Origin of the sequence: Acinetobacter sp. C15, from assembly GCF_013420645.1 — a bacterium.
GTDB classification, from domain to species: domain Bacteria; phylum Pseudomonadota; class Gammaproteobacteria; order Pseudomonadales; family Moraxellaceae; genus Acinetobacter; species Acinetobacter indicus.
The window spans coordinates 115,343-158,380 of record NZ_VOXR01000002.1 but is presented as its reverse complement, the minus strand read 5'-3'; the positions used below and the strand labels follow the sequence as shown (position 1 = coordinate 158,380).

Genomic DNA, 43,038 nt, shown 5'->3' with positions numbered 1-43,038 from the left:
TAAAGATAGACGGAATAAGGATTTAATCATTAAGCAGCATTGGATAGCTGCGTCGGAGTAGGTTTGATTTCGCCCTTGTTTGCCTTTTGATGGAGCATACCATTGCGTAGCAGGATCAAACCAAATGACAATATTTCCGCGACTCATGAGTGCTCGGTTATATGCGGGCCAATTGGTTGTGCGGTAGATTTTGTGTGTAGGCTTCTTCATTTGAAAATTATATCGCTGAAAAAGCCTTTACAGATAGGTTTGTGCAACAAAGCCATTCATCTTTAAATGTTGCTAACGATATATTTAAGTATTTCCATTGTGGATGCTTTTTTTGAAAAGTTTGTAAAACACTACTCTTACCTGAACCATATGGCCCAGTTATAGCAATATTGTTCGTTTTATTCTGTGATAATGCGAATTTCAGCATATCGGAATACGCGTTATCTTGATCTGCGCTAGTAATTGGTGTTAAAGATAAATATTGATTTGTTGATGTTATTTGAGGAGCTGAATGAATTTCTTTAATTTTTGCAAAAGTTATTTTTAATTCATTCCAAATTTTTTGGCGCTTTTCTTTTGACATTTAAATAGTCTCGTCCCTAATACATATTTAATTTTGCAAGTATTTTAGCCTTTTCATTGTTTTAACATTTATGTGTAATATAAATATTTAATTAAAGACTAGATCGTATATTTTAAAAAACCGCCAATTTATGGCGGTTTTTTGATCAATGACAACTTATGTGTCGCGCAATGACATTTTATGTGTCGCAAATGACAACTTATGTGTCGCGTGACGAAATCTTTCGCTTACCAGCTCAACGCGCCGCCCGTCTGATAATCCGTCACACGCGTCTCGAAGAAATTCTTCTCTTTACGCAGGTCCATCATCTCAGACATCCAGGCAAACGGGTTGGTCACACCGCTAAACTGCTCAGGTAAGCCCAACTGGCTTAAACGGCGGTTACAGATGAACTTCAGATATTCTTCCATCATGCCAGCGTTCATGCCCAATACGCCACGTGGCATAGTATCACGTGCATATTCAATCTCAAGCATGGTGCCTTCAAGAATCATTTGAATCACTTCTTGCTGGAATTCAGCAGTCCACAGATGTGGGTTCTCGATCTTGATCTGGTTGATCATATCAATACCGAAGTTCAAGTGCATTGATTCATCACGCAGGATGTACTGGAACTGTTCCGCCACACCATTCATCTTGTTACGACGGCCCATTGACAGGATTTGTGTGAAACCACAGTAGAAGAAAATACCTTCAAGTACACAGTAGAATGCAATCAGGTTACGCAGCAAAATCTGGTCGTTTTCAGGCGTACCGGTTTTGAAGGTTGGGTCGCTTAAAGATTGGGTGTATTTCAGGCCCCAAGCTGCTTTACGTGCGACTGATGGTACTTCACGGTACATATTGAAGACTTCACCTTCATCCATGCCTAAAGATTCGATACAGTACTGATAAGCATGCGTGTGAATCGCTTCTTCAAATGATTGACGCAAGATGTACTGACGGCATTCCGGGTTAGTGATGTGACGGTAGATCGCCAGAACCAGGTTATTGGCCACCAGTGAGTCAGCAGTCGAGAAGAAGCCCAGTGAACGCATCACGATGGTACGTTCATCTTCAGTCAAGCCATTTTCAGACTTCCACAACGCAATGTCGTGGTTCATGTTGATTTCTTGTGGCATCCAGTGGTTGGCACAACCATCCAGATATTTTTGCCAAGCCCATTCGTATTTGAACGGCACCAGCTGGTTTAAGTCAGCGCGGCAGTTGATCATACGTTTGTCATCAACCTGTACACGTCCTGCACCCATTTCCAGCTCTTCCAGGCCAGGCGCCACGTCAAGCTGTTCTAGGGAAGCAGATGCTCTTGCCAGCGAATCGGTTGAATTTGCTGATCCGCTTCGAGGGGTTGCAGCGGGTTGTGCAGCTGCCACATGCGTCTGTGGTTGCTCTGCAGCAGGTACCACTTGCGGATTAGCCGCTTTTTGCGGTTCGACGGGCGTAGGCTGGTGTTCAGGAGCAGCCGGTTTTTGCGAATCATCTTCGAAATCGTCCCAACTTAGGATAGACATATCAATTCTCTCTTCGTTGCTTTATATCTTTTATTGGACATCTCACGACGAAGGGGAGATGTCTTACTATACGCTTAATTTGTGAAAGCAAAATTAAGTTTTGCCGATGCTTGTTCTAAAAATGTACGTAGAACACGATCCTCAAGACTTATTTTGCTTTCGCTTCTGTTTGCGAATGGCCAAAAAGGCATAGACCATCGGCGTGTAAAAGAAAATAAAGGAAAAGACCAGAACCGCGAGTCCTAACATATAGTTATGAGTCATATGAGGCATGGTCTTTTCCTGTGTTATTTTCAAATACTTTGCAATCCTCCCCACACCCCTCCTTTAATAAAGAAAGGCCTTCCCGCATATCGAATCTGATTTTGGGAAGTCCCCCTTTGGAAAAGGGGGATTTAGGGGGATTTTTATCAAGCGAGGCTTACTGGCAAGCTTCACAATCAGGATTATCAATTGAACATGCTTGTGGCACTGGTGCTGCTTGAGTGAAACCTTCTTCCTCTACAGGCGCTTCAGGTTTTTTCTCTTCAACCACTGGCGCTGCAACTACAGGAGCCGCAACGGTTGCAGGTTTAACTGCATTCAATGCACCAGTATTAATGGTTGATTTCTCAGCCGATGTTGCACCCAAAGCACGCAGATAATACGTCGTTTTCAGACCACGTAACCAAGCCATCTTATAGGTGATGTCCAGTTTCTTACCATTTGCACCAGAGATGTAAAGGTTCAGAGACTGCGCTTGGTCGATCCATTTTTGACGACGAGAAGCAGCATCTACGATCCAGCGTGGCTCAACTTCAAACGCAGTCGCAAAGATCGCTTTTAATTCTTCAGGAATACGAGAAATCTTCTGAACAGAACCTTCGAAATGTTTCAGGTCGTTGACCATTACCGCATCCCATAGGCCGCGTTCTTTCAATGCACGTACCAGGTAAGGGTTGATCACAGTGAACTCACCAGACAGGTTCGATTTCACATACAGGTTCTGGAAGGTTGGCTCAATCGATTGAGACACGCCACAGATGTTAGAAATAGTTGCTGTTGGTGCAATGGCCATCACGTTCGAGTTACGCATACCGTCTTTTTGAACTTTGGCACGTAAAGTGTCCCAGTCCAGACGTTGGGTACGATCAACTTCAAACATGCGCTCAGGACGGGTTTTCGCCACCAGCTCTAAAGAGTCGATTGGTAAAATACCCTGATCCCATAATGAACCTTTGAAGGTTTCATAGGTACCACGCTCAACCGCCAGATCACTTGAAGTTTGAATTGCGTAGTAAGAAATCACCTCCATTGATTCATCAGCAAAATCAACTGCTGCATCAGAACCGTAAGCAATACCCATTTCGTACAGTGCATCCTGGAAGCCCATGATCCCCATACCCACCGGACGGTGACGCAGGTTCGAGTTTTTCGCCTGTGGTACCGCGTAGTAGTTGATGTCGATCACGTTGTCGAGCATACGTACCGCAGTTTTGATGGTACGTGCCAGTTTTTCATGATCCAGTTTGCCGCCTTGAACGTGCTGTACCAGGTTAATTGAGCCTAGGTTACAGACCGCGATTTCATCTTTGCTGGTGTTCAGGGTAATTTCTGTACACAAGTTAGATGAATGCACCACGCCTACGTGTTGTTGTGGTGAACGCAGGTTACATACGTCTTTGAATGTGATCCAAGGATGGCCGGTTTCGAACAGCATCGACAGCATTTTGCGCCATAAGTCTTTGGCACGTACTTTCTTGTGCAGCAGGTTCTGTTCTTTCGCTACCGCTTCGTAATGCGTATAGCGTTCAGTGAAGGCCTGACCAGTCAGATCATGCAGGTCTGGTGTTTCAGATGGCGTGAACAGGGTCCATTCTGCATCTTCAAACACACGTTGCATGAATAAGTCAGGAACCCAGTTGGCTGTGTTCATGTCATGGGTACGACGACGGTCATCACCGGTGTTCTTACGCAGTTCCAGGAATTCTTCAATGTCTAAGTGCCAGGTTTCAAGGTAGGCACACACCGCACCTTTACGCTTACCACCCTGGTTCACCGCAACCGCAGTATCGTTTGCGACTTTCAGGAACGGTACCACACCTTGTGATTTACCGTTGGTCCCTTTGATGTAAGAGTTCAGGGCACGAACTGGAGTCCAGTCATTACCTAAACCGCCTGCCCATTTAGACAGCATCGCATTGTCACGCATTGCGCCATAAATATCGTACAGGTCATCACCAATGGTAGTGAGGTAACAGCTAGATAACTGAGGACGTAGCGTACCTGAGTTAAACAGGGTCGGCGTAGAAGCCATGTAGTCGAAGCTCGACAACAAGTTATAGAACTCAATTGCACGTTCTTCTTTGTTGTCTTCGTTCAGCGCCAGACCCATAGAAACGCGCATGAAGAACAATTGCGGCAATTCGAAACGGATACCATCTTTATGGATGAAGTAACGGTCGAATAACGTCTGTAAACCAAGATACGTAAACTGGTTAGAACGTTCTGGCTGAATGGCAGCGGCCAGTTTTGCCAGATCAAAGTTCAGCAGGTCTTCTGACAGCAGCTCCAGCTCGATACCTTTTTTCAGGAAGGTTTCCAGAGCTTCGCCTTCAGGGGTTTCTACTGGTAGACCCAGGAACTCCAGGCCTGTTGCCACTAAGTCATTACACAGCAGGCGCGCAGTAACGTAAGTATAGTTTGGTTCCTGTTCAATACGGGTACGCGTCGCCATCATCATGGTGGTTGAGATGTCTGACTCTTTTACGCCGTTGTACAGGTTTTTCACGGTTTCATCGACAATGGCCTGAACATCAATGCCTTCAAGACCTTCAGCTGCAGTGGTGACGGTTGCTGTCAATGCACTTAAATCCAGTGGCTTTAACTGGCCCTGGCTGTCAGTGATCTGTAAGGTCGGATGATGGTTGGCACCCATCTGCTTACGTGCTTCAGAACGTTGTTCGCGATAGATGACATAAGCACGAGCAACTTTCTGTTCGCCAGTACGCATAAGCGCAAGTTCAACCTGGTCCTGAATTTCTTCAATGTGAATGGTGCCGCCTGATGGTAAACGACGCTTAAACGTGTTCAGAACCATTTCAGTCAGTTGTTCGATACGGTCATGAATACGGCTGGAATCGGCGCTTTGCTGACCTTCAACCGCCAGGAAAGCTTTACCAATCGCTACAGAGATTTTTTCTGCATCGAAAGGGGCCACTTCACCGGTGCGTTTAATCACCTGAAGTTGACCGGGTGTGGATGTGATTACGCTCATGTCAGCATAGCTCCATTGTCATCTATTGTTATGTTTATAGACCATTGAACCGGGCAAAAAATAGGCCACAGTGTTTGAGGAATAAACACAAGACTTAGTGGTTTAAAATTGAATTGAACACAAGATACGGGAAATTTTAGGGTAGATCAATATTGACTTTTCTTTAAAATTTTTGGCGTTTTTTGGATAAAATCTTTTGCAAAAAAATCCCCGATTTGTCCATTCGGCTATAAGCCTTATCGGACAAGGGCATAGCATAACAAAGCCGGTATAATCTGCTTATAGATAAACTTGTGGATAACTAAAAATCTCTTTGAACAGTCAGTCACATTCTGATCAATGGCCAAAAGCTGCAAAAAAATTGTACATTTTAAAAAGATTTATGTTGTTGAATTCATGGAATTCAGTTAAAAAGAGAAAAGTATAAGGAATTCAATAATTAATAAAAATATAACAAAAAGCTACTTTGATGTATCAGTTTAGTGAATAGCATCTTGTTTACAATGTAAACGTGTGTATATTGCAGAATATATTTCGACGTATCTCCCGGATTTTAAAAGGATAGAATACGTTTAATCAAATAAAGGGGCAGTTCATGAGCCAAGAAGAAAAGTTACCAAAAATTTTAATTGTTGAAGATGATGAGCGTCTGGCACGTTTAACCCAGGAATACCTGATCCGTAACGGACTGGAAGTGGGTGTCGAGCCAGATGGTAACCGTGCCATCCGCCGTATTATCGCGGAGCAGCCAGATTTAGTGGTGCTGGATGTAATGCTGCCGGGTGCAGACGGTTTGACCATTTGCCGCGAGGTTCGTCCACATTATCATCAACCGATTCTGATGCTCACTGCACGTACCGAAGATATGGACCAGGTTCTGGGTCTGGAAATGGGTGCAGATGACTATGTCGCCAAGCCGGTTCAGCCACGTGTTCTGCTGGCGCGTATTCGTGCCTTGCTGCGCCGTACTGACAAAGCCCCTGAAGATGAAGTGGCACAGCGTATCGAATTTGATGACCTGGTCATCGACAATGGTGGCCGCTCAGTAACCTTGAATGGTGAACTGGTCGATTTCACCAGCGCAGAATATGACCTGCTCTGGTTACTGGCTTCGAATGCTGGCCGTATCCTGTCGCGTGAAGATATTTTCGAGCGCCTGCGCGGGATTGAATATGACGGTCAGGACCGTTCAATTGACGTACGTATTTCGCGCATCCGTCCAAAAATTGGCGATGACCCGGAAAATCCAAAGCGTATTAAAACTGTACGCAGCAAAGGATACTTATTTGTCAAAGAAACGAATGGTATATAATCGTCGCGCGTATCTGATATAGGACGGTTTTTCGTGTTCAAACACAGCATATTCTTGCGGATTTATGCAGGATTGGTGATTCTGGTGGCATTGGTGGCCGTGTTTGGCTATCTGCTGGTTCAGATCATTAACTATCAGCGCGCGCAAGAATATCGTGAATCCCTGACCGATGGTATGGCTTATATCATTAGTGAAGGGGTGGCGCGACAACCCAATGAGCAGCAAAAGCAGGACTGGATTTCAGATGCCTCAGATTTGCTGGAACTGCCTATCTATTATATTGCTGCCGATAAGGTCGAGCTGTCACGGGCCGAACTGAAACGGATTAAAGAGCGCAAGGCTGCGGTACGTTACGATGCAGAAACGACCACAGCCTATATTATTATGGGCCTGAAAAATGACCCGGAACATTATCTGTATATCAAGGCCGATGAAATTACCGAACGGCAAATGAAGGCATTGCCGATCTTTATTCTGGATTATCTGGTCTATTTCCCGGGACAGGAAAAAGAATATCTGGCCCGTATCCAGGATCAGTTCTCTTATCCTATCGACATTCAGAACATTGCCGATTTACCGCTCGACTCCGAGCAAATTGGCCGTTTAAGGCTGGACCACAGCATTATCCTGTATCGGGATAATGCCAGCGTACGTGGCACCACCATCTCCATTATTTCGCCAATGCCGAACTCACCGTCCGAGGTGCTGGTACTTGGTCCGGTACCGCTGTTTAACTGGATGCCATTCCAGCTGGCGGCCGGGATTACCTTGCTGAGTCTGTTTATTCTGAGTCTGGGCATTTATGGTCTGATTCTGCCGATGCAGCGCAAAATCCGTGAAGTAAATTTCGCCTTGAACCGTATGAAAACCGGCGATTTAAACCTGCGTTTACCCATTGACGGTTCAGATGAAATGGCTAGTCTGGCCTCCAGCTATAACAGCATGTCCGATCATATCCAGCGTCTGATTGAAGCCCAGCGCGAGCTGATGCGCGCGGTATCGCATGAACTGCGTACCCCGGTGGCGCGGATTCGTTTCGGGATGGAAATGCTGGCCGAAGAAGATGATTATGAATACCGGATTCAGCAGCTGGACATGATTGATAAAGACATTGAAGCGCTGAATACCCTGATTGACGAGATCATGACCTATGCCAAACTGGAGCAGGGCATGCCATCGTTAGAAATTGAAAAAGTGGTGCTGTTTGATGTGCTGGATCAGGTGGTCAATGAAACTAATGCGCTGAAAACCGGTAAGGACATCCAGCTGCAAACCATGTCGACCAGTCTGGAAGTCGATGCCGAGCGCCGTTATTTACACCGCGTGGTGCAGAACTTGGTCGGGAATGCGGTGCGTTATTGTGACCACAAGGTACTGGTCAGCGGTGGCGTGACTGCACAAGGCGTGGCTTATGTCTGTGTGGAAGATGATGGGCCGGGCATTCCAGAAGAAGACCGGAGCCGCGTATTTGAAGCCTTTGCCCGTTTAGATGATAGCCGTACCCGTGCCTCTGGGGGGTATGGTCTCGGCCTGTCGATTGTCAGCCGGATTGCCTACTGGTTTGGCGGCAAGATTGAGGTGGATCAGAGCACCACTTTGGGCGGTGCACGTTTTATTATGTCCTGGCCGGCGCAGCGCTTTAGCAAGTCGCGTAAAAAGCAGGGTAATAAAGAAGGGCTGGAATCTTAAACGCTGCTTCAAAGATTCAGCTAAAGAACAGCAGCAAGGGGCGTTTGCTGTTCTTTGGTGGGAGAGTTGGGTCAGAGATTGTCAGCCATTGTCACCATCCAAAATGGTCCGCGTACTCTCTTACTGTCCAGTCTTTGAATTGATCAATTAAGTTGCTAAAAAAATAGCCAGTGATGTCACTGGCTATTTTGTTTTTGCATGGAGCAATTATTGAGTCTGTTGTTTGTACAAGCGGTCTGCTTCATCAAAACGCTCAGTAATGCTGCTGCTTGGCGCTTTGCCCAGCAAGCTCACCACAATAATGGCAATAAACGAGCAGACAAAGCCCGGAATAATTTCATAGATACCGGTATCGCCCCAGACATTTTTCCAGAGAATCACCATCACCGCACCCACGATCATGCCGGCTAGCGCGCCATTTAAAGTCATGCGTTTCCAGAATAAAGACAAAATAATCAGTGGACCAAAGGCGGCACCAAAACCTGCCCAGGCATAAGCCACCAGGCCAAGAACTTTCGATTCCGGATTACCGGCCATCCAGATTGCCAGCAGGGCAATCAGTAACACCATTAAACGGCCAACCCAGACCAGCTCTTTTTGTGAGGCAGATTTACGCAGGAATGATTTATAGAAGTCTTCAGTCAGGGTACTTGAACACACCAGCAGCTGACAGCTTAGGGTACTCATCACCGCAGCCAGAATTGCCGCCAAGACAATACCAGCCACCCACGGGTTAAACAGGATTTTGGTCAGTTCCATAAACACGGTTTCAGGGTTGGCATTCACCACCCCGGCCAGTTCCGGATGTTGCTGGAAGTAGGCAATACCAAAGAAACCGGCCGCCACCGCACCACCTAAACACAGGATCATCCAGGTCATGCCAATGCGGCGTGCATTCGGAATCGACTTCACCGAATCTGCCGCCATGAAGCGCACCAGAATGTGCGGCTGACCGAAATAACCCAGGCCCCAGGCCAGTAACGAGATAATCGCAACAATACTTAAATCACCGACCAGATTCATGGCTTGCGGACGCGCAGCTTCCAGTGCCAGCGTCACTTGAGATAAATCAGAAAAGGTCAGCAGGGTGACAATAGGCGTCAGGATTAAGGCAAAGATCATCAGGCCAGCCTGAATGGTGTCTGTCCAGGACACCGCCAAGAAGCCGCCAATAAAAACATAGCTGATGGTGGCAATGGCACTGATCCATAAGGCCGTGCTATACGACATTTCAAACATACTTTCGAACAAGCGCGCACCGGCCACCATGCCAGAGGCACAGTAAATCGCAAAGAAAATCAGAATCACAAAGGCCGATACAATACGCAGCACTTTTTTCTGGTCATTAAAGCGATTGGAGAAATAATCCGGTAAGGTCAGGGCATTGTGCTGCACTTCGGTATGTACCCGTAAGCGGCCTGCGACCAGTAACCAGTTTAGCCAGGCACCAATAATCAGACCAATGGCAATCCACACCTCAGATAAACCGGACAGATAAATTGCTCCCGGTAAACCCATTAATAACCAGCCACTCATATCCGATGCGCCAGCAGACAGGGCCGTGACAAAGCTGCCTAAACGGCGGCCACCCAGAATATAGTCTGAAAAGTTGGTGGTTGCGCGATAGGCCATCAGACCAATCGCGATCATGGCGACAATATAAAACAGAAAGGTGATTAAGGTCGGATTTAGGGAGCTCATACGGTATCCATATAGTATGTTGGACAGTAAAGGACTTATGGCCTCAATGCGTTCCATGCAAATTCTTGATGGATACTCACAAGTCCTGAAAGATTAAAAAATGAAGGCGAAATTTAACCATAATTTTGCATGAAATACTGATTTTTCTTTCAGGCAATAAAAATAGACAGCATCCAGGCTGTCTATTTTTGGCTAAAAAGGCGCTTAGTTTTGTCGGCCCATGACCCCACGAATGGTATTCAGAATATCGGCCGGTAATACCACGGTCTTGGCATTTGGCGATTTCGACATATCCTGCATGGCTTTTACATATTGTTCACCAAGCAGATAGGCCACCGGAATTTCTTTATCGCCGACTGCTGTCGTGACCATTTCAATGGCACGTTGCGAAGCTTCGGCCAGTACCACTTGTGCTTCGGCATCACGGCGTGAAGCTTCAAGACGGCCTTCGGCTTCCAGAATGGCTGCCTGTTTTTCACCATCGGCTTTGGTTACGGTGGCACGACGCTGACGTTCTGCTGCCGCCTGTTCTTCCATTGCTGACTGCATTGTGTTGGATGGTTTAATATCTTGAATTTCAACGGTTTTAAGGGTAATACCCCAGTCCGCAATATCATCTGAAATCGAGGCTTTTAAACGTGCCTTAATATGGTCACGTGAGGACAGCGCATCATCCAGATCCATTTCACCCACAATAGAACGCAACGAGGTTTGTACCAGGTTCTGAATGGCCCAAGAATAGTTTTCAATCCCGTACACCGCTTTTTCTGGCGTGGTCAGGTTAATGTAGGCCACCGCGTTCATCAGCAGGACGGCGTTATCGCGGCTGATGACTTCCTGAGACGGAATGTCCAGCACAATGTCTTTGGTGGTGACTTTATAGGCCACTTCATCGACATAGGGAATTACGAAGTTCAGACCCGGACTTAGGGTGGTGTGGTATTTACCCAAACGTTGCACAATCCATTTATAGCCTTGTGGAACAATACGCACCCCTTTAAAAATGGTGATGGCCACAAAGGCCAGCAGGGCTAAAACAATAATGGAGCCAGCATTCATTTTATATTACTCACTGTTTTTCGTTGTCATTCTGCAGGCTATGCAACTGCACAACCAGATCATTGCCAAGAATATCGACCACACGCACACGATCACCGACCTGCACCGGACTTAGAGTGCGGCAGTTCCATTCATCAGAACCGAGCACCGGCATCGGAAAACGGACTTTCACTTCGTCATGCTCCAGATTGGTCTGGATGACCATACCAATCTGGCCGATGGTGGCTTCCCGTGACAGGCCGGCTTTGGTTTTATCAATCGACAGTGGTTTAATAAATTTAAACCAGAGCAGGGTACACAGCACCGATAAAATGATCCACATCACCAGCTGCGTGGTGGTGCCCATCATCGGGAACAGCAGATATAAAACGCCCACCATCAGCGCGCCCACGCCAAACCAGAGCGCAGCAAAAGCCGGCAGCAGCAGCTCGGAAAGAATCAGCAAAATGCCTAAAACAAACCAGTGCCAAGGTTCAAGAACAAATTCCATACATCGACTCGTCGCGAATGATTGTAAAAAGAATCATTGATATAGATCAATCTGTATGCTGTTCAATGTAGCAGATGACAACCGACTTGGATATGAAAAAATCCCCGATGTTAAAATTTGGCTTTGGGTGGTGGTGCCAAAGCGGCCGGAGATTTTTTAAAATCGCTGATGGCTTTTTCAATGGCGCGGATTTTCAGCTGGGCAGCTTTTTCACCTTCTAAAATGGTCTGGTTGCTGGCTTTTAAATCCAGTGTGCCAATATGACCAACTTTAGGCTGAATCACCACATTGGCCTGACGTAGCTCTTCATGAATACTCTGCTGGCCCATAATGTTGATGGTCTGATCGAGCAGGCCCCACATATTCATGGGCGTATTGCCGGTCGGACGCGCGGAAATATCTACAGCAATGACCAGATCAGCGCCCATATCTTTGGCAGTTTTGACCGGAATCGGGCTGACCAGACCGCCATCGACATATTTGGTGCCGCCAATAGTTGCGGGGACAAACACATTTGGAATACTGCAGGAGGCACGTACCGCCTGACCGGCATTGCCTTTAATAAACTCGGCTTTACGGCCATTGTCCAGACGGGTGGCGACCGCAGCAAAACGAATCGGGAACTGCTGAATGGCTTTGTTACCGACCTGCTGATTGACATAGTCCTGCAGTTTCTGGCCCAGCACAAAGCCCTGACGGTTCAGAGTTAAATCGCGAATATCAGATTCTTTAAAGTTCAGGGCCAGTTGCTGTAACTGATACGGTGATTTACCACTGGCGTAAAGACTGCCGACAAAACTGCCGGCACTGGTGCCGGTCACAATTTTCGGTTTAATGCCGTGTGATTCTAAAACTTTCAGTACGCCAATATGGGCAAAACCTTTGGCACCGCCGCCGCCTAAGGCAATGGCCACCACCGGTTCACGCGCCTGAATGGGCGTCGGAGTCACTGGCGTTTGTACCGCCCGATCACAGCCGGATAGTGCCAGTAGCAATAGGCCAGCGGTCGAAAATTGCAGTAATTTCATGATTCGATAGGAGATTAATTCAACAAAATATGCGCACATCTCAGCAAAAAAATACGGTTTTGGCTAGTCTTTGGGCCAGCGTTTTTGTAACGGCTTGGCCAGCCAGTGCGGATTTTTGGCAGAAAACTTGCCTTCATAATGCTGATAAATCGCGTCTAAATCCTGTTCATAATGCCCGGTCGGATAAAACACACCAAGAATATGAATGGTCTTATGCGCATAATCAAAAGAGAACATCACAATCGGAATTTGTGCGCCATAGGCAATATGATAAAAACCGCTGCGAATCTGCTCGGCCTGTTTGCGCGTGCCTTCCGGCGCCATCCCGACCCAGATCTGTTCACGTTGCCGGATAATTTCAATAATCTGCTGGGTATGGCCTTGCGGCGCATGGCGAATTACCGGTACCACCCCAATCCATTCCAGCAGCGGTTTTAACGGTGTATTAAACAGGGTATGTTTGCCAAAAATGGTGACTTTCAGACCCAGTCCGAGCAGAGCAGCGAAGCCATGCCAGGCATCAATATTGGAGGTATGCGGGGAAATAATCGCCACTGCTTTGGGAAGGTTGGGAAATTCGCCTTTCAGCTGCCAGCCTTGGGCCAAAAAGAGCGATTTAAACAAGCCTCGGCTCAGGGCGCTGCCGCGGCCAGGCACCTGATCAGGTAAAACAGGAAATTGCTTGGTCATTGTTTTTATGTATTATCCTACTGAAACTCAGCCAAGTTTTACAAAATATTGCGACTTTATTCAATGGGTAAGCAGAGCAAAATACGCTTTCTTTTGAGCAGTTTTGCCTAGAGTCATCCGCTTGGCCTGAAATAAAAAGGAATGTCCGCTGCTATGCCGAATCTTTATCTGTTGCTGTTTTCCCTGTACTGGGCGCAAGGTCTGCCGGTAGGCTTTATGACCCATGCCTTGCCTGTGATTTTACGGGCACAAGGGGTATCACTGGCACATATTGGCGGTTTTGGTCTGTTAATGCTGCCCTGGTCGATTAAAATTTTCTGGGCGCCGTGGGTGGACCGTTTTGGCCGGAGCGCCCAGGGCCATTACCGTTCCTGGATTATTCCGACTCAGTTGCTGAGTGTCGTGGTGTTAATCGGGCTATCATTTATCCCGATTCAGGCCCTGAATGAACCGCTGTATTTGTTTGGCTTTTTTGTCGGACTGTTGCTGATGAATCTGGTCGGAGCCACGCAGGATATTGCCACCGACGGGCTGGCAGTGAATATTTTAACTGGCCAGCAGCAGCACTGGGGCAATACCTTTCAGGTGATTGGTTCACGGCTGGGCTTTATTGTTGGTGGGGGCGCCATGCTCTGGGCCCTGGACTGGCTGCACTGGCAGGCCACGTTCCTGATACTGGCACTGCTGGTATTTTTAAATACCTTGCCAATTTTACTGTATCGTGAACCGCAACATACAGCCAAAACAGCGCAGAAGACCACGCCTTTTTCCTGGCAGGTTGTGCGCCAGTATCTGGGTTATTTTCGCCAGAGCCGCAGCTTGGCACTATGGTTATGGGTGCTGCTCAGTTTTAAAATTGCCGATGGTTTATCTGGCCCACTACTCAAACCGTTAATGGTCGATTTGGGCTTAAGTTTTTCCCAGATTGGTATTTATGTGACCATGCTAGGGGCGTTTGCGGCGTTACTCGGTGCAGGTGTGGCCGGCTTATTGCTCAGGGTGATGTCACGTGCTCGGGCTTTAGTGTTGTTTTCAGTGTTGAAAGTACTGGCTTTAGCCGCCTATAGCTGGCTGGCCTATCAGTATGAACAGCAGCAGGCGGTAGCATTGTGGCTGATTTATCTGATTAATGCGCTGGAAGATGGTATTTCGGCGATGCTGCTGGTGGTGATGCTCACTTTGGTGATGCACTATAGCCGCAAACAGCTGGCCGGTACCGATTTTACCTTTCAGGTGGCGCTGATGGCTACCGTCAGTGGTGGGCTGTATAGCCTCAGCGGCATACTGGGCGATCAGCTTGGTTATGCACGCTATTTAATGATGATTAGCGGGATTGCGCTGCTGTGTCTGCTTCCGATTCTGGTCTGGGCCAGAAGCCTGCCAAAAGATGAGGCGCTTCAGCACAAATAAATCCTTAAAAAAGAAAAAAAGCGATCCTGGAGGGAATCGCTGGAGTCGTAACTGGTTTATAAAAAATAATGGCCTTCCACCTTGACCCACAGCCGTTTGCTGGATGAATAGTGGCTGTGCTGATGTTATGCAGTGAGGAGGGCACTTTCTTGGAATTGACCCTGAATATGGGCAGGGAGTGGTGTGCGATCCCGATGACAAGCAGTGTAGTGGCTGTTTATGACATATTTAAGACAGATGCAGGCGCTGACGTGCAGACTGTCGAATTCCTGTTCAATCAATTCATAGATCGACGCTCCTGATCAGAAAGACTGACTTTTGAATAAGCAAGATACTCATCAGCTGGTTTGGTTTAGATATTCCATTTTTAGTGATGAATCCTGTGATCAACTCGTCAATGACAAGTGGCGTTGGCTAAATCACAACGTCAATCATGCTTCATGCTGGTGCAGCTAAAATTCGAGGCCAATCCATCCCGGTAGAAAACTTAACATACCTAGTAAGACCGCGAAAATTCCATGCTAAAGCTGAGCTAAAAAATCGGCCAGCGCCAGCAGAATCGCTGATCTACTTCTTCAATACCTCATGTTGTTGCCGGTTGATTTAAGCAAAGCGTCATCAGTTTTATAAGTCGCTGATCCAGCAGCCAGAAAACTGTTAGTACCGGACTTATAAAAAAGCATCATCATCGAACTGGAAACCAAGGTGGGTTTGGGCGGCAACGTCGTGATTGATCAGTACAACTTGATAAGTCGATGCACCGGACAAGTCATTATCAGGCCATCAGGCTGAATTATAACGCTCAAAAACCGCTTTAATCAGATACAAAAGCAATAAGCAGTTGGAAGATTTGGTTTTGTCCTGCCGGCGCAGGTTACGGATGATCAAGGCTCTTTTGATGATGTGTTTTCAAGGTTGAAGAATGAAACGGAGTATTTTTGCAGCGACTGCACTTTTGAGTATGAATATGGCTTTTGCTGCCGAGGGCAGTCATTTTGACTGGAGCTATGCGGCACAGACTGCGCCGGATAAATGGAGCCAGTTAAAACCGGAATATCAGGCCTGCGCGGGCATGAATCAGGCGCCCATTAATATTGCCCAGACCACACCGGCACAGTTGCCGCCGTTAAAACTGAACTATGCGGCCAAGGCTAAAACCATTGTGAATAACCAGCGCACGGTTCAGGTCAATTTTGAACAGGGGAATCATTTGGAACTGGACCAGAAAGTCTTTGAGCTCAAGCAGTTCCATTTGCATAGTCCAAGTGAAAACACCATTCAGGGGCAAAGTTTTGCGATGGAGATGCATCTGGTACATGCCACACCTGCGGGTGAACTGGCGGTGCTGGCAATTATGTTTCAGGAAGGTCAGGAAAATCCGAAGCTGAGACAGCTGTGGCAGGAATTACCGCAGCAACCCGGTGAGGCCATTATTTTAAACCATCAGGATGTAGCCGCGGCATTTTTACCGGAGCAACGGGATTATTATCGTTTTAACGGCTCTTTAACCACGCCGCCGTGTACCGAAGGCGTGCGCTGGATTGTCTTCAAACAGATTCAGCAGGCCTCGAGACAGCAGATTCAGGCTTTTTCACAGCTGATGGAACATCCGAATAACTGGCCGGTACAGCCGACCAATGCGCGTCTGGTGCTGGAGTAATCGAATACGAAAAAAAAGCAGATCATCTGATCTGCTTCTTAATTTGGGATGTTTGGTTGTACGGATTAATGCAGGATTTTATCTAGGAACTGCTGGGCACGTTCACCGCGCTGGGTATTAAAGAATTCATCTTTGGTGCAGTCTTCGACAATTTTACCCTGATCCATAAAAATCACCCGGTTGGCGACCTGGCGGGCAAAGCCCATTTCATGGGTCACACACATCATGGTCATGCCTTCACGCGCCAGCTCGACCATTACGTCCAGTACTTCGGTAATCATTTCCGGGTCCAGCGCCGAGGTTGGTTCATCAAACAGCATGGCAATCGGGTCCATACTTAAGGCGCGGGCAATGGCAACCCGCTGCTGCTGCCCACCAGAGAGTTGCGCCGGAAATTTGTTCGCCTGCGAACTTAAACCAACCCGATCCAGATAGGCCAGCCCTTTCTGTTTGGCTTCAGTTTCCGAGCGGCCCAGTACTTTGATCTGGGCAATGGTCAGGTTTTCGGTAATGCTTAAATGCGGAAACAGCTCGAAATGCTGGAACACCATGCCGACGCGACTGCGCAGTTTGTTCAGATTGGTTTTCGGATCGCTAATTGAAATCCCATCAACCAGAATCTGGCCTTTTTGAAACGGCTCCAGACCATTTACGGTTTTAATCAAGGTCGATTTTCCCGAACCCGATGGTCCACATACTACCACCACTTCCCCTTGACGAATCTGGGTGCTGCAATCGGCCAGGACTTGAAAATCCTTATACCATTTGCTGACATTCTGGAGGTCAATCATAATCTTGGGTTCGGTCATACCGTCAGCCTCCTTTGTAGTTTTTTCACTGCATAGGTGGCGATTAAACTCACGCTAAAATACACCAGCCCGGCAAATAGAATATATTGGGTCAGCAGCGCCATTAAATCGCCGCGGACATAATTGGTACGGAAGAAATCCAGCAGGCCAATGGCATAAACCATGGTGGAGTCCTGAAACAGGATGATGGTCTGCTGTAACAGCAGCGGGGTCATTTTGCGAAAGGCCTGCGGCAAAATAATCAGCCGCATCGACTGGCCATAAGTCATGCCCAGCGCATAGGCAGCCGCAGTCTGACCTTTGGGAATGGACTGAATCCCGGCACGGACAATTTCAGAAAAGTAGGCCGCCTCAAATAGCATAAAGGCCACGATACTCGACACCAGCGCGGTATCAATGGTCAGGTAATTCCCGGTGAGGGCGGTGTAGAAAAACGGTACTGCAAAATAGAACCACATTAGCACCAGCAGCAAGGGAATCGAGCGGAACAGATTGACATAGCCTTGTGCAAACAGATTCAGTACGCGAATAGAAGACAGGCGCATTAACGCCAGCAGGGTGCCAATTAGAATACCGCCAATGGTCGCCATGACCAGCACTTTTAAGGTAATGGTAAAACCATGCCAGAGCGCCGGCCCGGACAGTTGTAAATCATTTAAAAATGCAGTGAGCCATTCCATTATTTTTCTCCTGCAATCAGGCCGGGAACACGTAAACGTTTTTCCAGCAGGTTCATGCCCTGAATCAGGCAAATATTAATCACAATAAAAATAACGGTGACAATGGTATAAATTTCAATGGTGTTTTGCGTGTACTCACTGATGGTTTTCATTTGCGAGATAATTTCAGCCACCCCGACCAGAGAGGCGACTGAGGTGTTTTTAACGCAGTTGGTCAGCTCCGAGCTTAACGGCGGCAAAATGGTGCGAAATGACTGCGGCAAAATTACATAGCGATATAACTGCGCGGTACTAAAACCCATGGCATAGCCGGCATTGATCTGTCCACGTGGCAGGGCTTCAATACCGGTGCGCACCTGTTCACAGACCCGTGCCGCGGTAAACAGTCCCAGCCCGATACTGGCTGAAATCAGCGCTGAAGTATGCGCGCCTAGATCATTCATCCACCAGCTTTTGATGGGCGCTGGCAGGAAATTGGGCACCACATAGAACCAGATGAACAGCTGGATCAGCAGCGGTACATTACGGAAAATGGTGACATAGGCGGTGCCAATCGTGCGGGCGGTTTTGCTGGGCAGGGTTCGCATAATCCCCAAAATGCTGCCCAGTAGCATGGCAATACTCCAGGCCACAATGGCAATCACCAGCAGCCAGCCCAGACCGGCGAGAATCCAGTGCAGATAGGTACTGTCGCCAATGCCGGTAGACTGAAACAGGACACCCCAGTTCCAACTATAATTCATACGTCCTCCTCAAAAACTCAGGTAAAGCATCCGTGTTTACCTGAGCCGGTTTATGTTGGAGTGTTACTGATCACGATCGTGCGGATTGGCAATCAGGTCTTTCAGCTGATCGGACATTTCAAAGTTCAGGTTGATGTTCTTCGGTGGAATTGGCTGCTGGAACCATTTGTTATACATCTGGTTGATTTCACCCGAGCTATAGGTGGCTTTAATGGCATCATCCACCACCTGTTTAAATTCAGTATCGCCTTTACGCAGCATACAGCCGTAAATTTCCTGAATTGGTGCCGTGCCGACAATTACCCATTTGTCTGGATCGGTGGCTTTGGATTTTTCACCGGCCAGCAGAATATCATCCATCATAAAGGCAGCGGCACGGCCACTTTGTAGCATCAGGAACGATTCGGCATGGTCTTTGGCTGAAATAATTTCGCCAATACCGAGTTCTTTTTCATGCTGGCGGATATAACGTTCAGAGGTGGTGCCAGCGGTGGTGACCAGTTTTTTGCCTTTTAAGTCAGCAAAATCCTGAATGCCGGAATCTTTGGCCGTCAGTAAACGTGAACCCACCTGGAAGAAACCGACCGAGAAAGCGACTTGCTGCTGGCGTTCCTGATTGTTGGTGGTCGAGCCACACTCTAAATCGACAGTCCCGTTAGAAACCAGTGGAATCCGGTTCTGGCTGGTGACCAGGTTGTAGCGGATTTTCAGATCTGGCATCTCCAGTTTCTGTTTTAGCGCTTCCACTACTTTTAGTTGCAGATCATGTGCATAACCGACTGGCTGATTTGGCGTATCGGCAATATAGGAGAAGGGAATGGATGAGTCACGATAACCCAGCACAATGGTGCCGGACTTTTTGATTTTCTCTAAGGTGCCTGAACTCGAGGCAGCGGCATTGGTGTTGCTATTGGCATCAGCTGGAGCTTTATTGTCACTACAAGCACTGAGGCCAAGCATGAATGCGCTGGCACAAAACAGGGAGGTGAGGGTGCGTTTAGAGGTCATGTACAAAACTCCTTTTGTATTGATTATTGGTCATTTGCTGTTATTCATGGCAATTCCAATCCTGGAACTGATTTATCAGGTAATGAAGCAAATGAGATTGTTTTAATTATCTCTGCACAACGGCATAGCTTCATCTTAAGCGAGATTTCCAGCATTGCTCAAGCGAAATTTTTAACCGTTTTGTTAATGATAAATCGTTATGAAATAACCACTTTTTAGATAAATAGCAGCAAAAAGCATGAATAAAATACAGCAGGAACTGTGCCAGTCTTGGGCCATTAAAGACCAAGATATGACCAAAGTTGAGATAAAACGGTTGGGCGAAGGTGGATGAACCGGCACAGAGATTTAAATCACGCGATTAATCTACCCGCAGGGTATTGATGGCTTCAGTCCAGTGACAGCTGTCACAACGCGGGCAGATCTGCTCGGCACTTTGCAAAAAATCGGTATAGCCACAGTATACGCAGGCGTAATGGGTATGCGGTTTAACGTCGGTGATTTCCTGACAGGCTTTGGGAAACAGGGGTAAACCGTACCGCACCTGATCATTGGAGAAAAACAGGATGCTAAACTTGCCATCATTTTCGAGTAAACCGACCCGTACCTGTCCCAGATGTTCGACCCCTTGCTGGCGCATTTCGGCAAAGAATTCATCATGCGACATTTTACCGCGTTTAATCTTTTCTAAGACCAGCTCACCATCTTCGACAATATACAGTGACTTGCCTTCCAGCAGATCTTCAAAGGGTTGGTATTTCATCATTAACCAGGTCACCAGACGATACAGGAAAATCACGATGCTCATGATTAGCAGGGCCTGAATCAGCGGCAGATCTTCGGTGAACATCGGGTCGCCGGCAATTGAACCCAGCGATAGAATAATCGCCAGTTCAAAAATTGACAGCTGGCGCACACCACGTTTTCCAGTCAGACGTAAAAAGATAATGATCATGCTGAACATGAGGATGGCACGCACGCTAATTTCAGCAGCAAAAGCCCAGGTGGTGTCATGAATAAAAATACTGGCCCAATCCATGTGAATGTCCTTTTTATAATCTGTTGGTCTTTGTTGATACTATGCATGAATTGCGGCGGCTGAATGTTTATAGTTGCGTAATGAACAGCAATGATTTGAGTGACTTGGTTAATTCAAAAAATTACCTGATCTGAAGCCACGTAATGTTAAGGCTTATTTGCTCAGGATTTTGCTTTGCTTCAGTTTTACTGAGATGAGTCAAAAAATACTTTCACATAAATCAGGTATAATTTCTCTTTTGCTTTATCTTCCCTATGCCTTTTGCGCTGAAAACCACGCCAAACATGGTGCTTGAAGTCTTACCACAGCATCAGAAGCTGAACCGTTTAATTGATGAGATTGAACAGCAGAAACAGTTATTGCTTGCATGGCAACATGCCCAAGATGACATTCGTGCCTATAGTCAAAAGGCGCTGATGCCTGCGTATCGTGAGTTATATAGCACTTTGTATGAACAGATGAAGACACTTTGGAATGGTCTAAGTAGTTATAGTTTCACGAAATCAAATACAGCATTGGTGGAAGATAAAATCCAAACTTTAGCGCGGTTACTACAAGGTTCACATTTGCTGAGTCAAAAGCAGTTAGATGAAGTGGAAAAAATGCATGTCTATTATCAGCAGGCAGATGAATACAGCAAGAAAAAAAACAAGAATAAAAATATAGACACTTTTGATGAGCCTGAAACTGAAACAGTCCAAGCCGATGATGTATTTGAAGATTGGAATAATGATCAATACCAACAAGCACGTGAGCAAGCCAAGTTAAAACGTCAGCAAGAAAAACAAGCGCAAGCTGAAAAGATGGTGAATCAATCACTCAAAACTGTGTATCTCAAGATTGCTTCCATCATTCACCCTGATCGTGAGTCCGATGAAGCTAAAAAAGAGGAAAAGACCGAGCTTTTACAACGTGCCAATGAAGCATACGAACAGGAAGATTTATTCTTTTTACTGAAACTTCAGCTTGAAGTTGAGCAAAGTAAAAACGGTTCAAACAAAGGTTTAAGCACAGAACAATTCAAGTTTTACCAACAGGCGTTAGAAGCACAAAGCCAGTCCTTAAAACAGCAGATGCAGGAATTGATTAACTCGCTTGTATGGTCAAATAAAGCCAAAATTGCGGTGCAAAAGTCCAAAGGGCAACTCAATATTGAGCAGTTGTATAAACAGATTGATGCGGATGTTTCGAACATGAAGCATCAGTTAAAAGCGGAGAAGCAACGGCTGAGTTTTATGGGGAAAGAGAGTGGGCTAGGGATGTTGTTGGAGCATGGGGTTTTGTAAAGAATATAGTTTTTTTGAACTAAGCAAAAAGTTTGTATACTATTCATTATGCTAAAATATTACAGAAATTGAGATTAGCGTTGAAGTCAGTGAATGAGCAATTTAGATTTAAGCATTTATCAAACAAGTGAAAAATTATCGGCACAACAAAAAAAGTTTAATCGATTGCTTGAGAAAATTGAGCAATTACAAATGGTATTGGCGGACTGGCAACAAGCGCAAAAACAAGTTCAAGAGGATGCAAGAGATGAGCTATTACCTTTATATCGTCAGTGGCACCACGTTTTGTTCGCTCAATTAGAGACGCTTTGGCAATATAAAAATACGCATAAAATCGCAAAAACATATTTAGTGCGTTTAGATGAAAAAATTTCAATTTTAGCGAGTCAGCTGCTTAATAATCCGAATCTTTCTGAACAACAACATGAGTTGACGCTTATCATTGCTCAACATTATGAGCTGATAGAAGAAAGTGCTGATGCTGATGAAATGATGCAAAAACAAGCCATAAAAGAAATGATAGCAGACCAAATCGGGGTACCCGTAGCTTGGCTTGACTTTGATTTGGATCTCAATAATCTCGACGCGTTTATGGAAAAAGTAAAAGATAAATTAGATCGAGAAGAAGCAAATTTTATTCAAAATCAGCTTAATGAAGATGAGCGTGATGAATATCAAAAGTTTGCTGAAAAGGAAAAAAAGAAAATTTTAAAGAAGCAAACACAGCTTGAAGAAGCGAAAAAAATGGCAGGGCAATCTCTAAAAAGCATTTATTCAAAAATTGCTGCCTTAATTCACCCTGATCGAGAGCAAGATGAACAAAAGCGCATTGAAAAAACCGAATTATTACAGCAAGCAAATGCTGCATTAGAGGAAAAAGATTTGCTTACTCTTTTGAAATTGCGTGTTTTTACAGCGCAAGGTGATCAGGAACAGGCAACAAAAATCGCGAATGAGCATTTGAAATCTTATAATTTATTGTTGGAAGAGCAAGTAGAGAAATTGCAATTTGAAATAGATGATATTATTTATTCATTTGATTGGATCGGCTCTGGTTTTTACAAACAGCGTTTTAAACCTGTTGATTTGATAAAAAAATATCAACGCGATTTAGCAGATATTCAAGCAAAACTGTTAAGAGATGAAAAGCGTTTAAATGATTATAAGGATTTTGATTACTTAAAAATTTTACTGAAAAGCAGAGCATTTAGTTGGTCATTTGAGTAATTTTTAGCATTGATTGTCATTCAGAGCATCGTCATTTTGACGATGCTTTTTTATGCACTTTAACCCGCTGATTATTCGCCTTCGCCAAATCCATGCGTCACACTGCCACCGATGCAGAACATTTAATGTGGCAACTTCTACGCGCCAAGCGATTTATGAATCTTAAATTTCATCGTCTTATGTGATACAACTTATCAAGTGCTTATATAAGAGTGATAAAATTATATACTTGAAGCTATAGTAGTTAATAGCTGTTGTCGTTGTTCAATATTTGTCTCTAGTTCAAATAGGCTCTCGTACATCATTTTATCTTGCTCACTTTTTTGGTCATTCACAATTTTTTTAAGTTGATTGATATATTCTCTATTACCTGCGTGCAACATATTTACGTTATATCCCCATAATATCTTAGTGTACATAGCTTCTGATGGATCTAACTTATCTAATTTATTTTTATAAAGAGACGCCGCTGCTAAATAACAATCTTGTATTAAAGAAGGTGATTTGTTCAAAGACTCCATAAGCATGCATTGAAAATTTTTCAAATTTGGTCGTTTGTCTTTGCTTAGAATTTCTTCTATGAACTCATAAGCTCGATCAATTTCTCCAATGCGTAAATATGTATTAATCAGAATACGATTACGCTCTTTATCACTATTAATTTGCTCAAGTCTAGGAATTAAAGATTTAAGCTTTTGAGTGGTTTTTTTCTCATCATCTGAATTTTGAAATTCTAAAATAAGCGAGTTGTACTCTTCTATTACTTTTTTGCTTTCAATATTCAATTCCGCTGTTATATCTGTATTCTTAGAATTCTCTACTGCATTGTTAGTTGAGCTGTTACATGCGGTTGCTAAGCCTAGTGTTGTAAAAGATACTAATACTGGAATAAGAATTTTTTTCATAGGGTATTTATCTAGCAAAAGAAGTTAGAGTGAACGTATATTTTTTGTATGGAGGGATAGGGGTTACAAATCCCACACTGTCATTAGGTCGAGCGGTATAACCTAGCTCAAGCTCAACCTCAACTAAGCTAATATTAGGCTCTGGTAGCTTTATAGTACAACTACCTAATGGAATCTTTCCTTTCTCAGTATCCCAAACACCTGAACCTACTTGAAGTCTAGTTGTTCCGAAATTTTCACCTTGTCTTTTAATTGTTGCTTTTCCGTAGGGGTAAATTTTAGCACTATGTATAATTGGATTGGGATCCATCATTACACTTATAAAGAGATCTCTACCAGTTAAAACATAATTAAGAAAATAACTAACAGCTCCAGAAAGCCCTTGAACTCCCTCATCAAATGGCATGATGATAGCTCTGTGACTTATGAATACATTGGTTTGGTTTCTTTCAACATAGAATATTTTAGTTTTATCTTTTTGACTATTTAAATTGCTATAAAGATTATCATTAATTAAGTTAGATGAGCCTGAACTAACCAAACTATTACTAATTGAACTTGACCCTGCTCCTTGAGCCTTTCCAGCTAAGTTTTGTCCAGGAATAAAAGTGGCTCCACAGGTAGTTTTATCACCGGCCACAATCATTGCTTTACCATTAATGAGTACCAAACTATTAGCTGCTATAGCTGAAACCATTGTTTTGCATTTAGGGCAGTAGTGTTTCATACCTTGAAGATGAGCAGGTTTACCTTGAACTACAAAAGTATTATCAACTTCGGTTACCACTCCACCATGAGTTGTTTTATCACCTATTGTTATTGTTGCTTGCATTTAATAACTCAGATTTGATTAAACTATTGACAAAATTAATGTTATCTGTAAAAGGATTGTTATTATGATGTATATTTGTAACTTGTAAGTTACAAGATTTAATTTATCGAATGATTGAAGATCAATCATGTCTAACTGAGCATAGTTTTATCAAACTAGAATAAAAGTAATTAATTTATTTTAATAAAAAGGGAAGCTACATTGCGCTTCCCTTTCTTTAGATTAAATCATAACCCTTAAATCAAAGCGCTGCAATTTGCTCCATATTCGCTTTAATCTTCGCTAACTGATTAGCAAATTCAGCAAGTTTTACTTTCTCGCCTTCAACCACAGCGGCAGGTGCTTTTGCCACAAAACCTTCATTTGCAAGTTTAGTTGCAATTTGGTCATGCTGTTTTTGAACCTTGTCTAAGTCTTTTTGTAGACGACCCAATTCCGCTTTAGGGTCAATTAAGCCCTTCATTGGAACGAATACAGATACATGACCGACAACACTTGATGAAGACAATGGCGGTTGTTCAGCATCTGCAAGGAACGTAATGCTTTCAACTTTCGCCAAAGCTTTAAACAATGGTTCAATACGAGCAATCTGCGCTTTTTCTGCATCAGTGGTGTTTTGAAGAAGAACAGGCAATAAGCGAGCATTCCCTAGGCCCATTTCACCACGAATGTTACGTACCGCACCAATCAAACCTTGAAGCCATTGCATATCTGCTTCGGCTTGGTCATTGATAAGCGCTTGGTCAGCAACAGGGTATTGCGCCAACATAATCGTTTCGCCAACAATGTTCAGTTTCGGCGCAAGGGTTTGCCAGATTTCTTCAGTCAGGTAAGGCATCAACGGATGAGCCAAACGTAAAGACGCTTCCATGACCGCGAGCAATACACGACGTACTTCAGCTTTACGCTCTTCAGACACATTTTCATCGTTCAGAACCGGTTTGGTTAATTCAACATACCAGTCACAGTATTCATTCCAAATGAACTCGTAAATCGCTTGTGCAGCCAAGTCTAAACGATAGGTCGCAAAGGCTTGTTGAACCGCAGCTTCCGCTTTTTGTAGACGGCTGACAATCCACTGCTCAGGCAATTCCCAAAGGTCTTGACGAACCTCTTGACCAATTACTTGATCTTCGCAGTTCATCATTACGAAACGGGTTGCGTTCCAGATTTTGTTGGCGAAGTTACGGTAACCTTCAACACGCTTCATGTCGAACTTGATGTCACGACCGGTGTTGGCAAGCGCACAGAATGTGAAACGAACCGCATCTGTACCGTAAGACTGAATCCCTTCAGGGAATTCTTTACGGGTCGATTTTTCAATCTTCGCCGCTTGTTTCGGGTTCATCAAACCTGTGGTACGTTTTTGTACTAAAGTTTCAAGATCAACACCATCAATCAAATCTAATGGGTCAAGCACGTTACCTTTAGATTTAGACATCTTCTGACCTTCGCCATCACGTACCAAACCGTGTACATACACAGTTTTGAATGGTACTTGTGGCGTGCCATCTTCATTTTTCATGAAGTGCATCGTAAGCATGATCATACGAGCAACCCAGAAGAAGATGATGTCAAAACCTGTCACCAATACATCAGTCGGGTGGAAAGTATTTAAGAAATAGTTTTCTTTGTCTTTCGCTTCGTCACCTGTCCAACCTAAAGTTGAGAATGTCCAAAGACCAGAAGAGAACCATGTATCCAATACGTCTTCGTCTTGGTTCAATTCAACTTCAGGGGCAATACCGTTTTTCGCACGAACTTCTTCTTCGTTACGACCCACGTAAACATTACCTTCTGCATCGTACCAAGCAGGGATACGGTGACCCCACCACAATTGACGCGAGATACACCAGTCTTGAATATTATTCATCCACGCCATGTACATGTTGCTGTACTGCTCAGGCACGAATTTGATACGACCGTCTTGAACCGCTTCAATCGCAGGTTTCGCAAGCGGTGCAATTTTTACATACCATTGATCCGTCAATAACGGTTCAACGATGACACCTGAACGGTCACCGCGAGGTGGTTTCAAGGTGTATGGTTGAATTTGGTCTAACCAGCCTTCAGCTTCTGCTTGTTCGACTAACTTTTTACGTGCTTCAAAACGCTCTAAACCAATGTAGTCTGCAGGGGCAGGAATGGTTTTAGAAATTTGCTCGCCCGCTTTCGCGATGTATTCAAACTCAGCCAACACTTCAGCATTTTTGTTGAAGATGTTGATGATTGGCAATTCGCAGCGTTTACCGACTTCATAGTCATTGAAGTCATGCGCAGGGGTAATTTTTACACAGCCGGTACCGAATTCTTTGTCGACATATTCATCTTTAACGATTGGAACCGCACGACCAGTAATTGGCAGGATGATATTTTGACCGACCAAGTGCGCATAACGTTCATCATCAAGGGCAACCGCAACCGCTGTATCACCCAACAATGTTTCAGGACGCGTGGTTGCAACCACGATGTGATCTTTACCATCGTGCGTGCGAAGTGACTTATCTTCAAAGAAATATTTGAAGTGCCAAAGTGAACCTTGTTCTTCTTTATCAGACTCAACTTCTAGGTCAGATAGAGCAGTTTGCAGTTTAGGGTCCCAGTTCACCAGGCGTTTACCGCGGTAAATCAAACCTTCTTCGTGCAGTTTCACAAACACTTCTTTCACTGCGTTGGATAAACCTTCATCCATGGTGAAGCGTTCACGTGACCAGTCCACAGAAGAACCTAAACGACGGATTTGACGGGTAATGTTACCGCCAGATTGTTCTTTCCATTCCCATACTTTTTCTAGGAATTTTTCACGACCAAGATCATGACGGCTAATGCCTTGCGCACCCAACTGACGCTCGACAACCATTTGCGTTGCAATACCTGCGTGGTCAGTCCCCGGTTGCCATAAGGTATTTTTACCTGACATACGGTTATAACGGGTTAAGGCATCCATGATGGCATTGTTAAAACCATGACCCATGTGCAAGCTACCGGTGACGTTTGGTGGCGGAATCATGATACAGAAAGACTCGCCTTTTTCAGACGGCTTGAAGTAACCGCGCTCTTCCCAGGTTTGGTACCATTTTTTCTCGATCTCGGTCGGATCGTAAGTTGTAGCAATATTTTGCGCTGAATCAGTCATAGTTCGAACAGATCAAAAGTAGATAAAAAATTGCATCTATTGTAGCAAAAAAAATGGCGACTTAGGCAGCCTGAATCATTGGCTTGTTTAAGCAATTGGCATCTGCACTTACTCGTCGTATGATGTAGGCAAATAACAATGCGCAAAGTTCGCAGAACAACGACGAAAAAAAGCGAGAACAACAATGACCTATTCAATCGCACTAAAATTAAGCCCAGCTACCTATCAGCGTTTTCAGCAGTTACATCAACAGTTTAACCAGGGTAATCCGCACAGTCTGGCCAAGCCTTTAGGCGAGGTGCTGTCACATATTTCCTGTGAAATTGTCGATCAGGTGTTTGGTGAAATTGCCCGGACCAGCAGCTCGCCCGACCGTGAATCGGAAAAGATTGTGCAGCAGGTGATGGATACCGTGCAAAAATATATGCCATGGTCGGTGTCATTTTTTGGCAATGACCGTCTGGTGCCGATGGTGAATTATCTGCAACAGAAAACCTATGAAAAAGAGGGGCAGGCCTATGTGGCCTATCCGGTCGATAATGTGCTGATTAAAGAAACCTTGGGTTGTGTCGAACAAATCCGGCAGGGCAATAGTGCCTATATCCAGCCAGCCTTTCGGGCTTTTACCCAGATTGTCGATCAGGGCGTGACCAGTCTGGTCCGCGAGCCAAAGAAAATGCTGAAGTTTAATTTTATGGTCGATAAAACCCTGACCGGGGTGATTCAGCTGACCACCCAGCTTGGCTATAAGCGGCTGGAAAAACTCGGCACCCAGTTTGATACCCGCATAACGGAACAGTATTTCAATCATTTTCTGGGCTTTGTGGGCAATGACCCGCAGCCAGAGCGCGGTTACACTGATATTCATCACAACAAATGAACGTATAGAGGGACAGATTCATGGCCAAGCAGGATTTAACAGGAAAAGTGGTGTGGATTACCGGGGCATCTTCCGGATTGGGCAAAGCCTTGGCCAAAGAATGTGCCTTGCAAGGTGCCGACGTCATTCTGACCGCACGCCGTTATGAAGAACTGGAAAAGGTGCGCGTGACTTTACTGAACCCGGAACGCCATGTGTCAGTTTGTGCCGATATTACCGATGAATCACAGGTACGGCATGCTTATGCGCAGATGTTAGCGGCCAAAGGCCGGATAGACTGGCTGATTAACAATGCCGGGCTCAGCCAGCGCGCGCTGATTCAGGACACCACCATGCAGACAGAACGTGCCATTATGGAAGTCGATTATTTCTCGCAGGTGTTCCTGACCAAAACCGTGTTACCGACCTTTATTGCCCAGAAATCGGGACGGATTGCCTTTGTCTCTAGTGTCGCCGGTTTGCTCGGCACCCAGTACCGTGCCTCTTATTCGGCGGCCAAAGCCGCAATTCATATGTGGGCCAACAGTTTGCGTGCGGAAGTGGCGCAAGATGGCGTCGAGGTTTCGGTGATTTTCCCCGGCTTTGTCAAAACCAATGTGTCCTTTAATGCCTTAAATGGCGAAGGCAAACCGCAGGGCCATCAGGATGAAGCAATTGAAAATGGTCTGGAGCCGGACCTGTTTGCCCAGACCACGGTCAGTGCCTTGCTGGCGGGAGAGGAATATATTGTGGTTGGTGGCGCCAAGGAAAAACTGGGGGTTTGGGTGTCGCGTTTATCGCCAAGTACGCTGTATAAAATGATCCGTAAAATGAAGGTGAAGTAATACGTTCCAGAGCATTTGACGAGATGAAGACAGATCAGGCCATCAGCTTATTTCTTGATGGCCGTCCCATAGGCAAACACTTCCACCATCCCACCTTGCATCCCCAGTTCGGTGGTGCTTAAACGCAGGCCTAAAATCTGGGTAGCACCCATTTTCTCGGCTTCCAGCTTTAAGCGTACAATTGCTTCACGGCGCGCACGTTCCACCACACTTTCATAACTGGTCAGACGGCCACCGAGTAAATTCTGCACATTGGCAATTGCATATTTAAAGTAATCATGTGAAATCACCACATTGCTGCTGACCAGTTGGCCGGGTAGGTCAGTGCTTTTAAAGCGGCTGCTGTCGAGCTGGATATAGGCCAGTCGCTGTTCCTGTTCGGCCAGATATTGAAAATGCTTGCGTTCGTTATAACGGCCAAAACCAAAGCCAACGGCAAACAGTACTGCAAAAATCAGCAGCTGCAGGAGCAATCCATCCATGACTTAGTCCTGTGCAGGGAAGGGGTCAGGCAGTTTCGGCATGATCGGATCGACAATCACCGCCGTGCCATAAACGAACAGTTCAGATGCACCCTGGGCAATGTTGGAGGTGGAAAAACGGATTCCGACAATCGCATTGGCACCCATGCTGCGCGCTTTGTCGATCATTCGGTTCATGGCTTCCTGACGCGATTCTTCCAGCAGTTCGGTATAGGCTGTCAGCTCACCACCGACAATATTTTTCAGTCCGGCCAGCAGGTCACGGCCGACATGCTTGCTGCGTACCGTACTGCCATTTACCACATCAATTTGCTGGCGAATGGTGTGTCCGGGTACAGATTCCAAATTACTCAGTAACATGTGATGACCAATAACAATAGATTGCTGATGAAGATAGAAAAACTGCGGGCAAAATGCAATCAAAACATCTCTTTTACAGTTTTATACGGGCAGATGTGTATTAAATCTTTTGGCGAGTCACTACAAGCAAAACATGATTTCTTAGCTTTGCTCATCACTCTATCGAGCTACTTTTATTTAATGGATGATCCAGGCACATCATCAGGCAAAGAAAAAGCCAGTCAGCGCGAGGCTCACTGGCTTGATTATCAAGCGATAAGAATGAAATCACCCTGATGCTTGACGCTGCAACTCAGACAATCTTATTGCTGAGCAGCGCGGCGTTGTTCTGCCACAGACGGCTGCTGGGTCACTTGATCTGAAGTGTTGGCTTTCAGGCCGCCACCCAAGGTTTTGTACAGTTCCACCTGATTGTTCAGATTGGCCTGTTCCAGCAATAACAGCCCTTGCTCGGCTGCATAAGAGGCACGCTGTGCATCCAGTACGGTCAGATAGCTGTCAATGCCGGCGCGGAAACGGGCTTCCGACAGACGATAGGTGGTATTGGTGGCTTCAACCAGACGGCGCTGTGCGGCAATCCGGTCACCAATATTTTCACGCACTGCCAAGGCATCATTCACTTCACGGAAAGCGGTCTGAATCGACTTTTCATAATCTGACAGCGCAATCTGCTGATCGGTTTCTGAAATGCGGATATTGGCCTGACGTGTGCCCCAGTCAAAGATTGGAATATCCAGACTTGGACCAATTGACCAGACAAAGTTACCTGATTTGAACAGGTCACTTAAATCGGCCGAGGCATAACCGGCGGAACCGGTCAGGCTGATGGTCGGGAACAGACGGGCACGCGCTGCGGCAATATTGGCACCTGCGGCAGACAGACGGTATTCTGCTGCACGAACATCGGGACGGTTTACCAGCAGATCACTTGGTAAGCCGGCACCAATTGCAGTATTGGAGGTAATGCGGGTAATACGCTGTGCCGGCAGCAGATTGGCCGGAACCGGTTGACCCACCAGCAGATTCAGCAGGTTTTGTGCCTGCGCCACCTGAGTCTTATAGTTGGCCACATCATTACGTGCGGTTTCGACTGAAATTTGCGCCTGACGTACCGGCAGTTCGCTGTCGATGCCAACGTCAAAACGTTTTTTGTTCAGGTTATACGATTCAAGCTGGGCCTTTAAAGTTTGCTCGGCCAGTTTCAGGTTGGCATTGGCAAAGGAATAGCTGAGCCAGGCCTGAGACACCTGACCAATCAGGGCAATTTGCGTGGCATCACGGGCACTTTGGGTGGCCAGGAAATTATCCAGTGCATTGTCACGCAGGCTGCGGACCCGACCCCAGAAATCCAGCTCATAGGCGGTGACCCCTAAACCTACGTTATAGGAGGTGCTTGGGCCACGACCCTGATTGCTCATGGTGTCCTGACGTAACACGCTGCCACTGGCGCCAATGGTCGGTAACTGGTTATTTTCAGTAATCTGGTACTGTTGCTGGGCACGCTGGATGTTCAGCGCCGCAGTACGTAAATCACGGTTATTGGTCAAGGCCAGATCCAGCACCTGTAGCAGGCGCTGATCGGCAAAGAAATCTTTATAACCCTGTTCTGCAACAGAGCTTCCGGAAGCATTGCTATAGCTGCTCGGAATATTCGCCTGAGCAACCGGCTCTGGCCCGCGCATACTCTGACAGGCTGTCAAAGCAAGCGCAAGGGCAGAAACCGCAATACCACGGCCTGTAAGAGACCATAAGTTTTGCATCACGATACATGCTCCTGATGATTTTGTTGTTTTGGTTTGTATTTAAAGATACTTCGAATCCACACGTAGAATACCGGGATAAAGAAGATACCCAACAAGGTCGAACTGATTACGCCGCCCAGAACACCATAACCGACCGAGTGCTGGCTACCTGCACCTGCACCTGAAGACAGGGCCAGCGGCAGTACACCAAAACCGAAGGCTAAAGTGGTCATGATAATTGGACGTAAACGCATTTTTGCCGCATGTAAAGTGGCTTCAAACAGGTCTTCACCTTTTTCCTGCAACTCTTTGGCGAATTCGACAATCAGGATCGCGTTTTTCGCAGACAGACCAATCACCGCAATAATCGCCACCTGGAAGTAGATGTTATTCGACAGGTTCGGGTTCTGGAACAGCACCATCCCGCTGAAGGTCAGGAACAGGGCACCGACAATACCTAATGGTACGACCAGTAATACCGAGAACGGAATTGACCAGCTTTCATACAGCGCTGCCAGACACAGGAAGACGATTAACAGCGACAGGGCATACAGGAATGGTGCCTGATCACCCGATTCACGTTCTTCCAGTGACAGACCGGTCCATTCATAGTCGAAACCTTGCAAGCCCATGTCTGGCAGCTTGGCAATAATTTCTTCCATGGCCACCATCGCATCACCCGAGCTGACGCCAGGCGCTGGTGTACCCTGAATGTTCATGGAGGATACGCCGTTATAACGCTCTAAACGTGGTGAACCATAAGTCCATTCACCGGTTGCAAAGGCCGAGAATGGTACCATTTCGCCGCGGTTATTACGTACATACCATTGATCGAGGTCTTCCGGCATCATACGTGAGCTTGCTTCACCCTGAACATAGACTTTCTTGACACGACCGCGGTCGATAAAGTCATTGATGTACGAACCACCCCAGGCCATGCCCATGGTGCTGTTAATTTCAGCAATACTCACGCCCAAGGCACCGGCCTGCGCATGGTCCACAATCACGCGGTACTGTGGTGTATCTTCCTGACCATTTGGACGAACCCCGGCCAGACGTGGATCTTTGGCTGCTTCACCTAAAATGATGTTACGTGCCATGGTCAGTTTTTCATGACCCTGACCGCTGGCATCTTTCAGCTGCAGGTTAAAGCCGGAACTCACGCCCAGTTCAGGCATGGCAGGCAATTGCAGCGGCATGATGTAAGAGGCATCTTTAACAATCATGTTCAGTGCCATACCACGCTGGATAATCGCACCGATCTGAGATTCTGGTGAAGTACGTTCTGACCAGTCTTTCAGTTTAATGAAGGCCAGACCTGCGTTTTGTCCAACCCCGGTGAAGGAGAAGCCGGCCACACTAAACACAGACTCGACATGCTCTTTCTCATTTTCCAGGAAGTAGTTGGTCATGGTGCTGATGACTTTGTCAGTCCGTTCCAGACTGGCATTTGGTGGCAATTGCACCAAGGTCATCACCACACCTTGGTCTTCATCCGGCAGGAATGAAGATGGCAGTTTCTGGAATAACAGCACAATCACAACCAGCACTGCACCGTAAATAATTCCGGAGAAAATCTTGCTGTGGGTCATACGGTTCACACCGCCCTGATATTTCACCGACATCTTTTCAAAGCTGCGGTTAAACCAGCGGAAGAAACGCGCAAACAGACCGTTGCTTTCTGGCTTGTTCGGATCATGCTGTTTCAGCATGGTCGCACACAGGGCTGGGGTAAAGGTTAAGGCTACAATCAGCGACAGTACCATCGCGGTGACCAGGGTCACCGAGAACTGACGATAAATCACCCCGGTCGTACCACCGAAGAATGCCATTGGTACGAATACCGCAGACAGCACCGAGGTAATCCCGATTAACGCACCGGAAATCTGTTTCATTGACTTTTCAGTGGCTGCCACAGGGTCGAGATGTTCTTCGACCATGACACGTTCCACGTTTTCCACCACGACAATCGCGTCATCGACCAGCAGACCAATCGCCAGAACCATCGCAAACATGGTCAGGGTGTTAATCGAGAAGCCGAACATGTTGATGACGGCAAAGGTCCCCAAGACCACCACCGGTACAGCCATGGTTGGAATAATGGTAGCGCGCCAGTTCTGCAGGAACAGGAACATCACCAGGAATACCAGAATAATTGCTTCAATTAAGGTTTTAACCACACTCTTAATCGACAATTCAATAAATGGTGTGGTGTCAAAGGCCAGCTGATCGACCATCCCTTGCGGGTAGTTTGGACGCAACAGCTTTAAACGCTCTTCAACGGCTTGGGCGGTATCCAGCGCGTTGGCACCAGTTGCCAGTTTAATCGCAACACCACCGGCAGGTTTGCCGTTGAATTTGGAATCAAACTGATAGTTGTCTGCACCGAGTTCTACACGAGCTACATCACCCAGACGCACCTGTGCACCTGAAGCAGTATTTTTCAGGAAGATATTGCTGAACTGTTCTGGGGTTTGCAGCAGGCTTTGTGCCGTCACGGTTGCGTTGAGCACCTGACCTTCTATGGCGGGTGCACCACCTAACTGACCGACAGCGACCTGGGCATTCTGGGTACGAATGGCTGTGGCAATATCACTTGGGGTGACTTGCAGGCTGGCCATTTTGGCTGGGTCCAGCCAGATGCGCATTGCATAGGAACCACCAAACACCTGAACTTCACCGACCCCCGCCACACGGCTTAAGGGTTCAGAAATATTGGAGTTAACATAGTCTTTGATGTCATTTGCTGACATGCTGCCATCAGGCGAATAGAAGGCCAGAACTTGCAGGAAGCTGGCGCCTGATTTGGTGACCCTCACCCCTTGACGCTGGACATCTTCCGGCAGCAGGGCGGTGGCAGACTGTAATTTGTTCTGTACCTGAACCTGGGCGATGTCAGGATCGACGCCTTGTTCAAAGTTCAGCGCAATAGACGCAGAACCGTTACCGGCACTGTTCGATGAAATATAACGCAAGCCATCGAGACCATTCATCTGCTGTTCAATAATCTGGGTCACTGTGTTTTCAACTGTTTCAGCCGAAGCACCCGGATAAGTCGCAGAAATGGTGACCGTTGGCGGCGCAATGGTCGGATACTGGGCAATGGGCATATTGGACAGGGTCAGAATACCCGCCAACATGATCACCAGTGCAATCACCCATGCAAAAATCGGGCGATGAATAAAAAATTGAGCCATTGAAGTCTACCCCTTATGTATTTGAAGTAGCTTTTTGTTCAGCCTGAGCATCCGCCTGATCTGCCGGTTGTTTTGCCTTATCTGATGCAGCAGGTTGCTGGGCACCTTGTGGCGCGGCAGCTTGCGGTTGATATGGTTTGGCTACCACTTTCTGTTCCGGCTTGACTTTGGCAATGCCTTCTACAATAACTTTGTCACCGGTTTGCAGACCTTCAGTCACAATCCAGTCTTTACCCTGAATACCGGCAGTGGTCACTGGACGTGGTTCAACCACACCTTTGGCATTGACCAGCATCGCCATGGCCTGACCGGTTGGGGTGCGGGTAATGGCAGCTTGTGGAATCAGCACAGCATTTGGAATTACCCCTTGCACAATCTGTGCAGTGGCAAACATGCCTGGCAATAACAGATGGTTTGGATTCGGGAATACCGCACGTAAAGTCACGGTACCCGTGTCCGGATTAACGCTGGCATCAGAGAATGCCAGACGGCCTTCAACCGGATAATAGCTGCCATCTTCCAGTTTCAGCTTGACTGTGGTGTTGTTACTGCTGTTTAAATCACCTTTGCTGAGTTGCTGGCGTAAACGTAGCAGTTCAGCACTCGACTGGTTGATATCCACATAAATCGGGTCCAGACGCTGAATCGTCACCAGCGGTTCCTGCTGGCTGGCAGTCACTAACGCACCTGCCGTCACGGTAGAACGGTTGGTCTGACCTGAAATTGGTGCACGTACGGTTGAATAACCCAGGTTAATTTCTGCATTGCGCAGTTCGGCACGGGTGGCCGCGACATCTGCTTCAGCCAGTTTCACCTGCGCCACAATGTCATCATATTCCTGTTTGGAAATGGCATTGCTGCCCACCAATTGACGATAACGGCCTTCTTTGACACGTAAGACGTTCAGATTAGCCTGCTGACGTGCCAATGCTGCACGGGCACTATCTACCGATGCACGGTTGGTCCGTGAATCAATTTCGTATAAGGCCTGACCTTCACGTACATAACTGCCTTCGGTAAACAGACGTTTCTGCACCACACCGCTGGTTTGCGGGCGAACTTCAGAAATTTCAAAGGCAGTGGTACGGCCGGAAAGTTCAACAGACTGCTCGACACTTTGTGGCTGTACAACAATAACCCCAACTTCTGTTGGAGGCATTTGCTGCTGGGCTGCAGCTTGCTGCGCATCATTTGGATCTTTGCTACAACCCACAAGCGCGATGCTTGTGGCCAATGCGCAAGCAGTGAGGGCAGGGGCCCAAAGCTTTGCAGACATCATTCTTCCACCTCAATTAGATTTTATCTATCTAAAAATTATTCATTGGTTTGCGCTGGCTGTACTTGATCAAGATCAGATAGAGCAGCGTGATCCAGATAAAACTTATGCTCCAGCCTGACAGAACATCTGAGGGAAAATGTACGCCAAGATACACTCTTGAAATTCCCATCAGCAACATCCACATAACAGCACATATTACAATGGCTTTATGTGCGGGATGTTGCATTGACACATAAATTGCAAGACAGCCCAGCGTTGCGGCATAAAAACTGTGTGCGCTGGGAAATGAGGCACCATAGCTATTGACCAGATGATACATTTCTGGCGGGCGCTCTCTTGCAATCAGATACTTGAGTATCCAGGCAGTGGCAAAACTCCCCATCAGTCCAATGCTGACCAGCACGATATTTGCATATTCCTTCTGCCTGGCCAGATACAGACACCAAAGACTGGATAAAAATAATACAAATGGCATGCCACCAACGACAGATAATCCCGTCATTAGTGAATTCAACATCTCGTTACGGTGCTGGCTGAACCAGTCTACAATTGCCGAATCAAGGGCAGTGAGCGCTGGAACATAAAGCATTAACACGCTGAAAAAACACAACAAACCACCGAGATAAAGCAAAAAATTAGGCATGCCGAAATCCTGGTTAGTTTAGCTGATCCGAGCGCAGTCCGGTAATGGATTAAAGTGTACTCGCCAGTACACTACATTTCAAGCCTGTATAAATTATGCTAATTTCTTTTTCAATTCTTTTTAACACATGACAAAATAAATTAACAAATTCCTTAATGATGACCCTTGGCCGGGCCAGATTGTTCTTCAACTTCAATAGGTTGCTTCGGTGGCCAGAAAAAGTCACTGGGCCGGGTCAGGAAATGGGTCATGACCAGTTTGGCCAATGGCTTCCACTGTTCAAAACGTACCCGACGTGCGCGCAGGGCCACAATAATGGTGAGGGTGAAGCTGACAAATAAGTTGGTCAGGCCAATTAACAGCACACCCAGGAAAGACACAATAATCAGGCCAATTTCTGGACTGCCGTTGACGTTCATCAAGCCCTGAATAAAGTTGGCCGAGGCAAAGGCAATATGCCGGATATCTAAAGGCAGACCCAGAATATAACCAATTGTGCCCATACTGCCGAGCATAACCCCGAACAGGAAATTACCGGCCAGTGCGCCCAAGTTCCGTTCAATATAGGCGGCAAAACGGTCCAGCCGTTCCTGACTCATCCATTTTTTCAGTTTGGCATGCGCCTGTAGCCGTGGTCCGACTTTGCGATACACCGCCATATTATCGAAGTAACCAGCAATCAGGCCCGATAAAAACAGACACACACCGGCAATGGCTGCGTGTGGAATTGCCAGAGAGGTAAACGGATTCAGGTCATGCAGCATTTTGCTGGCTTTGGCATGGTTCATTAAAGGCTCATGCAACGCCGCATCCCACATAAAGGTAATTAGGGCGGCCACCGGAATGGCAATCGAGATATTGCCCAGAATGGCAATAAACTGGGTCCGGATAATATTGATAATCAGCGCGGCCAGCTCGGCAATTTGCGCCATTTTCGAGCCTTTGCGATGCTGTACGGTCGAGGCCAGTGCGGCAGCGGTCATCGCCGGCTGTTTGGTGGCCACAGTAAAGTGCAGCACATGAATCAGCATAAAACCCAGCGAGTAGTTCATGCTGTTAATAAAGGCCTGCATCAGCGGCGCCAGGGTTAAACGTGCCGCCAGCACCTTGAGGGTGGCCATGGTGGCAATAATGACCCCGGCACCGGCAGCCGATTTATACATTTCCAGAAAGCCGGCCTTGTCGGTACTTACATAATGTTCACCGGTTTTGCTTGCATTTTCAGTCACCTGCAAGGCCATCAATTCACTGTTGGTGGCCAGCAGGGAGCGGACACTGCGTTCGCTATACAGCGCGGTGGTAATATCGACCAGCAACTCGCCCATGGCGCTATAACGCACATCATCTTCTTCAACAATCAGGTTCAGCAGCAGTTCAATCCGGTCCAGACACTGTTCCAGTAAAGACAGTAAATAGGTCAGGCTGACACTGACCCCAATCCGTTTGGTGGCCCGGCGAATTTTATGGCTGACGTCACGGCACTGGTCAATCATCACCAGCGCCTGTGAGGCATCCGGTGGAATTACCGCTTCAAATTTGTCGGCACTTTGATGCAGGTTTTTATACTGCACAATGAAATCGTTGATTTCACGGTTCTGTACTAAAAATGGCGATTCGTATTCGGTCAGTTCCGGATGGGCATTAATAAATTCCGGGTATAAACCAATTCCGCTGACCCGATAGGACAGTACAGTAATGGCTTTAATGATTTCCTGACGAATCAGTTTTTTATCATCCTGATTACGATGGCCCTGATTGAGCAGGCGAAACAGCTGCTGCCACTGCTGATCTTCAATATCATCCAGCCAGTATTTATCGCTGCGCTGATGGAAAATGCGGCGCAGCAAGTCCTGCAGCTGGCTCTGATCATTAATCAGCGGTAAAAAATGCGCTCCTAGGCGCTGGAACAGCTGGCTCCAGAAACCATCTAAAGACAGGATGCCGGTATCGGCATACAGGCTGGTCTGTTTGTACTGGCTGATTAAGCAGAGCACAAAACTTTGTAAGGTATTGGCGGCATTGGGCGTAATCAGCAGGGCATGTAAAAAGGCCTGAAACTTTTCTTGTATTTCTTCGCTATTTTCGGTGTTGGCTGGTCGAATACGGTTGACCAGCTCAATGAGCAGTTGCTCGTCAAGATCAGCGGGCGTGGTTTCCAGCTGATCCTGCATGTTCAGGAATAGGTCATAAAATTTTATATGCATAGGCAAGGATGAAGCTATTTATTGAATTCGGTGCAGGGCCAGCTTGGCCAGATTGACCAAGGCCTGACGATAGATTGTATCTGGCAAGGCATTTAAGGCCGCAATTGCGGCTTCGGTTTCTTCCGTGGCACGTTGCTGGCAATAATCCAATGCACCTGACGTCTGTACAATCTCGATAACCTGCGCCAGGTCGGAGGTTCCGCCCGTAGCAATACTGCGGCGGATAATTTCATGTTGCGCACCTGTGGTATTTTTCAGGGCGGCAATTAAAGGCAAGGTCGGTTTACCTTCCATCAGGTCATCGCCGATATTTTTACCCAGGGTTTCGGCATCTGAGGTGTAATCCAGAATATCGTCAATGATCTGGAAGGCATTGCCAAAATGGCCGGCAAAGACACGTAAAGGTTCACGGTATTCCGGCTTGTTGGTTAAAATGGCGGCACCTTCGGTGGCCAGTTCAAACAGGCGCGAGGTTTTGCCGTGAATAATATCTAAATACGTCTGTTCGGTGGTGTCCGGCTGATGCTGTGATTGCAACTGTAGTACTTCACCTTCGGCAATTTCACAAGTACCGGTCGAGAAATCTTTTAGCAAGGTCATGTTGTTTAAATCGACCAGCAGGTCAAAGGCACGTGAAATCAGGAAGTCACCGACCAATACGGCGGTCTGGTTATTCCAGGTGGCATTGGCGGTTGGACGGCCACGACGCAAGCCAGATTCATCGACCACATCATCATGCACCAGGGTTGCGGTATGCAGCATTTCAATAATCGCCGCCAGTCTGCGCGCCTGTTCCAGATCTTCTGCGCCGCAGGCTTTGGCCGCCAGTAAGCACATAATCGGACGCATACGTTTGCCGCCGGCTTCCACCACATGCTTGCTGACCGCCATAACCAGTGCGACTTTTGAGGTAATGCCTTCATTAATAAACTGATCCATCGCGGCAAAATCGGAAGCAACAGGCGCGAGAATATCTTGCTTAAAGTCGATGGTCATGTGAAGGAGAACCTCAATTGTGTCAAGTAACAACGATATAGTGTAACAATGAAAAACGTCTGGACAGGAAATCTGCAATCTGCGGTGCGGCCATTGTGGTTGTCGTTATGAAGTACGAGGCAATGGTCTGCTTTCCTGTTCGTGCTGGCGCTAATGGCCTCCCGGTGACAGGCAGCGGTGATAGCATCAGCATGCTAGCGTTTTCGATTCTAACAAGCAATTTGATTAGATCAATGAAAAATGTAGGGTTTTGACCATTTTTGTTGCTTTTCGTTGCATGTTTATAAAATAAACAGCCGGCTGATGCAATATTTTGGCTAAATCTCTTGTTGTTTGCAGCGTTATCCCTTAAAATCTCTGCCCTTGTATAACCCCAGTGGCGTTCGTTTTAAGATCGGTATATCCCTTTACCGGCACGACGACACGGGCATGTTTGGAGTACATTATGTACGCAGTAATCCAAAGCGGTGGTAAACAGCACCGTGTAGTTGAGGGTGAAACCCTTAAAGTTGAATTATTGAAAGCTGAAACTGGCGCAACTATTACGTTTGATGACGTATTAATGCTTGTAAACGGTGATAGCATTCAAATCGGTGCTCCAGTTGTAGCTGGCGCTAAAGTAACTGCAGAAGTGGTTGGCCATGGCCGTCACGACAAAATCCGCATCATCAAAATGCGTCGTCGTAAGCACTACCGTAAGCAACAAGGTCACCGTCAATGGTTCACCGAGTTGAAAATTACTGGTATTTCAGGCTAATCACTAGGAGTAATGAGACATGGCATCTAAAAAAGCCGGTGGTTCTACTAAGAACGGTCGTGATTCGAATCCTAAGATGTTAGGTGTTAAAGTTTACGGTGGTCAAACTGTAACTGCAGGTAACATCATCGTTCGTCAACGTGGTACAGAATTCCACGCTGGTGCAAATGTAGGTATGGGCCGTGACCATACTTTATTTGCTACTGCTGACGGCGTAGTAAAATTCGAAGTGAAAGGTCAATTTGGCCGTCGCTACGTATCTGTTGAATAAGATTCAATAGAACAAAAACCCACAGTCTTCTGTGGGTTTTTTTATGCATGTCGCATCGGGAAAGAGAGCAACCCTGATCTTCATGATGATGGATAAAAAAGAACATTTGATATTAATAAACATACAAAACTTCTTATTTTCTCTAAATTTAGGCACTTTATTTGGTTTAAGATGAGTCCATGAATACATTGCGATATGCAACAATAAAAGGTGAATCTATGAAAATGCTTCGTCAAACCGTGTGTGCTATGGCATTAGGTGCTGCAACGCTGGCACCAGTGATGAGTACGACTGTGTATGCTGCGCCTGTGGCAGCATCGGAGCAGCAAGCCACTGCCAATCTGGTCAAACAATTGAGTCATATTAAAAGTATGACCGCCAACTTCGAGCAGACCACCAAAACCAGTGGCAAAGCGCCTAAAAACAAGGGCCTGACTGCCCAGCATATGAATCAGGAATTTAAAGGCGTAATGAAAGTGGCGCGCCCGGGTAAATTCTATTGGGAAACCACCAGTCCGGCCAAACAGACCATTGTGACCTCAGGGAAAACTGTCTGGATTTATGACCCGGACTTGCAGCAGGCCGTGCGTCAAAACCTGGATGAGCAGGTTGCCAATACGCCAGCACTGTTATTATCGGGCAATACCAACCAGATTATGCAGTCATACCGGGTGACCCAGCCAAACCAAGGCAAAACCTATTACACCCTGTATCCAAAAAGTGATGACGGTGCTTTCCAGAGTCTGACCATTAGTTTCGGTGCCAACAAAGCACCAAGCCTGATGATTCTGGAAGATTCTTTAGGTCAAACCACCTATGTACGTTTTAACAATGTGAAGGTGAACCCGAACATTGCCAACTCGACCTTTAATTTCACCCCACCAAAAGGCACAGATATTATTGATCAATAAGGGGTGCTGATCATTTCTTAAAAAAGATTTTATCTGTGAAAGCAAAACATAAAGGAGCCATTTTAATAGCTCCTTTATTTTTAGGTGAATAATCGCCCAATGGCAGGAGTGTACGGAAAGTCAATTGAGCGACTTAGGTCATGCGGACATGCACGAAATGGCAATAAAAATTGCCCCCTGAAAATGGTTAAAAATTAATCAAAAATAAGGATTAACCAGAATCACGGCTGATCTGTCTGCTTTTGCCCTGTGAAAGAATCCACAATTTCTGTGGATAAATCTTGGGATAATTTATTTTTCCCATTGAATGGGCTGCAGATGCACGATTAGGGTGCAGTCAGGATTTAATTTTATTTTAAAATTATCATTATGAATTTTAATGGAATATTATAAATTTTGGGATGTACTGCTGTGGGCGGTTTTTGGTTGATTTTTCATTTTTTATCG

Annotated in this window: 38 protein-coding genes and 1 pseudogene; 13 read left to right on the top strand and 26 right to left on the bottom strand. The window is 46.3% G+C overall.

The genetic code is table 11. The features are described from left to right. From FTT63_RS01695 to FTT63_RS01680, 5 genes are all read right to left on the bottom strand, one after another. Positions 1-210: transposase (locus FTT63_RS01695; RefSeq protein ID WP_180191915.1), on the bottom strand; the 210-nt coding region annotated here is incomplete at its 3' end. 7 nt (positions 211-217) lie between these two features. Then, positions 218-574 carry a hypothetical protein gene (locus FTT63_RS01690; RefSeq protein ID WP_257233217.1) on the bottom strand — a complete coding sequence of 119 codons (357 nt, stop codon included), beginning with the start codon at positions 572-574 and terminating at the stop codon, positions 218-220. 227 nt (positions 575-801) lie between these two features. Then, positions 802-2,085 carry a ribonucleotide-diphosphate reductase subunit beta gene (locus tag FTT63_RS01685; protein WP_005175999.1) on the bottom strand — a complete coding sequence of 428 codons (1,284 nt, stop codon included), beginning with the start codon at positions 2,083-2,085 and terminating at the stop codon, positions 802-804. A gap of 141 nt (positions 2,086-2,226) precedes the next feature. Next, entirely contained in the window at positions 2,227-2,358 is a 132-nt protein-coding gene (locus FTT63_RS15685) for a preprotein translocase subunit YajC (RefSeq protein ID WP_081407111.1), read from the bottom strand. A 148-nt stretch (positions 2,359-2,506) separates the two neighbouring features. Beyond that, the gene (locus FTT63_RS01680) at positions 2,507-5,341 is read right to left on the bottom strand and encodes a ribonucleoside-diphosphate reductase subunit alpha (RefSeq protein WP_016659875.1); all 2,835 of its coding nucleotides are present in this window, start codon (positions 5,339-5,341) and stop codon (positions 2,507-2,509) included. Positions 5,342-5,936: 595 nt separating this feature from the next. Here FTT63_RS01680 and bfmR point away from each other — a divergent pair. Beyond that, complete coding sequence (gene bfmR / locus FTT63_RS01675; protein ID WP_005176018.1) at positions 5,937-6,653, top strand: response regulator transcription factor BfmR; 717 nt, start codon at positions 5,937-5,939, stop codon at positions 6,651-6,653. Between the two features lie 33 nt (positions 6,654-6,686). Continuing rightward, positions 6,687-8,342: a sensor histidine kinase BfmS gene (gene bfmS / locus FTT63_RS01670; protein ID WP_163146073.1), complete on the top strand. Its 1,656-nt coding sequence runs from the start codon at positions 6,687-6,689 to the stop codon at positions 8,340-8,342. Positions 8,343-8,549: 207 nt separating this feature from the next. On the opposite strand, the gene putP is transcribed toward bfmS, so the two are convergent. The 5 genes from putP to FTT63_RS01645 form a co-directional block, all read right to left on the bottom strand. Beyond that, complete coding sequence (putP, locus tag FTT63_RS01665; RefSeq protein WP_075167564.1) at positions 8,550-10,043, bottom strand: sodium/proline symporter PutP; 1,494 nt, start codon at positions 10,041-10,043, stop codon at positions 8,550-8,552. A gap of 204 nt (positions 10,044-10,247) precedes the next feature. Beyond that, positions 10,248-11,102, bottom strand: a complete 855-nt coding sequence (locus tag FTT63_RS01660; protein ID WP_005176027.1) for an SPFH domain-containing protein — start codon at positions 11,100-11,102, stop codon at positions 10,248-10,250. Positions 11,103-11,112: 10 nt separating this feature from the next. Beyond that, a complete protein-coding gene (locus FTT63_RS01655; RefSeq protein WP_005176030.1) occupies positions 11,113-11,592 on the bottom strand; it encodes an NfeD family protein in 480 nt (159 codons plus the stop codon). Between the two features lie 110 nt (positions 11,593-11,702). Further along, entirely contained in the window at positions 11,703-12,620 is a 918-nt protein-coding gene (locus FTT63_RS01650) for a patatin-like phospholipase family protein (RefSeq protein ID WP_168396349.1), read from the bottom strand. Between the two features lie 63 nt (positions 12,621-12,683). Then, positions 12,684-13,310, bottom strand: a complete 627-nt coding sequence (locus tag FTT63_RS01645; RefSeq protein WP_163146071.1) for a lysophospholipid acyltransferase family protein — start codon at positions 13,308-13,310, stop codon at positions 12,684-12,686. 153 nt (positions 13,311-13,463) lie between these two features. Here FTT63_RS01645 and FTT63_RS01640 point away from each other — a divergent pair, with 153 nt between their 5' ends. Then, on the top strand, positions 13,464-14,720 hold the full coding sequence (locus FTT63_RS01640; protein ID WP_168396348.1) for an MFS transporter: 1,257 nt from the start codon (positions 13,464-13,466) through the stop codon (positions 14,718-14,720). A 922-nt stretch (positions 14,721-15,642) separates the two neighbouring features. After that, positions 15,643-16,380, top strand: coding sequence for a carbonic anhydrase (locus FTT63_RS01635; RefSeq protein WP_180191914.1), 738 nt, complete (start codon positions 15,643-15,645; stop codon positions 16,378-16,380). Between the two features lie 65 nt (positions 16,381-16,445). Here the strand turns inward: FTT63_RS01635 and FTT63_RS01630 are convergent, their stop codons facing one another. From FTT63_RS01630 to FTT63_RS01610, 5 genes are all read right to left on the bottom strand, one after another. Then, on the bottom strand, positions 16,446-17,171 hold the full coding sequence (locus tag FTT63_RS01630) for an amino acid ABC transporter ATP-binding protein (RefSeq protein WP_171457064.1): 726 nt from the start codon (positions 17,169-17,171) through the stop codon (positions 16,446-16,448). A 14-nt stretch (positions 17,172-17,185) separates the two neighbouring features. Further along, positions 17,186-17,869 (bottom strand): ABC transporter permease subunit, encoded by a 684-nt coding sequence (locus FTT63_RS01625; RefSeq protein WP_005176046.1) that lies wholly within the window; start codon positions 17,867-17,869, stop codon positions 17,186-17,188. Beyond that, on the bottom strand, positions 17,869-18,612 hold the full coding sequence (locus FTT63_RS01620; RefSeq protein ID WP_005176049.1) for an amino acid ABC transporter permease: 744 nt from the start codon (positions 18,610-18,612) through the stop codon (positions 17,869-17,871). Before FTT63_RS01620 ends, FTT63_RS01625 begins: the two co-directional genes overlap by 1 nt. Positions 18,613-18,675: 63 nt before the next feature. Next, complete coding sequence (locus tag FTT63_RS01615) at positions 18,676-19,620, bottom strand: transporter substrate-binding domain-containing protein (RefSeq protein WP_016659882.1); 945 nt, start codon at positions 19,618-19,620, stop codon at positions 18,676-18,678. Between the two features lie 361 nt (positions 19,621-19,981). Beyond that, complete coding sequence (locus tag FTT63_RS01610) at positions 19,982-20,659, bottom strand: DUF421 domain-containing protein (protein ID WP_005176055.1); 678 nt, start codon at positions 20,657-20,659, stop codon at positions 19,982-19,984. Positions 20,660-20,913: 254 nt separating this feature from the next. Here FTT63_RS01610 and FTT63_RS01605 point away from each other — a divergent pair, with 254 nt between their 5' ends. From FTT63_RS01605 to FTT63_RS01595, 3 genes and pseudogenes are all read left to right on the top strand, one after another. Further along, positions 20,914-21,945, top strand: a complete 1,032-nt coding sequence (locus FTT63_RS01605) for a molecular chaperone DnaJ (RefSeq protein WP_168396347.1) — start codon at positions 20,914-20,916, stop codon at positions 21,943-21,945. A 93-nt stretch (positions 21,946-22,038) separates the two neighbouring features. Beyond that, on the top strand, positions 22,039-23,172 hold the full coding sequence (locus FTT63_RS01600) for a molecular chaperone DnaJ (RefSeq protein WP_168396346.1): 1,134 nt from the start codon (positions 22,039-22,041) through the stop codon (positions 23,170-23,172). Between the two features lie 71 nt (positions 23,173-23,243). Continuing rightward, a pseudogene (locus FTT63_RS01595) lies at positions 23,244-23,348 on the top strand (DUF559 domain-containing protein); the annotation flags it as partial. A 45-nt stretch (positions 23,349-23,393) separates the two neighbouring features. Here FTT63_RS01595 and FTT63_RS01590 read toward each other — a convergent pair. The 3 genes from FTT63_RS01590 to FTT63_RS01580 all read right to left on the bottom strand — a co-directional run bounded on the left by FTT63_RS01590 (position 23,394) and on the right by FTT63_RS01580 (position 28,045). Further along, entirely contained in the window at positions 23,394-24,077 is a 684-nt protein-coding gene (locus tag FTT63_RS01590; protein ID WP_127799664.1) for a hypothetical protein, read from the bottom strand. 7 nt (positions 24,078-24,084) lie between these two features. Then, positions 24,085-24,909, bottom strand: a complete 825-nt coding sequence (locus FTT63_RS01585; protein ID WP_127799662.1) for a PAAR domain-containing protein — start codon at positions 24,907-24,909, stop codon at positions 24,085-24,087. A 241-nt stretch (positions 24,910-25,150) separates the two neighbouring features. Further along, positions 25,151-28,045: a valine--tRNA ligase gene (locus tag FTT63_RS01580; protein ID WP_168396345.1), complete on the bottom strand. Its 2,895-nt coding sequence runs from the start codon at positions 28,043-28,045 to the stop codon at positions 25,151-25,153. A gap of 184 nt (positions 28,046-28,229) precedes the next feature. Between FTT63_RS01580 and FTT63_RS01575 the strand changes: the two genes are divergently transcribed. Beyond that, positions 28,230-28,925 (top strand): hypothetical protein, encoded by a 696-nt coding sequence (locus tag FTT63_RS01575; protein ID WP_005176074.1) that lies wholly within the window; start codon positions 28,230-28,232, stop codon positions 28,923-28,925. Positions 28,926-28,945: 20 nt separating this feature from the next. Continuing rightward, positions 28,946-29,749 carry an SDR family NAD(P)-dependent oxidoreductase gene (locus tag FTT63_RS01570; protein WP_168396344.1) on the top strand — a complete coding sequence of 268 codons (804 nt, stop codon included), beginning with the start codon at positions 28,946-28,948 and terminating at the stop codon, positions 29,747-29,749. Positions 29,750-29,796: 47 nt separating this feature from the next. On the opposite strand, the gene FTT63_RS01565 is transcribed toward FTT63_RS01570, so the two are convergent. Continuing rightward, the gene (locus FTT63_RS01565) at positions 29,797-30,231 is read right to left on the bottom strand and encodes a YbjQ family protein (RefSeq protein ID WP_005176078.1); all 435 of its coding nucleotides are present in this window, start codon (positions 30,229-30,231) and stop codon (positions 29,797-29,799) included. A 3-nt stretch (positions 30,232-30,234) separates the two neighbouring features. After that, positions 30,235-30,591 carry a YbjQ family protein gene (locus tag FTT63_RS01560; RefSeq protein WP_180191913.1) on the bottom strand — a complete coding sequence of 119 codons (357 nt, stop codon included), beginning with the start codon at positions 30,589-30,591 and terminating at the stop codon, positions 30,235-30,237. Between the two features lie 3 nt (positions 30,592-30,594). Between FTT63_RS01560 and FTT63_RS01555 the strand changes: the two genes are divergently transcribed. Continuing rightward, entirely contained in the window at positions 30,595-30,867 is a 273-nt protein-coding gene (locus FTT63_RS01555) for a hypothetical protein (protein ID WP_168396343.1), read from the top strand. Between the two features lie 26 nt (positions 30,868-30,893). Here the strand turns inward: FTT63_RS01555 and adeK are convergent, their stop codons facing one another. The 6 genes from adeK to sdsA form a co-directional block, all read right to left on the bottom strand. Continuing rightward, a complete protein-coding gene (adeK, locus tag FTT63_RS01550; protein ID WP_005176082.1) occupies positions 30,894-32,351 on the bottom strand; it encodes a multidrug efflux RND transporter AdeIJK outer membrane channel subunit AdeK in 1,458 nt (485 codons plus the stop codon). Further along, positions 32,351-35,530, bottom strand: coding sequence for an efflux RND transporter permease subunit (locus FTT63_RS01545; protein ID WP_180191912.1), 3,180 nt, complete (start codon positions 35,528-35,530; stop codon positions 32,351-32,353). Before FTT63_RS01545 ends, adeK begins: the two co-directional genes overlap by 1 nt. 13 nt (positions 35,531-35,543) lie before the next feature. Continuing rightward, positions 35,544-36,809: an efflux RND transporter periplasmic adaptor subunit gene (locus FTT63_RS01540; protein WP_005176086.1), complete on the bottom strand. Its 1,266-nt coding sequence runs from the start codon at positions 36,807-36,809 to the stop codon at positions 35,544-35,546. Between the two features lie 28 nt (positions 36,810-36,837). Next, positions 36,838-37,452 (bottom strand): phosphatase PAP2 family protein, encoded by a 615-nt coding sequence (locus FTT63_RS01535; RefSeq protein ID WP_005176089.1) that lies wholly within the window; start codon positions 37,450-37,452, stop codon positions 36,838-36,840. A gap of 152 nt (positions 37,453-37,604) precedes the next feature. Next, on the bottom strand, positions 37,605-39,656 hold the full coding sequence (locus FTT63_RS01530) for a site-specific recombinase (protein WP_180191911.1): 2,052 nt from the start codon (positions 39,654-39,656) through the stop codon (positions 37,605-37,607). A gap of 18 nt (positions 39,657-39,674) precedes the next feature. Further along, complete coding sequence (gene sdsA / locus FTT63_RS01525) at positions 39,675-40,652, bottom strand: All-trans-nonaprenyl-diphosphate synthase (RefSeq protein ID WP_127799648.1); 978 nt, start codon at positions 40,650-40,652, stop codon at positions 39,675-39,677. Positions 40,653-41,097: 445 nt separating this feature from the next. On the opposite strand from sdsA, the gene rplU reads away from it, so the two are divergent. The 3 genes from rplU to lolA all read left to right on the top strand — a co-directional run bounded on the left by rplU (position 41,098) and on the right by lolA (position 42,591). Beyond that, positions 41,098-41,409 (top strand): 50S ribosomal protein L21, encoded by a 312-nt coding sequence (rplU, locus tag FTT63_RS01520; RefSeq protein WP_005176105.1) that lies wholly within the window; start codon positions 41,098-41,100, stop codon positions 41,407-41,409. Between the two features lie 19 nt (positions 41,410-41,428). Continuing rightward, complete coding sequence (gene rpmA / locus FTT63_RS01515) at positions 41,429-41,680, top strand: 50S ribosomal protein L27 (RefSeq protein WP_005176106.1); 252 nt, start codon at positions 41,429-41,431, stop codon at positions 41,678-41,680. Positions 41,681-41,898: 218 nt separating this feature from the next. Beyond that, entirely contained in the window at positions 41,899-42,591 is a 693-nt protein-coding gene (lolA, locus tag FTT63_RS01510) for an outer membrane lipoprotein chaperone LolA (RefSeq protein ID WP_127801500.1), read from the top strand. Positions 42,592-43,038 lie beyond the last annotated feature (447 nt).

What these genes read in the sequence shown, in the direction of transcription:
- FTT63_RS01690 (WP_257233217.1), bottom strand. Translation starts at nt 574, where the DNA reads ATGTCAAAAGAAAAGCGCCAAAAAATTTGGAATGAATTAAAAATAACT.
- FTT63_RS01685 (WP_005175999.1), bottom strand. Translation starts at nt 2,085, where the DNA reads ATGTCTATCCTAAGTTGGGACGATTTCGAAGATGATTCGCAAAAACCG.
- FTT63_RS15685 (WP_081407111.1), bottom strand. Translation starts at nt 2,358, where the DNA reads ATGCCTCATATGACTCATAACTATATGTTAGGACTCGCGGTTCTGGTC.
- FTT63_RS01680 (WP_016659875.1), bottom strand. Translation starts at nt 5,341, where the DNA reads ATGAGCGTAATCACATCCACACCCGGTCAACTTCAGGTGATTAAACGC.
- bfmR (WP_005176018.1), top strand. Translation starts at nt 5,937, where the DNA reads ATGAGCCAAGAAGAAAAGTTACCAAAAATTTTAATTGTTGAAGATGAT.
- putP (WP_075167564.1), bottom strand. Translation starts at nt 10,043, where the DNA reads ATGAGCTCCCTAAATCCGACCTTAATCACCTTTCTGTTTTATATTGTC.
- FTT63_RS01660 (WP_005176027.1), bottom strand. Translation starts at nt 11,102, where the DNA reads ATGAATGCTGGCTCCATTATTGTTTTAGCCCTGCTGGCCTTTGTGGCC.
- FTT63_RS01655 (WP_005176030.1), bottom strand. Translation starts at nt 11,592, where the DNA reads ATGGAATTTGTTCTTGAACCTTGGCACTGGTTTGTTTTAGGCATTTTG.
- FTT63_RS01650 (WP_168396349.1), bottom strand. Translation starts at nt 12,620, where the DNA reads ATGAAATTACTGCAATTTTCGACCGCTGGCCTATTGCTACTGGCACTA.
- FTT63_RS01645 (WP_163146071.1), bottom strand. Translation starts at nt 13,310, where the DNA reads ATGACCAAGCAATTTCCTGTTTTACCTGATCAGGTGCCTGGCCGCGGC.
- FTT63_RS01640 (WP_168396348.1), top strand. Translation starts at nt 13,464, where the DNA reads ATGCCGAATCTTTATCTGTTGCTGTTTTCCCTGTACTGGGCGCAAGGT.
- FTT63_RS01635 (WP_180191914.1), top strand. Translation starts at nt 15,643, where the DNA reads ATGAAACGGAGTATTTTTGCAGCGACTGCACTTTTGAGTATGAATATG.
- FTT63_RS01630 (WP_171457064.1), bottom strand. Translation starts at nt 17,171, where the DNA reads ATGATTGACCTCCAGAATGTCAGCAAATGGTATAAGGATTTTCAAGTC.
- FTT63_RS01625 (WP_005176046.1), bottom strand. Translation starts at nt 17,869, where the DNA reads ATGGAATGGCTCACTGCATTTTTAAATGATTTACAACTGTCCGGGCCG.
- FTT63_RS01620 (WP_005176049.1), bottom strand. Translation starts at nt 18,612, where the DNA reads ATGAATTATAGTTGGAACTGGGGTGTCCTGTTTCAGTCTACCGGCATT.
- FTT63_RS01615 (WP_016659882.1), bottom strand. Translation starts at nt 19,620, where the DNA reads ATGACCTCTAAACGCACCCTCACCTCCCTGTTTTGTGCCAGCGCATTC.
- FTT63_RS01610 (WP_005176055.1), bottom strand. Translation starts at nt 20,659, where the DNA reads ATGGATTGGGCCAGTATTTTTATTCATGACACCACCTGGGCTTTTGCT.
- FTT63_RS01605 (WP_168396347.1), top strand. Translation starts at nt 20,914, where the DNA reads ATGCCTTTTGCGCTGAAAACCACGCCAAACATGGTGCTTGAAGTCTTA.
- FTT63_RS01600 (WP_168396346.1), top strand. Translation starts at nt 22,039, where the DNA reads ATGAGCAATTTAGATTTAAGCATTTATCAAACAAGTGAAAAATTATCG.
- FTT63_RS01590 (WP_127799664.1), bottom strand. Translation starts at nt 24,077, where the DNA reads ATGAAAAAAATTCTTATTCCAGTATTAGTATCTTTTACAACACTAGGC.
- FTT63_RS01585 (WP_127799662.1), bottom strand. Translation starts at nt 24,909, where the DNA reads ATGCAAGCAACAATAACAATAGGTGATAAAACAACTCATGGTGGAGTG.
- FTT63_RS01580 (WP_168396345.1), bottom strand. Translation starts at nt 28,045, where the DNA reads ATGACTGATTCAGCGCAAAATATTGCTACAACTTACGATCCGACCGAG.
- FTT63_RS01575 (WP_005176074.1), top strand. Translation starts at nt 28,230, where the DNA reads ATGACCTATTCAATCGCACTAAAATTAAGCCCAGCTACCTATCAGCGT.
- FTT63_RS01570 (WP_168396344.1), top strand. Translation starts at nt 28,946, where the DNA reads ATGGCCAAGCAGGATTTAACAGGAAAAGTGGTGTGGATTACCGGGGCA.
- FTT63_RS01565 (WP_005176078.1), bottom strand. Translation starts at nt 30,231, where the DNA reads ATGGATGGATTGCTCCTGCAGCTGCTGATTTTTGCAGTACTGTTTGCC.
- FTT63_RS01560 (WP_180191913.1), bottom strand. Translation starts at nt 30,591, where the DNA reads ATGTTACTGAGTAATTTGGAATCTGTACCCGGACACACCATTCGCCAG.
- FTT63_RS01555 (WP_168396343.1), top strand. Translation starts at nt 30,595, where the DNA reads ATGACCAATAACAATAGATTGCTGATGAAGATAGAAAAACTGCGGGCA.
- adeK (WP_005176082.1), bottom strand. Translation starts at nt 32,351, where the DNA reads ATGCAAAACTTATGGTCTCTTACAGGCCGTGGTATTGCGGTTTCTGCC.
- FTT63_RS01545 (WP_180191912.1), bottom strand. Translation starts at nt 35,530, where the DNA reads ATGGCTCAATTTTTTATTCATCGCCCGATTTTTGCATGGGTGATTGCA.
- FTT63_RS01540 (WP_005176086.1), bottom strand. Translation starts at nt 36,809, where the DNA reads ATGATGTCTGCAAAGCTTTGGGCCCCTGCCCTCACTGCTTGCGCATTG.
- FTT63_RS01535 (WP_005176089.1), bottom strand. Translation starts at nt 37,452, where the DNA reads ATGCCTAATTTTTTGCTTTATCTCGGTGGTTTGTTGTGTTTTTTCAGC.
- FTT63_RS01530 (WP_180191911.1), bottom strand. Translation starts at nt 39,656, where the DNA reads ATGCATATAAAATTTTATGACCTATTCCTGAACATGCAGGATCAGCTG.
- sdsA (WP_127799648.1), bottom strand. Translation starts at nt 40,652, where the DNA reads ATGACCATCGACTTTAAGCAAGATATTCTCGCGCCTGTTGCTTCCGAT.
- rplU (WP_005176105.1), top strand. Translation starts at nt 41,098, where the DNA reads ATGTACGCAGTAATCCAAAGCGGTGGTAAACAGCACCGTGTAGTTGAG.
- rpmA (WP_005176106.1), top strand. Translation starts at nt 41,429, where the DNA reads ATGGCATCTAAAAAAGCCGGTGGTTCTACTAAGAACGGTCGTGATTCG.
- lolA (WP_127801500.1), top strand. Translation starts at nt 41,899, where the DNA reads ATGAAAATGCTTCGTCAAACCGTGTGTGCTATGGCATTAGGTGCTGCA.